The organism is Fluviicola sp. (assembly GCF_039596355.1).
Classification (GTDB): Bacteria; Bacteroidota; Bacteroidia; order Flavobacteriales_D; family Crocinitomicaceae; genus Fluviicola.
The window spans coordinates 115,344-173,014 of record NZ_JBCNJW010000005.1; the positions used below are offsets into that span (position 1 = coordinate 115,344).

Genomic DNA, 57,671 nt, shown 5'->3' on the forward strand with positions numbered 1-57,671 from the left:
GTCCGTTTTCCAGTTTTTGAATTGAAAGCGCATCGTCGAAATCTTTCGCATCCACCGGGTCGATGGTAAAGGTCAAAATCTCGCGGAAATCCCGTCGTTTCGCCACTTCCACCGGATCCAACTCCAATGTCACCTGCTCAGCTTCGTTCATCACATCCGAATCAAACTCAATCGGAATTCCCTGACCGACCAAAATGGAAATCATCTCATTGTCGTGGATTGAATTTCCACCCAGGGTCTGGATCACTTCTCCAAACGGAAACTCAGCCGATTTCGGCCAAACGGTGATTTTCACCAAAGCCTTGTCATTGTGTTTTGCCTTGTTCAGTTTTTCCAGCGGAATGTAGATTTTCACACCCGTTTTGGTATTGTCCGGAATCAGGAAAGCATGCTTATCATACAAGTGGATGGTTCCCACAAACTGGGAACGCTCGCGGGAAACAACTTCTACGATTCTTCCTTCCCGGCGGTTTCCGCTTTTTTTGGTAAGTACCACACGGACAATATCTCCGTGAATGGCGTGTCCGATATTGTGGGGAGCGATGAAAATATCCTCTTCATTTTTGCCCATGTTCACAAAACCTGAACCGCGCATTGTCAGTTCCAGTTCTCCTTCAATGGTTTCCAGGGTATTGGAATACGTATATGTTGCATGACCGTTTTGGCGGACAAATCCTTCGGTTTCTAATTCACGGAGTAAAGCAACAACCAGTTTCCGGGACTCGCTGTCATGAATGTGCAGCAAGGTACACACCTGTTTGTAATTCAGGAGCGCTTCCGGATGTTGTTCGAACAATTTGCGAATAATGTGATACAGGCCGGTTTTTAGTTTCTTGGTTGATTTATCTTTTGTTTTTTTTATTGGTCTTTTTTTACCCATCGTTGTTGTTGTGTTTAACAAAAGTACGAAATGACTTTCAAGGTTTTGGGTTTTAGGAATAATTGTCTGATTTGGATCAGGCTGGTGTAGTTGTTTTGTTTTCATTCTTTTGAAAATGGGTTAGTATGAGTTGCAATCGTGTGATTGATGCAACCAGTATAAAATAAAAAACAGGAAAGGTCATAACCCTCCTGCAGCTCTTTTGATTTGTTATGTGAATTGGTAGTAGTGTAAATTTCATGGTTGATTTTCGTGGTTTTTGTTTCCCGCAGAAGTCCGCAGACTAATTGGTTCATGTATTCAAGCAATAATTCTTCGCGCTCTTTGCGTTTCATTCGAGTCTGGGAATCTATGTTCCTAGGTGGTTCATTTAAATAATTCATTCTAATTAAAAGCTGCTACACCAATCTGTCAATAGCAGCTGCTTCTTTGCTGACAGGACAAAGTTGATTCTGGTGGAATCGGATTATTTTGCAAATAAGGTTTTCAACTGGTCGGAGATATTCGCTCCTCCCTGAATTTGAATCCCGTCGATTTTTTCAGCGATACGCTCTACAAATTCCATTTCTTTCAATTTGTACAACATGTCGTTTTCTTCCATCAAACGGGCAGTGTTCAATAAGTTTCGGGTGGTGGCGGTTTCCTCCCGGCGCATGATCATATTCGCCTGCGCTTGTTTTTCTGCTACCAGCACTTTGTTCAGAATCTCTTTCACATCTCCCGGCAGAATGATGTCTTTCAAACCTCCCGTGATCAATTCCAGACCGATGTTCTCCAATAATGCGTTGGCTTTTTCCACCAATTGCATAGACAACTCCGTTTTGGTTTCCAGCAACTGGTCCAAAGTCTGCGACCCGATCACTTCCCGGATTGTCAACTGGATGGCAGCATACATCTGTGCATAGTAACTTGCGTTTTCTACGATTGCCCGCTGCACATTGGTAATTTTATACTGTCCGGAGAAATTCACACGGATAGATGTTTTATCCTTCGTCAACAACTCCTGTCCCTGCACATCGATTGTCACTGTTCGCAGATCCACCAGGCGGAAGTTGAACACATTGGCGTTTTTCCAGAAGTAATATGTGTTGGCACTCAAAGTATGTTGATAAGACCCGTTCACGAAGACAATCAGTTGGTTTCCTTCCGGAACCACTACGCGGTGAACACGCTCCAGCATCACGGAAGACTCCAGTACCGCACGCTCAAACCCGGTAATGTTCTCCGTAGATGAGGTATCGATCAGTTCGTATGAAAAAGCCATTTCGGTTTTCCAGAACAAGTAAGTACCTGCAGGATAGCACTCCACGATATTTTTACCCAAACGACGCAACAACAACTGGTTGGCATCCACCTCGTAGCGGTTCAGCATCCCGGAGAATTCACCATCCTGCAGATCGGCAAACAATCCGTGCTGAGCAGTAATCGCTGGTTGCGCGGCAATCAGCTGTGCGGTCTTCCCCCAGAACAAATGGTGCGTTCCGGATTTCAATACAGCGGTTAATTGACCGTTTTTGTACACCAAACCACGTTGGTTTTTTGCTACAGTTATTGTTTTCATTTTTTCTTGTTTTTCAAATTCATAAATTAAGGAGCGGCCGACCTTCCGGATGTTCAGCGGAGCTGCGAAGTTGTTGTTCCGATCAGTTCCGGAGTCAGGAATCAACCACCGGAACGTTTTCTTTACAAGCCGTTCACTGCCCGGGCTTCCCATTCCGGCTGGTTTGTCACGAATGACGAACCAGCACGAAAGCGAGCCACTCCTTTTTTGTTTGTTAAAGCGTGTTTAAAAGACACGTGCCTGGTTATCACACCGAGGCGGTTACATGACTCTACCAACTGAGTTAAGTTGTTTTCGACAACTGCCGGATTCGAACCAGCGCCCTATGTACCAGGAGAAACAGCGTTCCGTGCAACTGGATACACTTCGGCAGGGCCTGGTGCACAATCTGGCGTCAAAACCAGGATCTCGTTTGCAAGGTGCTCATTTCCACTCCCAAAAAGGAGATTGAAATGTCAAACGATTTTCAAAGAACGTTGTTTGTTTCGTTTGACATGACAAAGATTTAGAGATATTGCGTAATTGTTTTGCGCACATAAAAAATAATCGGATAAAAATTACTAATCATTGAAAAACAGTGTTTTATATTTTGAAATAATTGACCAAAAACCGGAACAACGCAAATAGATTGCACACTTGATTTTCAACTTTGCATTGAAAACAGTAATTTTCAGCCATGCCGGTATCAAAACACGCTTTAATTCGTTACAAAACGATCGATAAATGTCTGCAAAACCGCTTCCGGAAATGGACGCTGGAAGACCTGGTGGAAGCCTGCGCAGACGCTTTGTATGAGTATGAAGGAGTAGGAGGAATCTCCAGGCGCACCGTTCAGCTCGACATTCAGAACATGCGCAGTGAAAAACTGGGCTACAATGCACCGATTGTGGTCATCGACCGGAAATATTATACCTACGAAGAAAAGGACTACAGCATCACCAACATTCCGCTGAGTGAGGGCGACCTGGACACCATGAAAGAAGTGCTGCATGTTTTGAAGCAGTTCAAAGGATTCGGTTATTTCCGCGAAATGCAAGATGTGGTGGCCAAGCTGGAAGGAAAAATACTGTCTTCGAACGGAGAACAGCGAGAGATTATCGAGCTGGAAACGAATCACCGCCTGCCGGGACTGGAATGGATTGACCCACTGGTGAAAGCCGTTCAGAAAAAAGTGGTGCTGGATATTCACTACCAAAGTTTCAAAGCGAAAACGCCTTCCGTGATGCGGGTGAATCCGTATAAACTGAAAGAATTTCGAAACCGTTGGTTTTTACTCTGTACCTTACACGATGAAAAGCGCGAGTATATCCTGGCATTGGACCGCATGAAATACGTGTATGAAAATTACCGCTTGCCGTTCCAGGAATGCTTTTTCGAAACGGAAAACTACTTCAAACCGTGTATTGGTGTCACGCGTTCCCTGAGTGATAAACCGGAACCGGTGATTTTCCGGGTGAGCAACCGGCATGCACCGTATGTGATTTCGAAACCGCTGCATGAATCGCAACAGATTGTGGAACAGGACGAACGCGGAGCAACCATGTCTTTGCATGTAATCCACAACTTTGAACTCGAAAAAGAATTGCTTTCCTACGGTGACGGAATTACGGTTCTCAGCCCGAGAAGACTGCGGAAGAACATCGAAAAACGCCTGCGAATCGGTTTGGAACATTATGAAATTATGACCAAGCGGAACGTGAAAAAGCAGGAAAGTAAACCGGATTCCGAATAAGATTCAACCAAACGGGAACTCGGCTGTACCTGTTTCTGTGAAAAATACAATGCTTCTTTTTTGCTTGACGGCTTTTGCGGGGTTCTCGCAAACAACAGACCGCTACTTGTATGAATACTATTTCAAGCGTTTGTATACGTATGAACCTGCCATGATGCGTGAAAACAAGATCGATTCCCTGGAAGTGGTTTCGTTTGAAAAACGAGGTGATGAAGTGACCTACCGGGGCAAAAAAGAACAGATAAGTTTCCGGCAAGACGGGCGACCGATCCGGCAGATTAACCGGGGAGATTATGGAAAGGATTCAACGGTTTCGGATTACAGCTACGACCGTTTGGGAAACCTGGTGGAATTCCGGCGGTGGATTCCGAAACGCATTAGTTACCAGGAAGACCGGGTGCTGGAACAGCAGTTTTATCAATACGAAAGCAACCAACTGGTAAAGGTGTTCAGCTATGCGATGGTAGATGGAAACAACTACCTGACGCTCCGTTTTTGTGATTCGCTAAGCTATTCTCAGGATCTTCAAAAGGTCACAATTATACATGGCAATGCCGATGGATCAAAAGTGATCTTCAACAAAACACCGAAATTCAGCTATCCTTTCAAGGCTCAAAATAATACCATATTCACCGCAACTGAGAAAAACCGATCTGATAAACCGGTCGACAAAGAAAGTTCCTGGTCAGTGTCCTGCACGTATCCCAACCCAGAATTGAAAGAAATCCAGTCCCGGATGAAAACGCCCTGTCTAAATCCTTCGGTTGTTCAGTCTTTTTATATGCTTCAATCGAAAAAAGCACTGAAAATAACGTATGACAGGGCGGCGTTTGGGTTATCGGCGGATGCTTTTTTTATTGATACGCTGGAGCAGCGACTGTTTGTTAAAAGCGACATGTATTTCCGCCAGCCAACTTCGCTGGAAGACCGCGAAACGAAAACACTTTCTACAGACCGCTACAATTTTCAAATGCAGTTGCTGATCTCCGAATCCGTTCGGGAATCAAACAGGGGATTCCGGGAAAATTCCCGCGACAGTTCCCAAACGTTTTATTTCTATTTCGACTTTGGGTTGCTGCAACGCAAGCTGCAATACATTTATCCGAGTTCTGTTCACCGGGAAATCCTTTATACAGACCAAACGGTTTTTACTGTTTTTGAGGAGCTGAAAAATGAACCGGTGGTTATTTTTGAAGACAAGGTAATCATCAAACAGCGGGATTGAAGCAAAAACCGTCGAATGATGGAATATTTTGGAACTTATTAACGGTCGCAATAGGTTGTTTTAAGCTGAAAACTGTAACTTTGATAGAAACAGAACAAAAATTACAGCGATGAACAAGCGAATTGAAGCGGCATTAAACGATCAGATTCAAAAAGAATCTTCTTCTTCTCAGTACTATCTGGCAATGGCTTCCTGGGCTGAAAACAACGGATTGAACGGGACGGCGAAATTTATGTACAAGCATTCTGACGAGGAGCGTCTTCACATGTTGAAACTCATCAAGTTTGTCAATGAGCGCGGTGGTGTTGCAATCGTTCCGGCTGTTCCGCAACCTCCGGTAGAATTTGATTCCCTGGAACGCGTTTTCGAATTGTTGCTGGAACACGAACTGATGGTGACTGAAAGCATCAACAACGTGGTAGACATCTGTCTGAAAGAAAAAGATTATTCGACACACAATTTCATGCAGTGGTACGTTTCCGAGCAGTTGGAAGAAGAAGCACTGGGTCGTGGAATTTTGGATAAATTGCGCCTGATCGGTGGTGACAAAGGAGGACTTTACCTCTTTGACCGCGATATGGAAACAATGGCTGCCGCTGCGGATAAAGCAGAAGCGAAAGCATAAGTTCTGATAACGAAACTTTTCAGTATCTTGTTCGTTGAATAAACGAAAAGAAAGAATAACGGATGCTCGTTCGATTAATAGGAATTGGAGCTATTGTTGCGTTTACTACTACCAGCGCGATAAGTCAAGTCTCGTATCGTTTTAGAAATTTTTCTATCAACGATGGACTCTCACAGAGTTCCGTGACGACTATTGTCCAGGATGACGTGGGGACTTTGTGGCTGGGAACGCAGGACGGGCTCAACCGTTTTGACGGACAGCAGTTTGAAGTATTCACTTCCGATGACACGCCGGGTCTGGCAAGTTCCTACATTCACTGTGGATTAAAAGACCAGTTCGGTGAATTGTGGTTCGGAACCGCCGACGGAATTTCGATTTACGATCCCAAAAAAGAAAGATTCCGCTCCCTGCTCGCTTCGGATGACAACAACCTCTCGATAGAAGGAATATCGGAAGAGTCTAACGGAAACATCTGGGTAGGTTCTTCCACGCACGGATTGGCAAAATACGACCGGAACTCCAAAAAAGTCACATTCCTGGAAGGATCACCTTCCAAGCGGATTCATTATATCCGTTTTGTAGCGAAGAACGAATTACTGGTTTCGTTCGAAGACGTAGGCGTTTATACATACAACCTGAAAACAGGAAAATGGAAAGCGCTGTCTCCGCAGAAAATGGAAAAAACCTGGCTGGTTTCGGATGTGGAATTGTTTTCTGAAAGCAGCTACATCCTTTCAAGTAACGCCGGATTGTGGCTCTTCGATGTGAAGACCGGCAAGCTCTTTCCTTTCCTGGACTTTATCGGAAAAGACTACGGTATCGAAGAGTTTTCGGATGTGTATGTCAAATCGACCTCGGAATTCTACATTGCAACGGTCAATAACGGCTTGATCAGTGTGAGCAATGGCAAAGAAGGCTACCGGATCACGTTCAGCAAAAAAGATATTTTCCGAAAAAACGGAATCCTCTTCAACGAACTGAACGAATTGTTCTGCGACGGAAACGGGACGGTTTGGATTGGAACGCTGCGTGGTTTGAGCGCTTTTAATCCGAAAAATGACGAGTTTTTTGGTGTTGGCCCGGCCGCAAATCTGAGCCAGGGATTGCCATCGGAGAGTGTTTGGGGTTTTGCCGAATCTCCGGATCTTTCCAAAATGTACATCGCAACCGATTTTGCCGTTTCGGAACTGGATCGGAAAACCGGTCTGTTCAAACATTACTACATTTCCAAATCAGACGATTACAACGAAAAAAGCATCGTTTCCGTTCACCTGCTGGACAAAGAACACCTGCTGGTGGGGGCCAATGACGGCTTATATGAACTGACGATTCAAAACGGAAAGGGAAGTTTCAAAAAGATTACCTATAAAGGAATCGCAAATCCTTCGGCATTCCAGAAGGTCTACGAAATTACGCCCTATAAAAAAGACCAGTTTTTCCTGGCAACGAAAGGCGGCGTATTGTTATTTGACCGGAAATCCGGCAACTTTACACCCTTTGTCTACGATCCCTCGAAGCCCAAAACCACGATTGGTGCAGGAGTTTGCCGTGTGGCATACCAGGGATTGAACGGTGAATATTATTTTGCTACGGGAGTCGGCGGAATCAACCTGCTGCAAACAGACCGGAACGGAAAGCTCCGGATTGTACCTTATGCCTTGAATAAATCCATTCTGAAAGCAAGCCGCGATGTGATTTCCACTATTTACCAGGAAGACGAATCCACACTTTGGCTCGGCTCATCCGGTTCGGGATTGCTAAAACTGGATCTGAAAACAGGTAATGTGACCGCTTTTACCCGGAAACAGGGGCTTCCGAACAACTTTGTATACGGAATCCTGCCGGATAAAAAAGGAAACCTGTGGCTGAGTACCAACAAAGGACTTTGCCGCTTTAACATCGCACAGCAGCGCTGCACCAATTACTCCGAAGTGAATGGCTTGATGAGCAACGAGTTCAATACCGGAGCCTATTTTCTTTCCGGAACGGGAGAAATGTCTTTCGGGGGAATTGAAGGATACAACTTCTTCAATCCGGTAGTGATGGAGGAACGGAAGGAGCAGATCTATGTGAATTTCCTGAAATTCCGCTTCGACGACCACTGGCTGCGTCCGGGAGATAAAGACGCACCGTTCCAGGAGGCCTTTTCCCTGCAGTCCGATATCAAACTGGGGTACCACGAACGCAGCTTCACGATCCGGTTTATCCCTACAGATTTGATTAACCGGGATTTGCTCCAGTTTAAATACGAACTGGAAGGACTCGATGAAGGATTTGTATACCTCGGTTCCGCCAGCGATATTCACTTCACCTCCCTGACTCCGGGATCTTATGCGCTGAAAGTGTATGTGCGCCGGGTAGACGGAGACTGGGTTCAGGCAAGTTCACAGATGAGCATTGAAGTAGCCGCTCCTTTTTGGTGGAAGTGGTGGTTCTGGCTGATCGTGTTGGTATTCCTGACGATTTTCATCCTGGTGTTTATCCGCTCACGCATTGATTTGGCGCGCAGAGACCAGGTGCGTTTGGAAATGAAAATTGTGGAACGGACGAAGGAAATCCGGGCTCAAAACCTCAAGATTGAATCCCAAAAGAAAGTCATCGAGGAAGAAAAAAACAAGGTTGAAGAACAACGGAGATTACTCCAGATCGAAAAAGATAAAACGGAAAGCCTGTTGCGGAACATCATCCCGGAGTCGACGGCTGAAGAGTTGAAAACCAAGGGGCGTGCTTCGGCAAGAGCCTACAAAACAGTTTCGGTATTGTTCACGGATTTTGTCGGATTTACTCGAATTGCAGAAGGATTGAAACCGACCGAGTTGGTCAATAAGCTGGATGTTTATTTCCGGAAGTTTGATGAGATCATCGTACGCAACAACCTCGAAAAAATCAAAACAATCGGGGATGCCTACATGTGTGCAGGAGGAGTTCCGGTGCGCAACAACACCAACCCGATCGACGCTGTTTTGGCCGCGCTCCAAATCCAGGATTACATGGCGCAGTTGAAATACGATGCCATTGCAAATGGAACCGAATACTGGGAATTGCGCCTGGGAATCAATACCGGGGAAGTAACGGCGGGAGTGATCGGTTCGGAGCGATTGGCCTATGATATCTGGGGAGCAACGGTGAACCAGGCACAGCGGATGGAAATGATGGGCGAACCGGGACGGGTAACCATTTCCGGATCTACGTTCAAACTCATCGAACCGTATTTTGAATGTACCTACCGCGGAAAGGTCAAAACCAAAAGCAAAGGACTGGTCGAAATGTTTACGGTCGAACGGATCAAACCGGAACTCTCCGTGAAAGGAGAAGGATTGTTCCCAAATGAGCGTTTTCAGCAGATTGTGAACCTGCACTTGTACAGTAGCATCAACTATTACAAGGCGGAACGACATATTATTAAAGTACTGGAGAAAGGATTGTCGCCGATGCTGCACTACCACAGTATTGACCATACCAAAGATGTAGTGCGCGCCGTAGAACGTTATGCCTTATTGGAAGGTGTGACCGATGAGGGTCTGTTTTTGCTGAAATCTGCAGCGACCTATCACGATGCCGGATTTGTGGAAAGTTATGAAAAGAACGAACCGATCGGGGCGCGGATGGCAGAAGAAATACTACCAAAATATGGTTATTCCGACCAGCACATTTCGCAGATTAAGGAACTCATTTTCGTGACGCAGATCCCGCACCAGCCGAAAAACAAACTGGAACAGATTATTTGTGATGCGGATCTGGATTACCTCGGAAGAGATGATTTCCACGAGATCGCAGACCGTTTGCGCAGAGAATTGCGCGAACACGGAAAAATCAACAGCGACCGCCAGTGGGATCAGATGCAGATTGCCTTCCTGAACATGCACAAGTACTTTACTCCTACGGCGATTGCCAGCAGACAAGCCAAGAAAATGCAAAACCTGAAAGAAGTGGAAGAACGTCTGGCGCGGGATGAGTATAAAGATTAATTCTGCCGAATGCGTATCTTTGAAAAAAATAGAACGATGAAGAAACTGGTTGTATTTGCGGGATTATCTCTGGCGCTTTTCAGTTGTGGGAAAAATGAGGCCGTACCTTACATCTCCCTGGAGGGAACTTCCTGGAGATGGGTGTCGACTACCAATGACAGCACGTTTTTCGAAGACACGGCTTCTTCCACAAAAACGCAACTTCTGACATTCATCGACTATAAAACATTCGACTGGAAAAGAAACGACACGGCTTTTGCCAGCGGAACGTATCTCTACGGAATGAAGCAGTCTGTTTTGATGGGCAAGAAAAAATTTATCGCAAACTTTTCGGGTGTGCAAACACCATTTATCCTGACGCGAAATGTAGACACTTTGTGGCTTCAGGAAGATAAAGCGACGGGCGGCGTACGATTCCGTTATTTCAAAAACTAAGATCAGCTACCGGACGTTTTTCCGGTACAGAAGAAAATAAAAAAGGAGGCCGACCGGCCTCCTTTTTCGTATAAATCAATTGTTATTAACTAAACAAAACGCTTGAACCGTATTTCCCGGCAACCGGGTTTACGATCAGTGTCGGGATTTGAGCATCATTAGTCAGAATGTACTGCTCGTGGTTTGCGGTGATGACTCCCAACATGTTGTTGCGGTTCAGGTTCATGATTGCGATCAGATCAGCATCCAGGGAAACGGCGTGTTTCACTACTTCTTTATCAAATCCGCTGGTAGGAACTACTTTCGTTGTTACATCAATTCCTCTTTCGTGGAAAAAGCGCACCGCAAACTGGATGTTGGCTTTTACCTGGTGGCGCAGAAATTCATCCGTTTCATCCGGAGTAATCACGTGCACGCGGGATTTGAAATATGTGGCGATATTGGCAACGTATGCCAGTTTTTGCTTGGTTTCCTTGTTCAGATCCAGCGGAACAACGATGTCGTCGTACCCTGTTTCTTTAATCGGTTTTTCCTGGACAACAATGAACGGAACCGTTGAATGCGTAATGACTTTCAGGGCGTAGCTTCCGGTAATGTGCTGCCACCCGGTTTGCCCGTGAGTTCCCATGAAGATCATTTCTGCCTGGTTTTCAGAAGCGAAATCGCCGATATCGTCAAAAATATTCCCGACGCGTACAGACGGAGTGATTTTAATTTCTCCTTTGTGATTTTCAACAATTGCGTTCAGCTTTTCTTCCGCCTCACCGATCGCCTTCTCTTTCGCTACAACATGCAGCAGTAAAATCTCCGCACCGGTTGTTTTTGCCGTATTAATCGCGTGATTCAGAGCATTTTCCGCAACTGAAGTAAAGTCATGTGGAACAATAATGGTCTTTTTTTCCATAAGGAGTTTTTGTGGGTTTTATATAGTAGTGCAAATGTAATCAAAGCTTTAGAAGCAGGAATCCATTTCTTAACTCAATATTAAAAATAAGACGTTAATAAAACAATAAGTCGTGCTTTTTTCTCACTTTTGCTAGGATTACGCTACTTTTGCAGGTAGTATTAAAATGAAGAAAAGATGCCAATAATCGGGAAATTGCTCAAAAAGACTACCGAGTTTTCAGCAAGAAGAAATGCACTGAAGGGACTGGATTTCAAAGATCAGTTGAAAGTACTTTCAAAGCTTTTAAAGACAGCTGAAGAAACAAAGTTTGGTTATCACTATGATTTCCAGTCCATACTTGATTCGGAGAACATGGTGGAGGATTTTCAGAAAGCCATTCCGATTCGTGATTATGATCAGTTTTACCAAACCTGGCTTCACCGCTGTTTGGACGATGAGTCGGACGTAATTTGGCCGGGAAGAATTAAGTATTTTGCCCTTTCTTCCGGAACAACCGGATCGCCGAGTAAGCGCATTCCCGTTTCCAAGCAGATGATCCGCTCTTTTCAGCGAAATACGATCAAGCAGTTCACCGCAACGGCAGATTTGAATTTGTCTGACGGATTTTACCAGAAATCATTCCTGGCAGTCGGAGGTTCTTCCAAACCGGAGAAACATTCCAAACATTTCGAAGGAGATTTATCCGGGATTTTGAAAAAACACACGTCGGTGGTCTTACTTCCGCTCACGAAACCGGATCCGGAAACTGCAGCAATCAAAGACTGGAATAAAAAGCTGGACCGCATCGTGGAAAAAGCGCCGGAGTGGGATATCAGTACCATTGCCGGAATTCCAAGTTGGTGCATCATGCTGATGGAGCGCATCATTGAAAAATACCAGGTGGAAACGATCCACGATATCTGGCCAAACCTGGAATTATACCTGTCGGGCGGTGTGTATGTGGAACCTTATTTAAAGCGCTTTGAAAAAGTATGTGGTAAGAAAGTCCACATTCTGAATACATACCTCGCTTCGGAAGGATATTTTGCTTATCAGAAAAGAGCCGAAAGCGACGGAATGCAGCTCTTGTTGAAATCGGGTATTTTCTTTGAGTTTGTGCCGTTTAACAGGGATAATTTCGATGAATACGGAAACCTGAAGCCTGAAGCCAAAGCGTTAACGGTAGATGAGGTTACCACGAAAGAAGATTATGCACTGGTGATTTCCACCAATGCCGGATTGTGGCGCTACCTGGTGGGCGATTTGGTTCAGTTTGTGGATCTGGAAAGACGTGAAATCCGTATCAGCGGCCGCATCAAACAATACCTGAGCCTTGTCGGTGAACATTTGTCGCTCGACAATATCAACATCGCTATTATGAAAGCCGGAGAAAAGCTCAATGTGGCTATTCCGGAATTCTGTCTGTATGCCAATTCGGAAGAACAGCGCCATTACTGGTGTTTCGGAACAGACAAACCGATGGACAGCGACCTGGTAATGAGTACGGTTGACAAATACCTGTGCGAATTGAACGATGATTACGCTTCTGTCCGAAAATACGACACGTTGAAGTCGCCGGTTTCCTACCAAACAGATGTGACCAATTTCTACCAGTTTATGGAAGAAAAAGGGAAGCTGGGGTCGCAAAACAAATTTCCGCGTGTGATGAATGAGCATCAGGCGCAGGAGTGGAGGTTGTTTCTGAATGTGTAGGATATCGTATTAAAAACGGCTTGTATCCCCAGTAAACACTGAGGGTTCGCAATATGGCGATATGGCAGTTTGGAGCCTAAAAACCGGGCTTCTTCCGGGGATCAAATGACAAGCGAATCAAGCGGTTATTCCTTTTTTCAATTCCCGCTCACGCTGTTTTGCCTTGTAAATCGCATTGGCAATCACCACCAGAATGATCATTGCAGAACCGGCATAGAAATTTCCATTCAGCAATTCATCTTCGTGTAAAATCGGAATGGCCAGCAAAATAGTATAAACCGGCTCCAGGTTAATGCTCAGTGAAACCGTGAAAGCACCCAATCGTTTCATGACCTCAATAGTGGCAATGAATGCGAAAGAAGTACAGCAAACTCCCAGGAACAACAACCAGCCGAAATCGCCCCACGTCATTTCAAACAAACCCGAATCCAATTTTCCGTTATACAACAGCATCCCGGAAAGGAATACCAACCCGATTCCCATTTCGTGCAGGGTGATAGCAGAGGACGGAACCTCTTCCGCCAGTTTCGCATTGAAAACCGAAAAAAGAGCTGCCATCAACGCTGCTGATAAACCGATTGCCAAAGCCAGGTATTGGGTTTCGTTGAAATCGTCAGAAACGAAATAGATCCCGAAAATAACCAGCAGCCCGAAGAGAAATTCAACCGGAGAAAACCGCTTTTTGAATACGAGCGGTTCCAGCCAGGTAACATGCAGGGTGGTGGTGGATAAACACAGAATCCCCAGGGAAGCAGTCGACAATTTAATAGAAGTGTAAAAACCAATCCAGTGCAGCGCCACGATGATTCCGACGCCGAAAACTTTCAGCAGGGTTTTCCGGTTCCGGATTCGCATCGGCATTTTCAGCAGGTAAAGCCCGATCAGCAACGAGAGGAAGGCAATCAAAATACGGTGCCACACCAGGTATTGCGCATCGATTCGGATCAATTTTCCTAAAATGCCGGTGAACCCCCACATAAAAATAACGAGGTGCAGTAAAATATGGTAACGGAACTTCTGAAACATGCCGCAAAGGTAGAGCTAATTCAGCGCTTTACTTTGTTTTGCTGCACAAAATCTGCGAATACTTTTTCCATTCGGAAGCGCATTCCTAACCCCGGGTTTTTTTATTGAAGTAGCTCAGCCCTTGGTGCTCTTTTATTGCCCACCAAGGCGGGAAGGTTTGTACCCGGAAACGTGCACGAAACTGCATCGGTTAAAATCAGTGGGTGATAACCATTTTCCGGAATGTTTTTTTGCGCCCGAAACGGAAAGTCGTTTGAATAGTGTTCGTGTATTTGTAGAAATTGTGTCGTTTGTAAACCGTGGAATGAACACGAAGCCGGTTTCCGGATGGGCTGAAGCTCAGCTGTTCATTTACGGTATATCCTTCTTTCCCTCCCTGAGCAGCGATCCAATCCGAGCTAACGATTTGATGAAGCCGTTTGTCGACCGTGAAATGATAGAGCCGGTACACATCGTATTCGGGGAGGTGCTCGAATAAGGTGAACAAAAAGACTGAATCCAGGTTCTTGTGATCGAAAAAATAATACGTGTTGGACGAAGAGGAATAGATCGTAGTTTGTTCATAAACAGAAATATTCACGTGCATTTGGTCAAACCATTTTTGAAAAAAAGTACTTCCGACCGGTTTCAGTTTCCGGTAGTTTATATTGCTTAAATGATACTGGTTTGCTCTCACCCGGCTGTTCCGTATGATGTAATCTATTGGGAAAGAATCTGTTGTTCCGTGCGATTTTTCTTTTTGAATTGAAGCAATTTCCGGGCCCTTATCTGCGTTTCTATTGATAACCGGATTAGTATAAGAAAACCATAAAAACACCATGACAAAAGATACAGCCAGGAAACTTTTTTTCTTGAGGAGCGTTTGTTTTTCCATATTCTTCAATTTCTATGTTCCTCCCGGTAAATGGGGAGGAAATCCAGGGAACGGGTTATAAATTATCGGAATAAAGATATAAAAGTTTACAATAATGAGCAATGTATGTAAATAAAGTTACACGAAAAAGCGCACACTTTTACCACATGATACATCGTGGTGAGATAGTAGAAAGAGTTGTGCGCGACAGTGGTATTCCGCTGACGAAAGTAGCGAAGAAAATGGGGAAGAGTCGCCGGTGGATTTACAATGTTTTTGAAATGCCGGATTTGTCGCTCGACCTGGTGCTGGAATTCGGAAAAATACTGCATTATGATTTCTCGGATGAAATTCCCCAGATTGCAAACCGCACAAGTATTATCAACGACCGGGATATTCCGTACGGAGTAAACAAAGTGGAGTACTGGAAAAACAAATACTACCGGCTTCTGGAAGAATACAATGAATTGCTGAAGAAAGATTCAAAAGATAAGTAATACGGTTTGGGATCGCTCAAAGGGTTGAAATTCGAAATTCTTCTACAAGATAAATCGTTTTATTCCCTACCTTTGTGTTAAATCTTTGTTTATGTCACACATCATCACACTGAGCGATTTTATTATGGAACGCCAAGCAGAATTTCCGGGTTCTTCCGGTGAATTGTCGCGGATTTTGAACGATATTTCAATTGCTTCGAAAATTGTTGCAAGAGATGTTCGAAGAGCCGGTTTGGTAGACCACATTCTCGGATCTCAGGGAGATGTGAACGTACAGGGAGAAGAACAGCAGAAACTGGATGTCGTTGCAGACACTCAGTTTATCAAAGTATTTGAATCCAGTGGTGAAATCTGTGGAATCGCTTCCGAAGAAAACGACGATTTTCTGGCATTTACCGCTCCGCGCGCTCAAAACGGAAAATACATTGTATTGTTCGACCCGTTGGATGGTTCTTCCAATATTGACTGCAATGTGTCGATCGGGACGATTTTTTCCATCTACAAACGCGTTTCTGAAAAAGGAACTCCGGCTACACTGGAAGACATGCTCCAGAAAGGAACGCAGCAAGTTGCAGCGGGATATGTACTCTACGGATCATCTACCATGTTGGTTTACACCACCGGACATGGCGTAAACGGATTTACACTAGATCCTTCCATCGGGGAATTCTGTTTGTCGCACCCGAACATGCGCATGCCGGAGAACGGCCGCATTTATGCGATGAACGAAGGAAATATTCATGAATGCGAACAAGGCGTGAAAGATTACATTTCTTTCTGCCAGGAAGTTCAGGAAGATGGAAGACCTTATTCCGGAAGATACATCGGATCGTTGGTGGCGGATTTCCACCGAAACCTGATCAAAGGCGGAATTTACATTTACCCGGTAACAAACCAAAGTCCGAAAGGAAAACTGCGTTTGCTGTACGAATGTAATCCGCTGGCTTTTGTAGCGGAACAAGCGGGTGGAATGGCAACAAACGGAACAGATCGCATCCTGGATCTTCAGCCTGCACAACTGCACCAGCGTTGCGGATTTTTCACCGGTTCAAAGCAAATGATGGAAAAGGCAATCGACTGCCTGGAGAAAGCACGAAAGCAGCATGCTTAGATGTTTTTGGATTTCCGGAAAATAGAAAACCTGCATATTTTATTGTGGCTGCTCAAAGACATCTGCTGGGCGGCTGATTTGAAATGGATGGGAACGTTTATGATCCTTCCGACTATTTCCGTGGCGATCTGGCTTACCTGGAAATTGCGCAAATCCTATTCGGAACTGATGCACAACCTGGCGGTTATTCTCTGGGTCATGGCAAATGCCACCTGGATGATCGGCGAGTTTTTCTTCGATGACGGTACGCGTCCGATGGCTTTGGTGTTTTTCGCGCTGGGACTGATGTTGCTGTTTGTTTTTTATGGACGCGAGTTGGTTTTAAAGCTGCGTTCAAATAACAACGGAACCGCCGGAGTTTAATTCCCCCGGACGTAATATTGCGGAATTACGTCCAACCCACACAAGCATAGGATCCAAGCAATCAGCCTTGGGATAGTACGACTTCCGGATAACAAGTACGGATTTTCGCAACAAACAACCCGCTGACTTTCACGTTATTTGCAGAAACAAATCACCCATTATGCGATTACTTATCTGCCTGCTCACATGTTCCATCCTGATCCTCCCGTCCTGTACCATCGAAAAAAGAGCCTTTCGAAAAGGGTACTATATTTCGTGGAACAGATCGTTACCGAGGGAAAAATCATCCTCGAAAGAAGAAGCAAAAGAATCAGAACCGCTTGCCCGTGAAAGCATTTCCAAAGATACAACTCAACTGAAAGTACCTGAACCGGCGCAGGAACCGTGTCTTGCTGAAAGCCTGGAAAAAACAGATACAACACAATTGGCAGAACAGACTCCGGAACCGGTTGCAGAGAAAACCAGGATGACTCAGGTGTATTCGGAAGAAGCATTGTTCGAACGTTTGAGCCGGGCGGTGGAAAGCGTGAAAGAACAAGTGAAGGAGAGCCGCCAAACAGAAGAGGAAGAAGCACCGAAACGAAAAGTGAACCTGTTTGCACTGAATGCATTTGTGCTTGCGATCGGGTATGTGATTCTCGCTTTTGTTGCATTCGAAGGTAGCGGAAGCGGAGTCAATTTCGCCATTATGGGAATTGTGGTCTGCTTGTTCACTGCGATTGCCTTTGCGGTGATTGGATTGGTGAAATGGCGACGCAACCGGAGCGGTTTTTGGGGAACCTTTTTCGCGCTACTGGCCCTGATAGTGCTTGTAACCGGAAGCCTGGTATTTTTCGTTTATGCCATGAGCAATTCCAGTTTCGGATAATGGAAGAACCTATTTCATCGTATTGACAAAAGTAATTTGTGGTAGAAAACGTGCGGTCTGATCGTCTTTGAAAGCGAGGCTTTTGTTTTCGAGTAATTGTTCGTTCAGCGGAGGCATCACAAGCGTATTCCCAGCTTCCAGCATGCGGTTTTCGGGTTGTTTCAACACGTATTGAACGATGGTAACCGTGTCACGGATAATGCTCGATGCAGAACGAAGCACCGGAATTTCCTTCGTAATGGTATCGTGAATAATCTGAACGGAAGTAGCTGGATTGGTAAACGAAACCTGCAATGGATTTTCAGAAAAATTCAGGTTCAGAGACCGCGATTTTCCGGGTTGAACAACAAAAAACACCAACAGCAAACAAGCCGCACCAATCAGTGCCTGGTAGAGTGGGATGGTTCGGGAGAACATCCCCTTTTTTTCCGGCTTCAGTACCAACGGAAGCGGATCGGGTTCCGGGTATTCCAGGTCGGAAACAGCACCCAGCACCTTTCGCTGCAAGGTATATTCGGCTTCGGTGAGGTGTTTCAATACAAAACGTTTCTCCTCTTCCGAAAGCGCTTCAAAAGATGTTGATTCAATGAGATCAACTAATCGTGCATCTTGCTCTTCCATATCAAATCAATTTAAATAAGGTTGTTTCAAAACTCGGGTCGTAAGGCTTCAGTTCTTCCGTGATCTTCCGGGTCGCATAAAACAGGCGCGATTTCACTGTGCCAAGTGATGACTCCGTGATTTCTGCAATTTCATTCAGTGAAAAATGTTCGAGGTAGCGCAATACAAAAACCGACTTATGGTGGAGTTCCAGGTTGTCGATGCTTGTTTGCAACGCCTTCAGAAACAAGTTTTTCTCCAGCTCACTGTCGCTCAGAACTGCTTTTTCGTGTGCTTGCGTGTGCAGCGAAACCGTTTTCCCATGATGGCGGTAAGCCGTTTTGCACATGTTGGATGCAATGGCGAAAATCCAGGAGTAGAATTTCTTTTCGGGGTCGAACAAATGCTTTTTTTCCAGCAGTTTCAGAAAGATTTCCTGTACAAAATCCTGGGCAAGCTCCGTGTCGCGGTTCAGCATTTTGATAAAATAGCCCAGCAGTTTCTTGCTGTATCTCCGGTGAAGCTCCATCAATGCAGGATGAGAGTGATGGTTCATGACCTGAACCATCAACTCTTCGTCGCTTTGTTTATGATGTAAACTGCTCACTTGTTTCCGTTGTTCGCTTTTTTAGTTTTGTTGAAAAATCCACCGGATCAACCGCGTTTAGTTTTGAGCGGGTTTACCGGTTTTATTCTTTGTCAGCAACTGATTGATTTCGTCTTGCTGTCCGTTTTGCTGCGCAATTTTTAAAAGCAGGCTTTCCAGGTGCTGTTTTTTAGCCGTTTCCTCACTTTCGGCATACTGCTGGTAAAGCTTGATCATGGAAGGAAGGTACATTCCGTTCAGTTCTTCCCCTTTCAAATCCCCGATGTTGTAAGAGAAAATTTGCTCCAGGTAATCCAGCAGGTAGCGTTTCTCATAGTTTCTGCGGATAATGCTCAGGTTATCGAAATCCGTTTCGCTGTATTTATAGGCCAAACCGGTCAGGAATAACTTGTCGCCAAAATCCTTCTCGAAAGAATGAATCGTTGTGGCAGAAACATAAACCGGTCTTTTACCTTTGAAAAAATGCGCGAAAATGCGGTTCACATATGCCGTATACTCTTCCTCTGTCTCCGGAGTTTTCAAATCCAGTTTGTCGTAACCCAACTCCTGGAACAAGCGGTTGCGGTAGTCATCGATCAGGATCAAAGAAGTATTGACGACCGTAACATCTTTCCGGAAATTTTTCACCGTCTGGATGAGCCAACCGGCGTAGGTATCGTTGTCTCCGGCAGTAAACAAAATCGCGTTTTCATCCAGTTCCGAAAGTACATTGTAGCCCCAGTTGAGGATTCCGGAAGAAAGCTCATTGCTTTTGAACAATTCGTTGCAGTATTTTTCAAAACCACTTTTATTGAATGTGAGCAGGTAATGGATCACCATTTCACCGAAAAGACGTTCATCGTTCGGGTTGATTTCTGCTGCCTTCAGCAGGTTGTCTGCCGGACCGGTCACTCCCTGTTCGATGTAAGCAAGATAGTAGGATTCGAAACTGGCCGGGTATGCCTTTTTTACATCGGCAATAATCGCATGACACAAATCATCGTATTTCTGACGAACTTCCGGGTTGTCGTAGCTGAGATGCCGCATGGCGCGTGCTGCCATGTAGTAATTCGTCCACGCAATTCCGTTTTTCTTGTTTTTATCAATTTCAGCTTTCCACGCTTTGATCTGCCCTTCATACCAGGGTTTTTCCCGCATTTCTTTCGCAATGCTGTAAACGGTTTCGGGTTTTTGTCCGTACACCAGGAACGAGCCTAAAAGAACGATGCTAAAAAGAATTTTTTTCATGTTTACAAGTTAAATAAATCCGTGCACGTGATTTGGGTTTCTAAAAGGATTACTCAGCGGAGTTTAAAAGGTTCAGGGGGAATGGAAATTTTTTTTGAAACAAGGTCTTTTTCAAGTAGAAAAAGACGAATAGACATAGCTTGTCCCGCAATGGCGGGATGTCTATTTACCCAGTGACAGCAAGGGATTCAGAACATAAAACCGCAAACAAAAAGACCTCTGCAGCAATGCAGAGGTCTGACTATAAAAAGAAACAAGAGTAGAAAGGTTTAGTGACCGTCTTTCACAAACGACTTTCTTCCACCTTTTCCGCCTGATGTAATTTCGATCATATAATACCCGTTTCTCAATTGTTCCACGTCGATCAGTGCGTTTTCCAGGTTCCCGCTTTTCACTTCTTTTCCGTCCATGCTGATGATGCGGAATGTTCCTGAATCCAGGCCGTTAATTTTCAGGTAGCTGCTGGAAGGATTCGGGAACAGGGAAAAGTCAAGTGCGTCATCGAGTTCTCCCAAACCAAGCGTTTTCCCTTCACAGGAGAAGTGCTGGTCGTTATAGAAATCCTGGATATAGTCCGCAACCTGAAGCAAGCTGTCGATACTTCCTAAAAAAGTTCCGGCCTGACTTCTGGCAAAGATAGCGGCGTGGTTGTAACAGAGCACTGCTCCCGGGTTAAATGTTTCTGCTTGCTGGGCGGTAACGGATCTGCGGTCTCCGGGAGCATTACTGATTCCGCCATTGCCATTGAATTCATTCCATCCGGAAAGACTGTCAATATCATAATACAGGTAGTTGGTCGGCTGGTTATTTCCGTCGAGCATCTGAGAACCGTCCGGAAGCAAACCGTTCAATACGTTATGAAATTCCAGGGGAGTACTCATAAAGGAAAGGTACGAAAGAATCACGTTGGAATTCAATGTTCCGTCCAGGGTTAAAAACCCGGTAGCAGGAGGATTGACACCGTATCCCGGTTTTCCGGAAAAAGGCTCATCCATGAAATCTCCGTTGTAGGCATATGCCAGATTTCGTGCAGGGTCGGTTCCGATGTAATCGTCAAACGGATTTCCCAGGTCGAAATCGACATAGTGCCCCAGGTGAAACCCGGTCAGAGATACCGTTCCGCGGTTGAAAGCAGTTGTTTGAACAAAAACCGTATTGTTCAGCGCTTCGTTTCCGGGAACATCGTATTGGTAGAACATCATGTGCACTTCGATACCGATCGGATCTGTTGCGGAAGCATGGACTCCTCTGCTGTCATTCACAATCGTGTAAACAGCTTTTTCACCACGAATCAACGGATAATCTCCATCCAGCGGTTCATACAGCTGATCTCCGTCGCGGTCATAGAAAGGTGCGAGCAAGGCACTTTCCCCGTTTCCGGAATTTCCGTTCCCCGGCCATTCTGCGATAGGCCCCGGAACAACATAACCCGCATCCATCCAATGAGCAATATGCTGGTCAACTTGTGCCTTGGAAACCTCCCAGATAGAAGTCAGGTATTTGTTGATGTAGGAAGAGTTGGCGTAATTTGCCGGGTTTGACAAGTAAGGCCCCGGAGCAAAATCAGAATCGAGCGTGGTAGAAATAGCTCCTTTGATTTGTCCGTTGACATCCGTTCCGGTTGCCATCAGCGTGATTCCGAAAATCGAACTTACCAGGCTGTCTTTGGGAACAAAATACCCGCCAAATCCGTTTCCGGTTGAATTTTGTGTAGGATCGTGAAAGAACACGCCGTTATTTGAAACAAGGTATTTGACATTGGAATTGGATGTGGACAAGGTGATGCTGCCTTGTCCCCAAACGAGCCCTGCGGTGCACAGGCTCAAGATAGAAGTAATGATTGTTTTCATAAATTCGGTTTTAAAGTGATTTCCAGATTCAACGCAGGGCATCTTGCGAAGGTTGAACGGAATGGGAGTCTATTGATGGAAAGGACTCGCTGGCAAATTCTGCGGTCCAATTGGTTGATTAAATGAAAAATACAGTTGAAGCAGTAAAAGGAGGTGAAAAACCGGGAAATAAAAAAAGGGCGTGAATTTCACGCCCTTGATTGGTAAGCAAACTATAAAAAGGTTAAATCGGATCTATAGAAAGCACTTTGATTACTGGTTTTAATGAATAACTTCCGTTTCCTTGTGTCACAATACTGTTCTGAGCATCAAAATCCAAAAAAACCTGGTATGCCTGGTTCGGTGCGAAATCCGATTTGAGATTGATCTTCAATCCGGATTGTTGTGCAGAAGGTGTTGCAAGCGGATAAGAAACACTGTCTACCATGACCGTATTTTGATTTCCCAAAATCAGCCTCAACTGATTCAGTCTTCCTGCCGGAAATACACCGACATCTACCAGCGTTGCCGAAACATCGTTTTGAAGTGTCAGCAAATCATAAACACCGGCATTAGTCGGAAGCGATACCCAGCCTTCACCACTAACGTTCACCTGAACCTGCAATACCTCCACATTTACCTGTTGGAAATCGCCGGGTGCATCTACCATCTTCACAGTCATACGACTTTTCCCCACATCCTTTTTGCACCCGGCCGAAAACGCTAACAAACCCACAGATACCAACACCACCAAATAGACCGTTTTCATACATTTCATCTTGTTGGGAATCTACTTTATAAAAGGTATGCCAAAAATCAAAATCCCTTGATTTACGGGGGTTTTTAAAAACAAAGCAGGTTTATTTTTTTCATTTTGAAAAAAGCAGTTTCGAAATGAAAATTTAACGGATAGAGTACATGTGCTATGCGCAAAACAGTTCTTAATTCCTTATCTTTGCACATCCTGAAATTTTTCAGGATTCAAGGGGGTACAGTGCGCTGTGTCCCCTAAAGTGTTTATTCGACAGCAGAACCAATGGAACAGACGCAATTTTTACAACTCTTCAAAAAACTCAAAGGATTAGACGAAACAGCCAACCTGTTGCAGCAGGCAGAAATCCGGATTCACTGGAAAGGACTCATTGGTTCATCCAAATCCATCGCAGCAGCTTCTGTGTGTGAACAGGTACCTGGAAATCACCTCTTCATCCTGGAAGACAAAGAATCCGCAGCTTACTTTTTAAACGACCTGGAACAATTGTACCCGGAGAATAAGCACATTTTGTTTTACCCGGCATCCTACAGAACACCATACCAGCTGGAGGAAACCGATAACGCCAATGTGGTTGCACGTGCCGAAGTACTGGAAAAGATCAACTCCGGGAAAAACACCTGGGTGATTACGTACCCGCAAGCTTTGTTTGAACGTGTCCCGACACAGAAAAAACTATCAGAAAACACGATGCGTGTGGAACGGGGAAAATCCTATTCCATCGATTTCTTCAATGAATTATTACTGGAATACGGTTTCGAACGGGTAGATTTCGTATACGAACCCGGACAGTTTTCCATTCGAGGGGGAATTGTCGATATTTTCTCTTTCTCCAACGACCAACCGTTCCGCGTGGAATTTTTCGGAGATGAGGCAGAATCGATCCGGACCTTTGATCCTGTGTCTCAGTTGTCGATCAATACGCACACCCATTTTTCCATCGTTCCCAATGTTCAGCGACAATTGGTTTTGAATGGAAACGGCACGTTCCTGGAGTTTATCGGGAAACAAACAACCGTGTGGCTGGCTTCGAATGACTTGGTGAAAGCCGCTTTGGAAAAGGATTACGAGAAGGCAGTAAAAGTCTACGATCAACTTCCAAAAAATACCGTGAAGCACAGCCTGCCAAGTGAGTTGTATGTGCATCCTTCCGACTGGAAAGAACAGATTCAGCAGCATTCCATCGTGGAATTCGGCCCGGAATATGCATTCAAATCGAATGATGTGATCGCCTTTGAAACGTTGCATCAACCGACGTTCAACAAAGATTTCGACTTGCTGAAAGACGATTTGACGGCACGTAAAACCGCCGGAGCAACGAATCTCATTTTCTCCAACCAGCCGAAACAGATTGAGCGTCTGTACCAGATTTTCGAAGATATCGGTGCGGAAGTAGAGTTCCAGCCGATGAACATTGCGCTCCACGAAGGATTTATCATTCCGTCGCTGAAGCTGGTTTGTTACACGGATCACCAGATTTTCGAGCGCTACCACCGTTTCAAACTCAAGGAAGGTTTTCGTCAGGCCAAGCAGGCATTGACTTTGAAGGAAATCTACAACCTGCAAAAAGGAGATTACGTGACGCACATCGATCATGGCGTGGGACAATTTTCCGGTTTGCAGACCATTGATGTGAACGGAAAACCACAGGAAGCCATTCGCCTGGTCTACAAAGACGGCGATGTATTGTACGTCAGCATTCACTCCCTGCACCGCATTTCGAAATTTACCGGAAAGGACGGAGCGGCTCCGAAAATGAACAAACTCGGAACACAGGCCTGGGCGACGCTGAAACAGAAAACGAAAAAACGTATCAAAGAACTCGCGTTCGATCTCATTCAATTGTACGCAAAACGCAAAAGTCAACCGGGATTTGCGTTTTCTCCCGATTCATACTTGCAGAATGAGCTGGAGGCATCATTCATGTACGAAGACACTCCGGACCAGTTGAAAGCAACTCAGGCCGTGAAGGAAGATATGGAGAAATCAATGCCGATGGATCGCCTGGTGTGTGGAGACGTTGGTTTCGGGAAAACGGAAGTGGCTATCCGCGCGGCATTCAAAGCAGTTGCCGACAGCAAGCAGGTGGCCGTTCTGGTTCCAACCACCATTTTGAGCCACCAGCACGCGCGTTCGTTTGCCGAGCGACTCAAAAATTTTCCGGCAAAAGTCGATTACATCAATCGTTTCAAATCCACGAAGGAAATCAATGCGACCCTGAAAAAAGTGGAAAGCGGAGAAATCGACATCCTGGTGGGAACGCATAAGATTGTCAGCGACAAAGTGAAGTTCAAAGACCTCGGATTGATCATCATCGATGAAGAGCAAAAATTCGGAGTGGCTGTAAAAGACAAACTGAAAACACTCAAAACAACGGTCGATACATTGACACTTACGGCAACACCGATTCCGAGAACGCTTCAGTTTTCACTCATGGGTGCACGCGATTTGAGCATTATCAATACGCCGCCGCCAAACCGTCAGCCGGTTTTGACCGAAGTGATTACGTTCAACGAAGAAGCGATCCGCGACGCGGTTTCGTATGAAGTCAGTCGCGGCGGACAAGTCTATTTTGTACACAACCGCCTGGCGAATATCAAAGAAGTGGCCGGAATGATCTCACGTCTATGTCCGGGAGTTCGCGTGGCAATCGGTCACGGACAAATGGACGGAAAACAGCTCGAAAAAATCATGATGGATTTCATCCAGGGAGAATACGACGTCTTGCTGGCAACAACGATCATTGAGTCGGGAATCGATATCTCGAATGCAAACACGATCCTGATCAACGACGCGCATAACTTCGGGTTGAGCGATTTGCACCAGTTGCGCGGCCGGGTAGGGCGTTCCAACAAAAAAGGATTCTGCTACCTCATTTCCCAGCCTATCAGCCTATTGACAAGTGAAGCGCGCAAGCGTTTGGAAGCATTGGTTCAGTTTTCCGACCTGGGTTCCGGGTTCAACATTGCGATGAAAGATTTGGACATCCGCGGAGCAGGAAACCTGTTGGGAGGAGAACAAAGCGGATTCATTTCCGAAATCGGTTTTGAGATGTACCAGAAAATCCTCAACGAAGCCATGGACGAATTGAAGGAAGAAGAATTCAAAGACCTGTACGACGAACGAAACACCGAAACAATGGGTGCGCACTTCGTAAAAGATTGTGTCCTGGAAACGGACTTCGAGTTACGTATCACGGAAGATTACATCAACAACGTTTCGGAACGTCTGAGTATTTACCAGGATCTAGATAACCTGAATACGAAAGAAGAAATCGAGGAATACAAACAGCAGTTGATCGACCGTTTCGGGCCGCTTCCGCGTGTGGTGAAAGAACTGCTCCGTTCCTTCGAATTGCGCTGGCTGGCACAGGAAGTTGGCTTCGAAAAACTGGTAATCAAACAAGGTTCGATGATCGGTTATTTTGTTACCAATCCGCAAAGCAAATACTACGATTCCCCGATGTTCCAGCAAGTGTTGCGCTACGTGCAATCTGCTCCGAAAGACTGTAAAATGAGTGAGAAAAACGACAAACTCCGCCTCATCTACAGCCATGTGATGAACATGGATCAGGCATTTGAAAGATTGGGAGAGATTGTGGGGTAATCTTTGATTAGATTTCGTGTAAAGAAAATGGAAGAACCGGACGTATCATTAATATTCTATACTTGGTATTGAATGGCTTGCTGGATCTCCCCATTTTATATCTCAGCAGGTATATAATCAAACACAAAAATGATTATTACAGGTTATTACAGGAAGTCCGGGATCTGGAAAATTGGGAGGAATGGATTTTATTTATGATTGATTCTGTTGAGCAAGTCGCGAAGAATACAATTACATTGATTGTCAGCATGAAAGAATTGATGCAAAAAATGAAGCTTCAGTTAAGGGATAACTATAAATTTTATAGCCAGGAATTGCTCAATCATTTGTTTAAACAACCATATACCAAGATTGAATTTCTAATGATTGAATTGAAAATAAGCCGGGTCACAGCGGCTTCTTACTTAAACCAATTGACTGAAGGCGGATTATTGATTAAACATAAAATGGGAAAGACGAATTACTATATCAATACCCAGCTGATGAATCTACTGTTTGCACTTGATTGATAGCCGGAAGTGATCGAAAGAGATGGGTGTATTTTGCTACTTCGTAAAAACCTTACGAAGTAGCAATGACACCTTTGTTTCAAATTAGAACAAATGCTTACATTCACTGAAAAAACCACCATACTGAAATCCTTTTTGGAAGATGTCGGACACTCAGATACCGACTGTTTTAAAACAGACATCCTTTTTTATTTCCAGGATTTCGATCCTTTAGATTCGAAACTATCATTTCTAAATGATCTTGACTTCGAAGAAGAAATCATTGACTGGGTGAATCACATCATATCCATGATTGTTCTGAAACAGGAAGAAGAAGAAGAAGATATTTTCGGGGAATTTGTTGATTGGTCTCATTTATATTAAAAACAATCAGGAATACATTGATTTGTTTATTGATACGCTGACTGCCGGTAAATTGAAGGGTTTTCAATCCAATACGCTTGTTTCTTTTTAGATTTGTTGAATACTCCTAACAAGTCAACAATAAAAACACAACAGATGAAATCACTACTTGCCATAATCCTTCTTTCAGTGGTTACACTCAGTTCCTGCAACATGAAAGGGTTTAAAAAACTGGAAGAAGAATCGAATAAAGCATTCGGAGACCAACATTTTAAAACCGCCATTTCACTCATCGAATTACATAAAGTACGAACCGGATCATACCCTGAAAGCCTGGACAGTTTGAAATACCTGGGAGATTGGGATCAAATCGTGTACGGCTCAGTGAAATACAAGAAACTGGTAGACGGATATGAGCTGGATTTGACCAAAGGATGGATCGGGAAACCGAAAACCCTGAAATATCCCGCCGATTTTTGGAAAGGATTGGGTTGTAAAAAGAGTAATTTGAAATAAATGCATAAACCTTGTGCATAGGAAACATCATTTTCTTTACACGTTTGTTTTTCATGTATAGAAAATGAACAAATACGCAGATGAAATTTATTAAAGCCCGATCAGTGCTCGTATTTTCTCTACCAGGGACAACGGCTGCAAATCACGCGTTTGCTTGTTACTTGCAAGTATTTTACGTGCAGCAAGTTTTACTTTCAACGGAGCATCATTTGCAAGATCTGCAATGGTGTCGAACCATTTTTTGCGTATGAATTGATTCTCAGAAGCTGTTTCCGGCTGCACAAATGCCAGGTCAAAAACCGGTAGTAATCTGAGAAGGTATTGCGGATCTTTTTCGGGAACCAGGTGAGAGCAAAGTAAATCCAGGTATTGCATGTAAATCGCTGGGCTTCTTTCAAACAACTCAATAGTATCAATATCATCCAGCACTTCGAGATTATACAAATCGTCGTCCTCCTTTCCATAAGGAAAATCCAGCACTTTTTTGGCTAGGGGAAGAAGGATCTCCGGGTGATTCGAAAAACGGGAAATGGCATCAAAAATAATCGTTGATAGATCGAATAATGCACTATCCTGCTTCAACAGGTAAGCTTCCGCTTCCGATAGATTTGTATCAACAAAAGCGGCAAATTCTTTTGAAAAAGTTTCCTGATCTTCATAAGAAAGTTTAAACCAGGAAGCGCCTTCGTTTGCGGCTAATAATTCGAGTTGTTCAATCATGATATTTTGAAGTGGAATGAATGATCAAAGATGCAAAGAAATAAAAAGATGCAATGTATGGGAATAGGGGCACAGTGAATTTTATTCTCGGCAATAAAAAAAATCAATCTCATCAAACGTGCAGGCAATTCGAATGGCCGGAATTCGTGTACGAGCATAAAATAGGATAAACGGGTTGATCAGCTAAGTTTCCGGTTCTGGAAGCAAACTTCTTTAGTATTAATTTAGTCCCGAATAAAAACTCGAAATACATAGACATGAAATTCTCCAGCAGAAAATCTCCTTTCTTCAGCATATTGATTCTTGGTAGCGTTGCTTTCCTGGTGATCATTTCCCTTCTCGGTCCGGCATTCGGATGGATTGAAAAACAAGATTACTGGGTCATTCTCGTTTTCGCAGCGATCAGCGCATTGCTGCTTTGGATTTACTTCGGAACGAAATACGAACTGACCGATACGGAACTGATCTACAGAAGCGGCCCTTTGAGAGGTAAAATCGAAATAGCCCGGATCCGGGAGATCAAAAAAGGCAAAACGCTCTACTCCGGGCTCAAACCGGCCACGGCAGGGAAAGGGCTGATCATCTGCTTTCAGAAGTACGATGAAATCTATATCAGTCCGAAAACTAATGATTCCTTCATCGAAGAGATTCTGAAAAGAAATAAATCGATCGTCATTTCCTGAAAAACATGCAATAAAAAAAGTCCCGACATGCGTCGGGACTTTTCAATTATAAGATTTCGCTGAGGGAAACATTGCTGTTGTAAAAAGAAACAATCTCGTTTCTGCTTCCGTCAAAATAAAATTTCAGGATGTAATCGGCTAAATAATCCCGGTATTGCTCACGGCCAATTTTCGGGAGATAAATGTAGCCTCGTCCCATTGGCTTGTGCTTAATAAACTTTTTGCGTTCAAGGATTCGAACAATTGTGGAGACAGTGTTGTAAGCTGGTTTCGGATTTGGATACAAATCAACAATTTCTTTAACTGTTGCTTTTTCTAACTTCCAAAGCCGTAACATAACTTTCTCCTCTGCGGGTGTCAGTCTTTCCATGTTATTTTTTATTTGTGGTAATGTTGCGAATCTAACAAAAAAAGACTTATTCTCCAATTAATATACTTATAATTTTAGTTTCATTTTCAGGTCTTTAGCTAAACCGTCCTTGTTTAAATAGATGTTGATTGTCTTCATGCGGAAATAATGTTCGGAAACATACAGGTATCCCTGAGGTAAATTGTCCGTTCCCCATGAATTTTTAACTAAAAAGAAACGCGTACCGTTCTGATCTTTGAACAATCCAACAATGTGCATTCCGTGATCATCAGTCGTTACTTTCTCGTCGTAACCCTTCTGGCGTTTTTCCTGTGTAATGGTTTGCTCTTTTACCGGTTCCAAAAATGCATTGGATGCTTTAGCAGCACCTGCGTCGTTGAAAGACTTGTTGTCTTTTCCGCGAACCTGGATCGTTGATTCGTCTTCCGGGATAATTGCGATTCCCTGACGGAAATTGAATCCTTTTTCAGAAACGTCAGCTCCCCAAGCCAAAGTAAAGCCATTTTTCAAAGCGTTTTCAGCAACAGCAACCAAATCTTCCAACGGAACGTTGTAGCTGTCTCCCCATGCCCAGTTGTCCGGGATGGTAATTTCACATGGTTCGTAGAAAGGATCGTTGCTGAATGAAGTAATCGATACGTAATCGTTCATTTTCAATCCGAGTGAATTGGCATAAGTCATCGGAGTGTATTTTTTTCCTTCATATGTAAATTCGGTAATGTCCGGCCCCAGGTAGCTGTCCAGGATTGCAGAGAATGCTTTTTTCCAATCGGTGCTGATCCCGTGTCCTTTTTGTACTTCTGCAAGAATCGTCTGCATGAAGCTGTTCAATACGGAGAACAATTCTTCGTGGTTGTAAGTCGTTTTTCCGTTCGTCAAACCGGTGTATACACTTTTCGGAACGATTCCGTAGCGTTTGATTACATATGGAATATCGTGGAATGCACCACCTTCGCTGAAGTTGATTTTTCCGTCCATGCGGATGAAACGGTCTGCTTTTGCTTCGTAAGCTTTACGAACAATGTACATTTCGGATAATTCAGCCGGGTTTTTGTGTCCCAAACGAATCAATTCGCTTTCAAAGAAAGATAAGGAGGAAAAACTCCAGCAAGTACCTGTCATTCCCTGGTTTTCAACCGGAGTTGCATCCAATTGAACCACTTTGGTGAACTGGTATTTACTGTCAGCAGCATTCGTTACAGTTTGTCCGAACGCGATCTGAGTACTTAGGGCTAGGGCGCTAAATAAAATCTGTTTTCTCATGTTTCTGGTTTAAAGGCCCTAAATTTAGAAATATAACTGCAAACAGACTTGTTCTTTAGTGTATTAGTTGAAAGCGCCTTCCGGGCAGTGCACGGATCAAACCTTTAAATTCAAGGTTGAGCAGATCGCCGGTAACTTCACTGATTGTGAGCGATGCCAGGTAACCGATTGCGTCTAATGTCAGCTCCGGTTTGGTACGCATAACGGTCATAATTTTTTCCTCCCGTTGATTCAAGTCCACGAATAATGCCCGCTGCCTGTCCTGGTTTGGCTCTGAAACTTGCCAGTTCATGTACTCCACCAGGTCGGAAGCGTTGCGGATCAAAGCTGCCTGGTTTTTCCGGATCAGGTCGAGACATCCTTTGGAATAAGGTCGTGAAATATCGCCCGGATAAGCGAACACGTCGCGGTTATAATCAGTGGCTAAGTTTGCCGTGATGAGTGAACCGCCTTTTTCTCCGCTTTCAATAACAACGGTGGCATCTGCCAATCCAGCTACAATCCGGTTCCGCATCGGGAAATGGCCGGGTTCTGCTTTCTGAGAAGGAATAAATTCACTGATGATGCCGCCGCTTTCCAGCATGCGGTCTGCAATTTTGCGGTGCTCCCGCGGGTACATTTTCGACAAGCCGTGACCCAGAACGCCCCAGGTCGGCAAGTTGAACTTCAGGGCTTCCTGGTGGGCGCAGATGTCAATGCCATATGCCATTCCGCTCACAACGGTTACTCCGTGCTCTGCAAGTCCTTCAATCAATTCATGGGTGAGTGCTTTTCCGTAATCGGTTGCGTGGCGCGTTCCTACCACCGCAATCGTTTTTTCGGGATTCCAGTCGATGTTTCCTTTGCTGTAGAGCAATAACGGAGCATCTTCACATTGTTTCAGCCTTCTGGGATAGCCTTTCTCGGTAAAGAAAACGGTTTTTGCCCCGATGCGTTCCAGTTCCTGCAACACTTTATCTGCTTCACTCAGGGCATTCAGGCGTTGTTTGAGGGAAACGAAATCAGCTGGAATTCCGGGAATCTTTGCGAGGTTTAAACGTTTCTCGGCAAAGAATGCTTCCAGGTCGTTGAAGTGTGAAACAATCATGCGTGCTCTCCGGCTTCCGATACCACTTAAAAACGTAAGTGCAATTTGATGATGAATAGTTGTGAAATTCAATTTTTTGGTACTTTGGTCTCTTGAAGCTACAAAATTTGCCTGTATGAAACAAGTGCTACTCCTACTTTTTTCCCTCCCTTATTATCTTTTCTCTCAGGAGATTACCGGAACGGTGCGTGACAAGGAAACGAATGAAATCATTCCTTTTACGCAGCTCAGAATCATGGGTGGGATGCAGGCACAATCGGATGAAAACGGCGCTTTTTTGCTAAAAGCAGATGCACTTCCGGTAAAGTGTATTGTTTCGGCGGCAGATTATTACACAGACACCGTTTTGCTGGATCAGCCCAAGATCAATATCTTATTAAAACCACTGGTTTCGGTAAAGGAGTTGGGGCCTGTAGTGGTGGCTGCTTCCCGCAGACAACAATCCGTAGAAGAGCTGACTATTTCCCTGGACATCATCAAACCGGAATTAATTGCCAATAAAGGAATCACGGATTTGGAGCAGGCAGTAGATCAGGTTCCGGGAGCGTACACGATGGACGGGCAGGTGAGCATTCGCGGTGGAAGCGGTTTTACCTATGGAGCAGGAAGCCGGGTTTTGGTGTTGTGGAATGAAATTCCATTGCTTTCTGCAGATGTCGGTGATGCGAAATGGAATGCCATTCCGATTGAAAACGCCCAGCAAATTGAAGTAGTCAAAGGAGCATCTTCGGTGCTTTACGGATCCGGTGCTTTAAACGGGATGATTTCACTCATCGAACGGGAACCCACAGAAAAAACCAGCCTGAACGTGCAGCTTCAGGGCGGAGCCTATGATAATCCGAGACGATCGACCTTGAAATGGTGGTCGAAAACACGGCAGTTTTACCAGGGAGACCTCACGTTTTCCAAACAATTCGGACGCTTCGGACTCACGCTGGGAGCTTACGGCTACACCAACGACGGTTACCGGCAGGGAGAAACTGAAGACCGCGGAAGGTTTAACGGAACCATCAGTTACCGCCCGAAAAACATCAAGAACTTCAAAGCTTCCCTGGGTTGGAACGCGCAATTGCAGAAAACCGGGAACTTCATTATCTGGCAGAGCGATACCTTTGCCTACCAGCCTTTCGGAGGAGCAGATACGAGCCAGCCTGGATCGAGCTTGACCTACAACCGTGGAATCCGCGTGTCGGTTGACCCGACAATCAAATACCTCGACAAATTCGGAAACAAACACCAGTTGCGGGGACGCTTGTATTTCGTCGACAATAAAAACTTCACCAACCTGTCCCAAAGCTCCAAATCCGAAGTGTGGTATGGAGATTACCAGTTTCAGCGCGGATGGAATAACAATTCCTGGGTGCTCACAACCGGGGTCACGGCGATTGCCAATGAGGTCAGGTCGTATTTGTTCGGAGACCACAACTCGCTAAACGGTGCGTTGTACCTGCAGGGAGAAAAGAACTGGAAAAAACTGAACATCGTTTTGGGAGTCCGGGGAGAGTATTTTCAACAGGACGGAATCCGTGGAGATTCCGATTATTACTTCGGAAAAGACTCCACCAAAAAAATCCCGATTCGCCCGATTCTCCGTTCCGGGATTCACTATGCCGTAGCAAAGCATACGCATTTGCGCGCTTCATTCGGACAGGGAGTGCGTTACCCAAGTGTTGCAGAACGCTACACCACGACTTCTGTCGGGGGATTGGTCATTTTCCCGAATCCGCAGTTGAAACCGGAAACCGGCTGGGCAGCAGAGATTGGTTTGAAGCAGGGAGTGAAAATCGGGAAATGGAAAGGGTTTGTAGATGTTGCCGGATTTATCAACCACTACGACAACATGATGGAATTCACCTTCGGAAGCTACAAGCCGGATTCGATCCCGTTTAATTTCTTCGATCCGAACTCGCCGGGATATTACAAGAAATGGCTTGGATTCCGGGCACAAAATGCCGAATCCGCTGAAATTACAGGAGCTGAAATATCCATTTCCGGGGAAGGAAAAATCGGACCAATTTCCGTGTTGGCGCTGATGGGCTATACCTACATGAACCCGATTTCAAAGAACCGGGATTCCACTTACCGCACCACGTTTTCCGATACGTCGACCAACATGCTCAAATACCGTTTCAAGCATTTGGCAAAGGCAGATATCCAGCTCGAATACAAAGGAGTCAGCATTGGCGGATCCATGCGCATGAACAGCTACATGCAGAATATCGATGCGATTTTCGAGAATGGGATTTTGGGTCAGCAAATTTTGCCGGGCTTGAAAACATACCGTCAGGAACACGACGGAGTGACCATCGTTTTTGATGCGCGGATCGGCTATACCTACCAGGAAAAATACAAAATTGCGTTTATTGTGAACAACATTGCCAATGCCGAATACATGACGCGTCCCGGTGATGTGCAGGCTCCGAGAAACTTTATTGTGCAGTTGAGTTATAAGATGTGAGACTCCCGTCTTGTCGCGTATCCCGATATTTCAGTAGGCCTGTCTGTTCGAGTTTCCCGACGTTTTAGTCGGGATGTATCGAGAACACAGGCTTATGAATCGAAGAAAGCTATTTCGCCTGAAAAAACTGCGTAATCACTTTCGCTTTGGCTTTTCCGACAACAGAAGCAAGGCTTTCCTCGTTTTGCTCCTTCACCCGTTTTACGGATTTGAACGCCTTGATGAGGTCCTGAACGGTTTTCTCCCCGATTCCCGGAATTTGCTCCAGTTCGTTGTTCAAAGCACTTTTGCTTCGGCGGTTGCGGTGGTGCGTAATTCCAAAGCGGTGTGCTTCGTTTCTCAAATGCTGGATGACTTTCAGCGTTTCCGATCGCTTGTCGAGGTACAACGGCAGACTGTCGCCTGGGTAGAATAATTCTTCCAAACGTTTCGCAATCCCGATAATGGCCACTTTTCCGCGGAGGTTTAATTTTTCCAGGGATTCCAGTGCGGCTCCAAGCTGTCCCTTACCACCATCAATGATGATGAGTTGCGGAAGCGGCTGTTCTTCTTCCAACAGGCGTTTGTAGCGGCGGTAAACGGCTTCGCGCATAGTAGCGAAATCGTCCGGACCTTCCACGGTTTGTACGTTGAAATGACGGTAATCCTTTTTGCTGGGCTTGGCATCTTTGAATACCACGCAGGCTGAGACCGGATTTGTTCCCTGGATGTTCGAGTTATCGAAACACTCAATATGAACCGGTAGTTCTTTTAAACGCAGATCGGTTTTCATGGTTTCCAGGATACGGTTGGTGTGCTTTTCCGGGTCCTTGATCTTTTCCTGCTTGATTTTCTCCAGTCGGTAGAACTTGGCGTTGCGCAGCGACAAATCAATCAGTGCTTTTTTGTCTCCCCGCTGTGGTGCAAAGAAACGGACACCTTCCATTTCCCAGTCCACTTCTGATTCCACCAGGATTTCCCTGGCCTCGCTCTGGAAACGTTCGCGCAGTTCCGGAAGCACAAAGGTGATGATATCTTCCTGTGTTTCGTCCAGTTTGCGTTTCACCTCCACCGTGATTCCGTGAATAATCGCCCCGTAATTGATCACCAGGTAATTGACGAAAACGGTATCGTTGTCCTCTACCATCGTTACGACGTCCACCTGGTGGATCGTCGGGGAAACAACGGTGGATTTGGCTTTGTATTTCTCCAGGATTTCGATTCGGGTTTTGATGTCGTGTGCATCTTCAAAACGAAATTCGGTGGAAGCCTGCAGCATCAGCTGCTTGAGGTTTTGGATCACCGAACCGATATTTCCCTTCAGGATTCCTTCAATCTGTTCGATCATTCCGTTGTATTCGGCTGCTTTTTGTTTTCCTTCGCACGGCCCTTTGCACTTCCCGATGTGGTATTCCAGGCACACTTTGTAAGCACCCTTTTCAATTTTATTCGCGGCCAGATCCAATGCACAGGTCCTAAGCGGAAACAAGTCGCGGATCAAATCCAATAAGGTGTGCATCACCCTTCCGCTCGGATAGGGACCGTAATAACGGGAACCGTCTTTGATCAGCTGGCGGGTGGAAAAAACCCGTGGAAAAGGTTCTTTTTTTACACAAATCCAGGGATAGGTTTTATCGTCCTTCAGCTGGATGTTGTACTTGGGCAGATACTTCTTGATGAGGTTGTTTTCCAGCAAAAGCGCATCCATTTCGGTGTCAACGACGATGTACTGGATATCGGCAATTTTCTTGACGAGAATGTACGTTTTGGTGTGCTCGTGATTCTTGTTGAAATAGGATGAAACGCGTTTTTTCAGGTTTTTCGCCTTCCCGACGTAAAGAATGGTTCCGTTTTTATCAAAATACTGGTACACTCCCGGTTTTTCAGGCAGTGTTTTCAGTTTTAATCCGATATCTATTTTTTTCTGCTCCACTATTGTAAAGTTAAACAAGAAGTATTAAAATCATGATTTCTTAATGAAGAGAAATAAAAACCGAAAGCTTAAAGTTTTGGGAATTAATCTATTTTTGTATCAAAGGTCAGTAAGATGAGAAGAGTTATTGTTTTTTCCGCATTGTTACTTGCTTCTGCGAGTGTTTTAATGAATTGTAACGGATCCAAAAAACTGGGTTCGGGAATTAATATTTTCCCGATGGAACAGGATCGCGAACTGGGAGCGCAAGTTGCCGCAGAAATCGATGGAAACCCGAAAGAATATCCGCTATTGGACTCCGCTTCGAACAAGGAAGTGTACCAATACCTTTACAAAATCAGAAACAATATTTTGAACTCCGGACAGGTAAAACACAAAGACGATTTTGCCTGGAGACTGCGCATCATTCACGATGACAGTACGCTGAACGCGTTTTGTACGCCGGGCGGATATATCTACGTCTATACCGGAATTTTGAAATACTTGGACAACGAAGCAGAGCTGGCCGGAGTATTGGGTCACGAGATTGCTCATGCGGATTTACGCCACTCCACGCGCCAGATGACTCAAATGTACGGGGTGGAAACCCTGCTTGCAATCGTGGCAGGAAACCGCCAGCAGTTATCACAGATTACGGCAGGTTTGATCGGGTTGAAGTTCTCCCGGAACCACGAGGCAGAAGCAGATAAAGGCTCGGTAACGTATTTGTGTCCGACCGTATACCAGGCAGACGGAGGAGCCGGATTCTTTGAAAAGATCAATGCTGCCGGAGGTTCCCGCACACCGGAGTTTTTGAGTACACACCCGAACCCGGAAAACAGAATTGAAGCATTTAAAAACTATAAAATAGAATTAGCTTGTCAGGGCGTAAATGACTTTGCAAGCGAATACAAACGAATCATGGCAAAATTGCCTAAATAAACCTATGCAGTTATTTTTAGAAGACGGAAGTTATGTATTGACCAACGAAGGGATTGATTGTTCGATTCCCTTGGAAGGGAGTGAAGAAAATGTTCGAGCCTGGTATGTAGCGCCACCGCGAATTGAACCTGTTCGCGAAAACGGATGGGTAGGTGCAGTTGCAGAAGGCGGAAGCGTTAATTTCCGTTCGATTCAATTCAATCCGCATGGACACGGAACACACACGGAGTGCCTTGGGCACATTACCCCGGAAGTGCATTCGGTGAATGGGGTTTTGGATAAACTGCTTTACAAAACGATCTTAATTACGGTTCAGCCGGAAGTGCGTGTGCAGGAAGATGGTTCCATTGACAGAGTCGTTAGTGCTGCTGCATTCGGAGACCGCCTGGAAGAAATGAAAGCAGAAGCGTTGATGATCCGTACACTTCCGAACGATTCCGGAAAGAAGCACCTGAATTATTCGGATACCAATCCGGCATACTGCGATGTAGACGTGCTGGCAGTTTTGGATCAATTGGGAGTCAATCACCTGCTGATTGACACGCCGTCTGTGGATCGTGAAAAAGATAACGGAGTTTTGGCTTTCCACCACGGATTTTGGGGTGTTCCGGACAATGAGCGCTTCGATAGAACCATCACGGAAATGGTTTACATTCCGGATGAAGTGGAAGACGGAGAGTACATGCTCAACCTGCAGACCGCACCATTTGTGAATGATGCAACACCGAGCAGACCCGTATTGTTTCCTTTGCATCGAAATGCGGAGGATTAAAAAAGATTATATTTGCTGATAGATTATAAAGTGGCCTTATTTTTGGGGTCGGAGAAATTTGACAAATAATAGAAATATGAAACGAATTTTTGCTTTTGTAGTTTTAACCCTTCTTGTAGCAAGCTGTGCTCAGAAAATTCCTTACACGGAACAGGTAAAACAGGATTTTGATTTAACGCCGGAGAATATGACGAAGGTTCAGTTTTATACTTCTTCCAATATTATCCTGGAAAAAAATCAATCTTCCGGAAACCAGGGAACAGGGAGCTCGGGAGAATTGGTCGTGAGTTCTTCCAAAACACAGAACAGAGTCATCATTCCTTCCAATACCCGTGGAGTTTTTGAAAAAATTGGTCCGAACAACGAGGTAATCGTTCGTTTTGAAATTGGTTCCGGGAAAGTGATTAAGTTCGCTACACGTGCAACACAAACCAGCGGAAAATACTACCTGGTGGCAGATTGGAAAAGCAATGGCGGAACATTGGAATACGGAAACGAAACATTTACGGTTGCTTCCGGAGGTAGCAGCGCATTCCTGCAGGTTCGTCTGAAAAAAATGCAGAAAACAAAACGCAAAGACCGCGTAGTAAAAGGAATGAAAGTGTAATCACAACATATCGGATTTGGGAACGGGAGCGCAATGTGTGTTCCCGTTTCTTTTTACCTTACCTTTGCAGAGATGAATTTTTTGATCGAAAATTACGCTGTCTGGAAAGCGCTGCACATCATTTTTGTGGTGAGCTGGTTTGCGGGATTGTTCTACATGGTCCGCTTGTTTATCTACCACACGGAAGCCAATATGCGTCCGGAAGATGAAAAACGGATCCTGCAGGAGCAGTTCGATGTGATGCAGAACCGTTTGTGGTATATCATCACGACCCCGGCAATGATCCTGACGGTGGTCTTCGGAACCATCATGCTGATCAGTAATCCGGCCCTGCTCAAAATGTCGTGGATGCATATCAAATTAACGTTTGTGGCAATCCTGCTGGTGTATCATTTCATCTGCCAGGGAATCATGAATCGCCTGAAAGAACGTTCCTCGAAATGGAAATCCGGTCATTTGCGTATCTGGAATGAAGTGGCGACTCTGCTGCTGGTTTCGATTGTTTTCCTGGTGGTCATGCAATCGAACCTGGGCTGGCTGGGCGGTGTGCTGGGCTTCTTCGGAGTAGGGATTGCGTTGATGTTGGGGATTAAGCTGTATAAGAAACTGCGGAAAAATTGATCTTTCACCCTGGACGTAATTCGCCGCGGCGAAGTGGAATTACGCCCAACTTTTTTCTTTTTGCTCTTGTTTGAAGGGAACTTTTTTCTTAAATTAAATAAGAAAGTAGTCAAAATGGGATCAACAAAAAGAGAACAGTACCAGCCGTCTCAGCTGAGATGCGCACAACTTTCGGACGCAATGGGGCATCCTGCCAGAATTGCAATCCTGGAACATCTGAACAGTCATTTTCGGGCAAACAGTCGCGAACTAATTCGTGTTACCAGGCTTTCCAAATCCACAGTTAGTCAGCACTTGAAAGAACTGCTGGATTCGAAATTGTTTCTTGAAGGCTTTGACGATTTTTCCAATATTCATTACTATTGCCTGAATCCGAATGCGGGTGCGATGATGGAAGAAGTGGTCGACAGAGTGTTTGGACGATGCTGAATACCGGACGTAATATTGCGGAAATCCACCAAAAAAGTACAACTTCAGAAATAAGTCAATAACTTTACCAAAAGACTTTAAACATGGCGTACGAAAATATCTTCGTGTCTCAAAACGGACACATCCGCACAATCACCATCAACAGACCGAATCAGTTAAATGCACTCAACAAACAGACGATTTCGGAATTGAACCAGGCACTGGACGAGGCAAACCAGGATTCCGGAACAGGAGTAGTAATCCTGACCGGATCAGGAGAAAAAGCATTTGTTGCCGGAGCAGATATCAAGGAATTTGCAGATTTCTCAGTAGCAGAAGGACGCGAACTGGCTGCGCAGGGGCAAAAAATCCTGTTCTCATTTATCGAAAACATGACCACACCGGTGATTGCTGCCGTAAACGGATTTGCGTTGGGTGGAGGATTGGAACTCGCAATGGCTTCACATATCCGCATCGCATCCAGCAATGCAAAAATGGGACTTCCTGAAGTGTCTTTGGGAGTGATTCCGGGATATGGAGGAACACAGCGCCTGACACAATTGGTGGGACGCGGAAAAGCAAACGAAATGATCTTCACGGCAGGAATGATCCCGGCTGACGAAGCAAAAGCGTGGGGACTGGTAAACCACGTATGTGCACCGGAAGAACTGCTCGACCTGGCAAATGAATTAGCAAACAAAATCCTGAAAAACTCCGGAACGGCGATCGCTTCTGCCATTCGTGCGGTCAATGCACTGTATGCTGAAGGAGGTCAGGCTGGTTTTGATACGGAAGTAGAAGAGTTCGGGAAATGTTTCGGAACTGCCGACTTCAAAGAAGGAACCGGAGCATTCATTGAAAAAAGAAAACCAAACTTCAGAGGATAATTGAATCCACTTAAAAAGTTATTGGGGCAAACAGCTGTTTATGGGTTATCCACCATTTTGGGGAGAACCCTGAACTATTTATTGGTGCCGCTCTATACTTCGGTGTTTGATAAACATCCTGAAGAATATGGAGTGGTATCGCAATTGTATGCCTTTGTAGCCTTTTTAATGATTTTGCTCACTTTCGGGATGGAAACGACTTATTTCCGGTTTATCCAGGACAGTGACAACCGGAAGCAGGTTTTCCGGAATAGTTTCCTCACGGTGGTTCTGTTAAACCTGGCTTTTTTCCTGGTGGTCTTCTTTTTCGACGAAGGAATCGCCAATGCCCTGCTCTTCGATGGTCACCCGGAATACATTATTTTGATGGGAGCCATTGTCGTAGTCGATGCCACTTCAAGCCTGCCGTTGGCCAAATTGCGGGCGGAAGAAAAAGCCAAACAATTTGCCATCATCCAGTTCTCGTCAATCGGGGTGAATATCCTGCTCAATGTAGTACTGCTCTTGTTCTTTGTAGATCCGGAAAATCCGAAAGACGGCGTATTTTTCATCCTGATTGCCAACCTGATTTCCAGTTTGGTGAAGCCTTTATTCCTTCGGAATGATTTCAAGGAAATTCGTTTCAAAGTGGACATTCCGCTTCTGAGAAAAATGCTCGTTTATGCAATCCCGATTGTCATAGCAGGATTTGCTGGAATCATCAACGAAGTAATCGACCGGATTATGCTCAAGCAGATGCTCTACGATCCCGCAAACGGATTCACCGCTAAAATGGCCGATGCCGAAATCGGGATTTACAGCGCCTGCTATAAATTGGCGATGCTGGTAACGATCCTGCTCCAGGCGTATCGCTATGCCGCCGAGCCATTCTTTTTCAACCAAATGAAGAACCAGGACCGGAACAAACTCTACGTGAAACTGATGAATTACTTTGTGGCAATTGTCTGCGTTGTCTTCCTGGGAGTGTCGATGAACCTCGATATTTTCAAGCACTTCATAGCCAGTGAAACCTATTGGGAAGGGTTGAAGATCGTGCCGGTTTTGCTCCTGGCAAATGTTTTCCTTGGAATTTATTTCAACCAAAGTATCTGGTACAAACTCACCAATCAAACCAAATTTGGAGCCTATATTTCCATTATGGGAGCCATCCTGACCATCGGGATCAATTACCTGTTCATCCCGAAATTCGGTTATGTGGCAAGTGCCTGGGCAACCATGATCGTTTACGCATTCCAGATGGTGGTTTCCTATCTCTGGGGACAAAAACATTTCCCGATCAAATACAACCTGCGCAAATTTTTCCTCTACCTGGGATTAAGCATCCTGATCTATTTCGTAGCCGGCAAAATCCCATATGGCGATCACGCGGTTATCCAGTTTGTAGTAAACAACCTCCTGATCGTGGGCTACATTTACATTGTATTGTCGGTAGAAGGAGTGAAGCTTTCCGCATTGCGCAAGAAGTAAAAATTAATTTCTTCAATAGGTTTAAGAGCGAGCGCAGCCTGTCCCGATTTCTTTCGGGAGTAGCCGAGCTAAAAATTTGCGCATTTGTGGTAGAATTAAGTCTGGGTATCGATTGTGATTAGTTCCCAAAATTCGCATCTGCATTTTAACGACAAATCATACAAAACAAAAAACCCCGACTCATTCGAATCAGGGCTTTCTCTTTTATTTTGAAAAGCTATTTAATCAGTTTGTACGTTTTGGAATGCTTGTCACCCGTAAGGATCAGCATGTAAGTTCCGCGACTCACAGATTCCAGCTCATTAAATTCAATCACTCCGGAGGTTACAGCCGTTTTTTCAGCCAAAACGCGCCCGTTCAAATCAACCAGTTTCATAGACTGAACAGCGCCCGCCTGGTTGTCGATTTTAATCACATCGTTGAATGGATTCGGATAAACCGAAACAGATTCCAACGGATTTTGGATTTCCGTTACAGATAAATCTGAAACAGCAGATGCATTATCTCTGTAAAAAACAGACGAATCGGTTAGCGTGAATGTCGTAACCAGGGTGTCTGTATGGCTTGCATCGACCACAGATACGGTATACGTTCCGGGACACAAACTGTCAATATATTGGATAGTGTCTCCTGTATTCCAAAGGATGGAGTAAGGAGGCGTTCCTCCGTATGGATAAATCATTGCAGCACCGGCACAATCCGCTGCATTGTTGGAAGTCCAGAAAGTAGTAGCAAACGGTTTCTCAATCGTAAAGGAAAAGAACAACGAATCATTTGCTGCATCCACAACCGTTACAAAGTGGTTTCCGATACACAAATATTCAACGGACTCCGTCATATCATACGTATCCCAAAGAATGGAATAAGGAGGAGTTCCACCGTGCGGATGAACCGATGCAATTCCGGAACATTCCGAAGAGTTGTACAAATAGGAATTGTTGTAAGACCAGAATTCAGCAGAAAGCGGTTCAGGAAACGGACCGACGTTGATCGTAAGAGTCACGGAATCATTCACTGCATCGACGATTGTTACGGTGTAAGTTCCTGTGCATAAGTTGTATCCGTCATACGATGAGTCTCCGTTACTCCAGTGAATGGAATACGGCTGCGTTCCACCGGTTGGGTTAACATATGCATAGCCGGAGCAATTCGAATTGTAATCATCGTAAACCCATTGATCTGCAGCGAGTGGACGTACATACTGCGCCTGGATCGTAAATGAGAAGTTGATTGAATCATTGGCAGCGTCTACTACCATTACGGAATAGGAACCATCGCATAAATACTGCTGGTATTCCGTTGTGTCGCCCGTACTCCAGTGAAAGGAATAAGGAGGGGTTCCGCCGTATGGCGTGATAGAAGCTTGTCCGGAACAATTGGCATAATAGCCATTATCGACAAACAGCGTTCCGTTAAGAGCTTCTTCGATAATCGTAATCGTTTGGGTTTGGGTACATCCGAGTGAATCGGTTACTGTGACCGTGTAATCACCGGCACATAAATTCTCGATATATGAGGTGCTATCTCCGTTCGACCAGCTGTAGGTGTGAGGAAGCGTGCCTCCGTATGCATAAAAATTGATAGACCCGGTGCAGAGATTCGGGCTGGAATGCATGTAGCCAAGGTTGTACAAGAAATCGGAACACGGGTCTTCAATCGTGAAGGATTCCCAGTAAACAGGAATTCCCGCAGAATCCGAAACAAGGAAGTAATTTCCGGGGCACAGGTTGGTAATTATGGAGTCGGCTCCGGCAATTGGTGTCGAATCCTGCTCCCAGTGCCAACTCCACATACCAGGATAATCGATTATCCAAAAATAAGCGGAGTTAAATGCTGTTCCGTCACAGGTGCCGATTCCACTGGCATTTGTTTTGATGACATTTTGAGCCAAACTTTGGTTTGACCCCATGAGAGAAAAGATCGCAAAAGCGATAAGATAAAGGTGTTTCATATAGGTGATTTTAAAAATCAAAGATACGGAAATTTCACCGTTTTTCCAACTTTTTGCCACCGGAAAAAGTTGGAAAAAGAACAAAAATGGAAGCAAAATACCTTCCTGAAACTACAGGTACTCAAGGTGTAATTTCAGTCGGAAGAAGGAGATAAACGATTGATAATTAAAACAAATCAGGCACCAGGTTTGCAATAAATCTACACGAATCATGCCATTCGTGCAACTCTTTTTACTATCTTACGTATAACAGAATGGTTTTTCGTAACTTTGTGACATGCTGACAGTTGAACAACTTATTGGAGATTTATTATTGCAACACAATTGTGTCATCGTTCCTTCGTTCGGAGGGTTTGTAGCACAACGCATGTCTGCTAAAATCGATCCGGTGAAAGGAACCATCGTCCCACCGCGAAAATCTGTGTTGTTTAACAAGCAATTAATCAATAACGATGGTTTACTGATTTCAGCTTTGTCACAGGCAAATGCGATCAGCTACACCGAAGCGGCTCACGAAGTTCAGGCACACATGCTGGAATGGGAGGCAAAGCTTCAGATGGGGGGAAGAATCACGATTGACCGTGTTGGGAATCTGTTTTACGACCAGGAGCGAAACCTGTGTTTTGAACAGGATCGTTTCTACAATTTATTGCTGGAATCTTTCGGATTGAGTTCCGTGCATTTCATCTCGGCAGCGGATGCCCAGGCGAAGGAATCTCATCAAGCCATGATGCACCTGGTGAAAGCCGTCGAAATCGAAGAGAAACAGGTTGCTCCGAAATCAGAGCCTTCTTTTATCCTGACGGAAGAACCAATCATTCCGGTACTCGAAGTGGTGCGGGAAGAAGCGATCGCTCACCCGACACTTGCGGTGAAAAAGAAATCAAGTACCTGGCGTTATGTGGCTGCGGCTTGCTTGCTCCCTATCGCGTTTTACTCTTTCTGGATTCCGGTAAAAACAGACGTACTCGAATCAGGAGTCATTTCACTGTCTGATTTCAATCCGTTCCATTCCGGAAAACCGGGAACATACAAAACTCCTGAAAGCAGCTACCAGTTCACAGAGCGTAAAAGCAAAAAACAACTGGAAAATTTACCGAAGAATGTAGAAACGTTTTCCTACGAAATGGATGAAGACACCTACGTTCCGGTTTCATTGAACAAACAAAAAGCGCAGGCACTGCCGAAAGAAGAAAAGCCCGAAGAGAAAGCTGTACCTGCAGTTGCCAAAGAAACTCCGAAACCGGTTCAGGCAGTGACTACGCCTGCAGTTTCTACGACTTCCGGAGCGCAGATCATCGTAGGAAGTTATTCCAGCAAACAAAATGCAGACGAGTTGGTTCAACTGCTTGCCTCCAACGGAATTTCCGGGAAAGTCATTGAAAAAGATGGAAAAATCCGCGTTACTGCCGGAAGCACCACTCAGTTCAAACAGTTGGAGCCGAAGCTGAAATCACTTGGAATTGCTCCCTGGATTTTAAAGTAGGCAAGAAGCTCATTTTTACAAATTAAGTTCGTATATTCATTGGTAGTAAACTAGTATTCAGTTACCGATGAGAACATTCCTTGCAATCGCATTATTGCTGCTCGTCTCCTGCGGCCCGAAGTCGGAAACCATTCATCCGCAGGTTCAGGACATTTCATCCTCCATTTACGCATCGGGAACCATCAAAAGTAAAAACCAATACCAGGTTGTTCCGCTTGTTTCCGGAACCGTTCAGGATATTTTGGTCGATGACGGAGATCCGGTTGTAAAAGGACAATTGCTCTTTCGAATCGACAACAAGGTGCAGCGGATTAATGAAGAAAACGCAGCACTTTCGGCATCTTACTACGATTTGAATGAAAACCGGGATAAACTGGAAGATGCACGGAATGCCATTGTGCTGGCACGGGAAAAACTCAAAACGGATTCGCTTTTATATGTGCGGCAGTTAAACCTGTTCCGCCAAAATGTGATTTCGAAGGTGGAACTCGAACAGCGCGAACTGGCTTACCAAAGTTCTCAAAATGCCGTTTCCAATGCAGAAATTCATTACAACGATCTGAAACGACAAGTTAACTTCAACGCAAAACAGGCAAAGAACAACCTGGCTTTGTCATCCAAATCTGCTTCCGATTTCGAAATCCGGAGTGATCTGAATGGAAGAGTCTACAGCGTATTGATCGAAAAAGGCGATCTCGTCAGTCCGCAGGTTCCGCTGGCCGTGGTGGGAGCTTCAGACAGTTTTATCCTGGAAATGCAGGTCGATGAATATGATATCGCAAAAATTAATTTGAATATGCGTGTTTATGTAACGATGGACAGCTACAAAGGACAGGTGTTTGAGGCGAAGGTCAGCAAAATCAATCCGCTGATGAACGAGCGTTCCAAGACGTTCAAGGTGGAAGCCGTTTTTACCAAAGCACCGAAACGCATTTTTCCGAACACTTCTTTTGAAGCCAATATCGTGCTCGAATCCCGGAAAAAAGTACTGACGATCCCGAGAACCTATCTTTTAAAGGGAGATTCCGTTCAGCTGGCTGATGGTAGAAAAGTGAAAGTAACGGTCGGCCTGCGCGATTTTGAATACGTGGAGATTCTTTCGGGCCTGAAAGCTTCGGATGAAATAATGTTGGAAACCGAATGAGATTCAAACTGATCATAAGTATTTCAAAGGCCTTGTTAATGGCTCGCTGGAAGCAGACATTGGTTGCTGCAATCGGTGTCACGTTCAGCATCACGATGTTTATTACGCTCCTGAGTTTTATGACCGGATTGAATAACCTGCTCGACGGACTCATTCTCAATCGTACGCCGCATGTGCATATCTACAAAGAGATCCTTCCTTCGGAAAAGCAACCGATTGATTACACCACCGGGAATCACGGACACAACTTTATCAGTTCGGTGAAACCTAAAAACGAACTGCTGGATATCCGCAACAGTGCTGCTATTATCAAATCATTGAAAGACGATCCACGGGTGTTGGGTGTGAGTCCGAAGGTCAACGTCCAGGTTTTTTACAATGTGGGATCTGTGGATCTGAACGGAGTCCTGAACGGAATTGATGTCGCAGAAGAAAACCGTCTGTTTTCCTTTTCGGAATACGTGGTGGAAGGAGATTACCAGGATTTGAAAAACGTTCCGAACAGCGTGATCCTGGGAAAAGGTGCGGCAGAACAAATCCTGGCCAATGTGGGAGACAATATCCAGATCACGACTTCCAGGGGCGAGCGTTTTCAGATGAAAGTGGTCGGGTATTTTCAATCCGGAATCCAGGATGTGGACAAAGTGCAGAGTTATGTTTCCATGGCAACGGCTCAGAAACTGCTGGGTGAAAATAACAGTTACATGACCGATATCCAGGTAAAATTGCTCGATATGAACCAGGCTCCGGAAGTGGCGAAAGAATACCGGCAGATTTACGATGTGGAAGCAGTCGATATCCAAACGGCGAATGCACAGTTCGAAACCGGAACATCGATCCGGACCTTGATTTCCTACGCGGTTGGAATTACTTTGCTCATTGTGGCGGGTTTTGGAATCTACAACATCCTGAACATGATGATCTATGAGAAAATGGACACCATTGCGATTCTCAAAGCAACCGGTTTTGCGGGGAAAGACGTGAAACGCGTGTTCATTACCATTGCATTGACAATCGGTGTTTTCGGCGGTTTGTTCGGACTCTTTTTCGGCTTTCTCATTTCATCGGGAATTGATCACATTCCGTTCAAAACCGAGGCACTTCCGACGGTGAAGACTTACCCGATCAATTACGATCCGCGGTATTACCTGATCGGGGGAATTTTTTCGGTGATCACGACCTACTATGCGGGATATTTTCCGTCCCGGAAAGCAAGTAAAGTGGATCCGGTAGTCATTATCAGAGGAAAATAGTATGAGTTCGATCGTTCTGCAGGCAAAAGAGATTTCCAAGTTTTTTCACGATCCCTTCGATATCCAGGTATTGAAAAAGATCAATTTTTCAATCGAGAAAGGAGAATTCACTTCGATCATCGGGAAATCAGGTTGCGGAAAATCGACCTTGCTGTATATTTTGTCGACTATGGACACGGACTACGAGGGAGATCTGTTGATCGACGGACAAATCATGCGCGGCAAAAAGGAATCGGAGCTGGCAAAAGTCCGGAATGAGAAAATCGGCTTTGTATTTCAATTCCACTACCTGCTCAATGAATTTTCGGTGCTGAAAAACGTGATGCTTCCTGGTTTGAAGCTGAACCAGCTTAGTGCATCCGAAGTAGAGCACAACGCCTATGAAAAACTCAAAATCCTGGGAATCGAGGACGAAGCGCTGAAAATGCCGAACCAACTTTCCGGCGGACAAAAACAACGCGTAGCCATTGCACGCGCTTTGATCAACAATCCGCTTATTGTGATGGGAGACGAGCCAACCGGGAACCTGGATAAAAAGAATACCGAAATCGTTTTCGAAATCTTTAAGGAGTTGGCGGAAGAATTCGGTCAGTCCTTGCTCATTGTTACGCACGATAATGAATTTGCCGAACGCACGCACCGCATCATTGAAATGGAAGACGGTGCGATTATCCGGTCCTGAAACGATTTGAAAAACGGGCTGAGCAACTTATTCGACAAGCTCACTACAGGTCGCTCAGTCGGTTTTTCAATGATCCATTTTGAATTTTTTATGATACGGCTGGCTGTAACCGTTTCTTCCAGAAAAGATAGGAAACAACCAGGATTCCGAAGAAAATAAGCGGTGCAATCACATTGAAAGCCGGGTCACCGTCTGCTGCATGCAAAATACTTGCAGAGATGAGCGTAATTCCGAAACCGGCATAAGCCCATTCTTTTACCGAGCGGTTCAAAACCGGGATCAGCAGCGTTAAAGCCCCCAGGATTTTTGCCCATCCCAATTCAATGCGAAAGGCGTCGTGGAAACCCATTTTGACAAAGTTTGCCTGAACTTCAGGCGAAGTGAAATACATGGATGCCGAGAATAACATCATCACAGAAAATAATCCGGTAGTTGTCCAATAAACGATCGTGTTCTTTTTCATCTGTACAATTTTAGATCCCTCATCATCGGAATTGAATTTTTGACAAAGCTATCGGATAATTAGTTTATTTTTTATCTATATTTCCTTTTGGAAACTAGTTTCCGTGAAGAAACTTATTATAGTTCAAAGCCGAAAAGGATGTAATTTTGTAAAACCATGAAAAAGAAGATTGTACATGAACCGGCTGCCTGTGCCGGAAAAATGCTGGCTATCAGAGACACGGTAGAATTGCTTTCAGGGAAATGGAAAATCCAGATTATCGGGACACTGGTGTTTGAAAATTCGATGAAGTTTATGGAATTGAAGCGCAGTATTCCGGGGATCGGTGCAAAAATGTTGTCGAAGGAATTACAGGAGCTGGAAATCAATCAGCTCATTTCCAGAACAGTTTGCGATACCAAACCGATTACGGTGGAATACAAAATTACGCCTTACGGTTTGACACTCGAACCGATTATTGCAGAATTGGCTGCCTGGGGATCCAATCACCGCAAGCACCTGTTCAGCAGCCAGAATTAATTAATGGAGGTCGCTATTTTTGAAGATGGTGCGGCATTCACATGTTCCGCCTCCTTTTTTATTCTTTGACACTTCGGTGAACGTATAGTTTGCAGCGCTGTTGAGATTTTTCGTTAAAATCAGCGTGGTATCTTCCGCATACCCTTTGATGGAATCCAGGTACATGTTGCAGGGATTGAACACAGACATATTTTTATACCCGTTTCGTTCCAGGATAATCGTTTCACTTTTTTTCGCAATCAGGAAACTGTCGACTGTGAAGAAAACGGTAGCGGCTGAATCCGTGCGGTTATAAACTTTGACCCACACATCGTAATCCGAATCATTTTGAATCACCTGGTTGTATTTGACGTTTGGATCTTTACACGCGAAAAGAACCGGCGCAAGAGCGATGAAGAGAAAAAGCTTTTTCATGATCCAAAGGTATGAAATTCAGACAACTAAAGCCAAGCCTGGTGAGTGAATCGCAAACCCTTGCTACCACTGGGCAAATAGACACAACTTGTCCCGCCACTGCGGGATGTCTATCCATCTTTTGGGACCTCTTACTGACTTAATTTAATACTGCGAGATTTGCGAAGTCCGCGGGAAAATTAAAAACGAATCGTCACTCCCAGCATCGCCTGGAATCCTTGTGTCGGATAATTATACCAGCGTCTGTAGCGCTGTGCAGCTACGTTGTTGAAATTGATAAACCCGGAAACGCGTTTGTTGTAACGGTATTCCAGCCCGATATTCGCATCTGCAAGAAACCCGAGTTTCAACGCATACTGGTTGTTTTCCTCCACGATATTGTCTCCCGGAGCATAAACCAGCGCTCTTCGTCCGCCTTCCAGGTTCACATCCACATTCAAAATGAACTTGTCATACAAATTGTAGGTTCCTCTCAACACCATCTGGAATTGCGGCAGGTTCCACGCATAAATGTTGTTGCGGGCATTGTAGGAATAATAGCGTCCGATCACATCGATTTTTACCTTCTCTTTGAACTGGTAGTAAATAGATCCTTCCAGCTTGGTGATATTCATCGTGTCGTAAATCACATTGAAACGGTTTCTTCCGGAATACAGCGTGTCAGTTACAAACAGCGCTTTGTTTTTCACGTGAGAGAAACTCGCGAACACATTGAACCCGATTCGTTTGGACAAGGTTCCTTTAATTCCTACGAATCCGTCAGCAGCTTTGTGCTCATTTTGCAGCGAAACGTTGGATAGAATAAATTCGTTGTCATCCGTCAGACGCTTGAAAGACTGTTGGGTCAATCCCCCGGTTACTCCTGCATACGGAATCAGGATGTCATTGAACAGGGAGTATTTCACTTCTGCAATCGGGTAGAGGTATACCTTGTTCTTCGGGCCAAGGCTTGCGCTTAAATCCACCCCGACTTTTGCTTTCAGCTTCTGGTTTTTGGAATACGTACTGATGCTCGGCTTCAGGCTGATGATGGTGTTTTTGTTTTCCAAACCGGTCATTCCCGAAGCAAGCGTATCGTTCAGAACACCGAACTTATAAGAGTTGTGCAAGATATCCAGGTCGGCGGCGAAAATTTCGGTTCCCCATTTGTATTCTGCACCTGTTCGGATTGCGAAGAAATTCTCGCGTGCGTTCCAATCTTTCAGGGAATCAGCCTGTGGTTTCCGATCGTTGAAATGACGGTATTCCAAACCGACTTTCCAGTTCAGACCCAGGCTGTCGTGTGCATGTGAATGGAATCCACCTTTCAGCCCAACCGTGTTGAAGCGTTGTGCAATGCTGTCTTTATTGGCATTTTCATTCGGGAAACCGTAGAAATGCAATCCCTGGTTGCGGTAGTAAGATTCCGCATCCCAGCTGTATTTTTTTTCGTTTACACCTACAAAGCCTCTCAGGTTGGTGCGGTCGAAATTGGCAGGAGCCACGTTTCTCATCTTCCCGAAGGAACTCAAATGCTGCAGGTGAACACCGTAATTCAGTTTCCGGCTTCGTCCGTTGTTGTAATACAATTCAGCCAGTGGCATTAATAAAGAACCAATTCCGATGCGAGCATAACCGTTATATAATTGCGGTAATTTCTGTTGCAGGTTTACCTTCGCAGGCTCAATCTTCTGAATTTCAAACGTGGGTTCGTAATTGATCGAAAGCAACGGAAAAGAGGTTGTCGGAGTTGGGAAAACAGTATCCAGGATTTTCGGTTGCGAATTCAGGCGGTGCGCAATTTCGATGGAACGGTTACCCGTCGTGATCATATCAATGACGTTTCCTTGTCCGAAAGCAGCCGAACCGATCAGACATGCACCAATGAGTATGAAATAGTTTTTATTGCTCTTCATTATTTCCCTGTTTTTTCGTCAACTTCAATGACCGTCGGATCGCTCGGATTGGTCAACGTTTTTGGTTGTGTTTTCAACTGCATAATTTCGTTATACAATTCACCTGCTTCCTGCAGAATACCGTCGTCTTTGACCGGATAGTGATCAATAACGGATTTAATGGTATTCTCAGCCTGGAACAAATCTTTCTTCTGAAGCAATACTTTCGTTTGCAAAATCAGTGCTTTCGCGATCCAGTAATCGTAACCCGGCTTCATTTTCAGCAATTCGCGCACCAGGGTTTCAGTCTTGGTGTAATCTGCTTGTGCAAAGGCGTTTTCAGCAAGCGTGTACTTGGATTCTGCTGCCCAAACAGTGGTTGCATTTTTAACCACATATTCCAGGGAAAGCTGTGCTTCTGAGTAACGTTTTTCCTTGGAAAGTGAAATTCCCTTGATGTATTCCGCTTCCAGTTTCAGCTGGGTGGTTTGTTGAATTCCCAGTACTTTTTGAGCGTATTCAACCGCGTTTGCATAGTTTTCCACCAGGAAATGACAGCGCATCAACCCGATTCGTGCATTGTTCAGGTATTCCGGGTTGGAGCTGACTTCTTCCGTGCGTTTGTAATAGGGAAGAGCCGCCTCTTTCTGATTTCCGTTGAAGAGGAATTTTGCCGTACGAACAGCTGCCAGTTCCGTGTAATCGTCGTTCGGGCCTGTGAGTGTAACCTGATAAATAGCCACAGCTTCTGCTTCTTTTTTCAGTTTGTACAAAGCATCTGCTTTTTGATTCATCGCATCGCGGTAGAACTTCCCTTTCGGATACTTGTTCAGGTATTTATCGAATTCCACGATGGACGCGCTCCACTCGGATTTCTCATACAAATCGAAGCCCTGACGGTAGTATTCGTCTTCGACCTGTGTTGCAAGTGAATCCGCACAGCTGTATTTTCCAGCCAATGCCTCAATTTTATTCAATAAGCGTTGCGCGCGGTAAACATCCGCCAGTGAACTTACTTCGCGCTCACAAATGGTGTCGTTGAGGTTGAATTCGTTCAGAACTTTCAGGTAATAAGATTCTGCCTGGTTGAAATTGGATCGTTTAAAAGCGATATCTCCAAGACTGTGATATGCTTCTTTCACGAATGCACTGTTTGGATAATCGGCAACGATCTGTTTGTAGTAACGCTCCGATTTATCCAGGTTGCCCATTTCGAAATATGCCCGTGCAATCTCTTCGATGGAACGCTGCACATAGCGCGATTTCGGATAGTTGTTGATCAGATCCGTCAGCGTGCGGATTTTCTCCTCGCGGTTCCCCATGAAACCATAGGTTCGCGACATGTAGTACAAAGCCTGGTCGTCATATCCCTGTTTCAGGTTGTAAGCCGCTTTGTAGTTTTCAATCGCCTGTGTATTGGTTGCATTATCAGCCAGTGCATTGCGGTAATATTCATCCGCCAAACGCATGTGGGCATCTGCTTTCTTGTCTAAATCTGTCAGGTTCGGCTGTTTCAGGTATTCCCTGAATGTTTCCTGCGTATTGCGGTAATCCTTCAGCGCCAGGTAAGCATATCCTTTGTTGTAGATCGCATCGTTGCGCAATCCGCTGGACTGAGAACCCGACATCCCCATGAACTGGGTGTATTTTTTGATCGCTTCGGAATAGTTTTTCAGATAAAAATCTGCATCAGCGCTCCAGTAAAGGGCTTTTGCACTGATCTCCGGGCTGATCGGGTATTTGTCGACCAGTGCAAACGCTTTGATTGCATTGGAATATTCTGATTTCTGAAGCAATTCCACGCCGCGGTTGAACGCAATAATCTGGTAGGCAGACTTTAACTTGATATCTTTGTTTGACAACTGATCCAGGGATTCCAGTGCTTTCTGGTAGTTTTTTGTAGACGTATACACGTTTACCAAATACTGGTAAATGACCGGTTTGCGTTTGGAGTCCGGGTATTTTTCCAGGTACAGTTTGAATGCTTCCACCGCTTCGTCATATGCGTTCATATCCAACTTGTATGACAGCAATGCGTAGTTGTAAAGTGCATCTTCCTGGATCATTTTATCCATGTCGAGTTCGCTGGCTGCTTCAAAAGCGGTGCGTGCATAAACCAACTCGTTCATGTTGGTGTAACACTCTCCGGCATGGTACAGGGCAATCTGGCCCAGTACATCTTTTTCACGTGCTACGCGGTCGAAGTATTTCACCGCTTTGGTACAGTTGGAAGTGCGCGAGTAAGCCAGTGCCAGTGCATAATCATCATCGCGGGTCGTATTTGATTTCGCATTGTACAATTCAAGGTACGGAAGAGCTTCGTCGTATTTTTCCAGGTGGAAATAACTGTCCCCGATGATGTGGCTGATCTCAACCTGTTCTGCCGGTTTCAAACTGTCTACTTTTCCCGGCGCGAAATCTACGACTTCCTGGTACTTGTGCTGGATGTAGTAAATCTGGGTAATGTAATACGGCACTACGCGGTTGAAGCGGCTGTCGATCATCAGTTTTTCAAACCCTTCCAGTGCCGTTTGGTATGAACTGTCGAGGTAGCAGATATGCGAATAGTAGTACAAGCTAGGTGCTCCGTACTGGCTGCTCGAATCTTTCACTTCGAAGAACGCCAGTTTCGCTTCCGGGTAATTCTTTTCGTCGAAATGAGCATACCCTAATTTGAAATAGTATTCTTCCTGGTTTTCCTTATCAACGGTAGACCGGTTGAGCTGCCTGAAATACTGGATGGATCGTTTGTAATCTTTTTTCTGGTAATAGTAGCGCCCGATCTGGAACAGGATGTTGCTTCTGTAGATGCTTTCCGGATATTCCCGGTTAAAGCTTTCCAACAAGTCGATTGCATCGTTATTGAAGAGTTCCAATGCGGCCAACCCTTCGTAATAAAGTGCTTTTACGTAGTATGAATCGTTTTTGGATCCCTTGTAATCGGTGATGAACAAGCGGAATTCCTTACGAGCAGCACTGTATTGTTCTTTCTCAAACAAGTCCTCGGCGCGATAGAATCCACTCAGGGGAGAATGGTATTTCTCACTTGCCTGGGACCATCCCGAAAAACTTGCAACAAGTAAAAGAATGAAAAGAATAAAACGCATCACAACTATTTTAAGATCCTAAAATTAAGCAGTACCAAAGGGAGGTAGGGTTTGCGCGTTTAAAAGTTTTAAACGTATAACTGTTAAGAGATAATCTTGTTACACTTTGATTTCATGGATCGGAATCCTGAATTTTACAACTATAAACTCAAGGTGGTGGAGAAAGTTATTCGCATTCAAAACGGACGCATTGATCAGCTCGGTCAGACGGTTCTTGAAAACATCAATTTCGAGGTAGAACGCGACGAATTGGTTTTTCTCATCGGGAAAACCGGTTCGGGGAAAAGCAGTTTGCTGAAAGTGCTTTACGGGGAATTGGAATTGAATGAAGGTCAGGGATCGGCAGTTGATTTTGATTTGAGAAGTCTTTCCAAAAAGCAAATTCCGAGACTGCGCCGTAAACTGGGCGTTGTTTTCCAGGATTTCCAGTTATTGTCGGATCGTTCCATTTCGGACAACCTGCGCTTCGTGATGCGGGCTACCGGATGGAAAGACAAGCGCGAAATGGATCAGCGCATCCGCACCGTTTTGTCGATGGTTGGCCTGGAAGGAAAAGAACATGTACAGCCGCACCGCTTGTCGGGTGGAGAGCAGCAACGGGTTGCCATTGCCCGTGCGTTGATCAATCATCCGAAGGTTATTATCGCAGATGAGCCGACCGGAAACCTCGATCCGGAAACCTCCACGGAAATCATGCATTTAATCGTGGCGGTAGCGAAAGAGGAAAAAGCGGCGGTGATCATGGCGACGCACGACATGTCGCTGATTGAGAAATTTCCGGGAAAAGTATTCAAAGTTGAAAACCGCGAATTGAAATCGTTGGATACGATGCATCGCTTCGATCCGTTCCAGCCTTTGTTTGATTAACGGAATTGTATTAAATACAAAAGGGTGTTATTCATAACAATAACACCCTTTTTATCATCTTGCAATTGTGCAGGAACAGTTTGCCTCCAATTAAATGTTGCTGCCAAGGTTTAATTCCAAATCGCCATATTGTTGCAACCCTCTTTCAAACAGACTTTTTAATCGTGCACCTGATTCGGGTTGAGCCAGTGTTTCAAAAAACCGGACTTGAGTTTCCATAATGTGTTCATTTCTAGGATTTACAGCCCTTTCGTTTATAATGGATTTAATGGTAGCGATCACTTTCCGGTCAAATGAAGCAATTTTACGTGCCAGGTTATCTACAAATGTATCCAGATCTGCATCTGCAATGGCGCGATTTACCCAACCATAAGCAGCAGCCGTTTCAGCATCGTAATCATCGCCGCTCAATAAAATTTCCAAAGCTCGTGCCTTCCCCGTAAGCAGGTGTAAGCGTTCCATTCCGCCGCCACCCGGAAATGCTCCGATACCAATTTCAACCTGCGCAAAGAGGGCTTTTTCCTTACTGGCAAAACGCATGTCCATCGCCTGGGCAAATTCACTTCCTAATCCCCTGGCCCGGCCTCTTATGGAAGCGATGCTTGCAAAAGGTGCTTGTTCCAACCGTTTTGCGATATCCGGCCAGGATTTTGAAAGCCCCGTTCTTCCTTCGCCTTTCGGGAAATTGGAAGCTCCCAAAATATCCAAATGGGCAATGAAAAAGTCCGGATTGGCACTTTCGAAAACCACTACTTTCAGTTCTTCATTGGCTTCCAGCTCGTCCATCAGATCAATCAATTCCAATGAAAATTCAGGTCCGAATAAGTTGATCGGAGGATTATTAATAATCACTTTCCAATAATGGGTGTTGATTTTTTGTGTTGTTAAAATCATTTTTTGTGTTTTTAGTGAAACTATTTATGAAAGAAAAAGACCGATGTAACCCGCAATCAATTGGGGATGCTGATGCTGTAACCCGTGTCCTGTGTCGTTGATAATGATATGCTGCATAGTCGGGGCATTGCGCAAAAGCGGGAACCAGTTTTCAACTGCGAAGCTGCTGTCGTGGTCTGAGGAAATAACCAATACCGGATTTTCAATGGTCTTATACTGCTCTCTGAAATTTTGAAGATCGGTTTTCATATAAGCAGAACCCCCGAAGTACTTTTGAAACAATGCTTGCGAAGCAGGAATTTTAGTTCGGTCAAGTCGTTTTGAAATCCGTTCATGAGAATCTTTGGCCGCAGCGCGGCTGGCTGCTGACTCGGGTTCAAAGAAGATCACGGTTTCATCTTCTAGATCATTGACAGGCTTCAAGGCATGCTCAAAAAAGCTCTTCTCGAACGGAACTTCATTATTCCCGGGAGGGTTCGTTCCGATGAAAATTCCTTTCTTCACCCGGTCTTTATGGAGGAATAATGCAGTTTGCGCAACTAATCCTCCGTAAGACCAACCCGCGACGTGAAAAAACTCATAACCCAATGTGTCCATCAATTGAATTCCGATACCGGCAACTTCTTCCAGGTTGGTGGAGAGTTCTCCTTCCGAATCGCCGATTCCGGGATAATCAAACAGGATGATCGTGTAGTTCGCTGAAAGCGAGTCTAAAAATAAAGGATCCCAGGTGTCGAGGATTCCACGAAAGCGGTTATAGAATAGGATAGGGGAACCTTGCCCGAATTGTCTGTATGCGATTTTCCAGTTGTTGATCGTGGCGTAATGCGTTTGAGATAATGAAAAATGAGTATTCATGGTCGTTTGTTTTAGTTATATCACCTTGTTTTTGTAAATTTGCTTGCATTTTGCAAGTGTAAATATATAGAATATTACTTGCAAAATGCAAGTTGATTTATTTTTATGAAAGAAATAAAAAAAAGATCGGGTTGTCCGGTGAGCAGTTCCCTGGATTTATGGGGAGATAAATGGTCGTTGTTAATCATCCGGGATTTGATGTATGCAAAAAGCTGTACGTATAGCGATTTTC

The 57,671-nt window shown here is 44.8% G+C and carries 53 protein-coding genes (2 of these 53 cut by a window edge); 30 read left to right on the forward strand and 23 right to left on the reverse strand.

Annotation, left to right across the window (positions count from 1 at the left end):
- The 3 genes from rnr to ABDV94_RS11790 form a co-directional block, all read right to left on the reverse strand.
- A protein-coding gene (rnr, locus tag ABDV94_RS11780) for a ribonuclease R (protein ID WP_343747383.1) crosses the window boundary here: on the reverse strand, positions 1-880 show its start. It extends 1,280 nt beyond the left edge of the window; the window shows 880 of its 2,160 coding nt (coding positions 1-880); it begins with the start codon at positions 878-880; the stop codon falls past the left edge of the window.
- Between the two features lie 101 nt (positions 881-981).
- A complete protein-coding gene (locus ABDV94_RS11785; protein WP_343747384.1) occupies positions 982-1,215 on the reverse strand; it encodes a hypothetical protein in 234 nt (77 codons plus the stop codon).
- Positions 1,216-1,346: 131 nt separating this feature from the next.
- Positions 1,347-2,441, reverse strand: coding sequence for a slipin family protein (locus ABDV94_RS11790; protein WP_343747385.1), 1,095 nt, complete (start codon positions 2,439-2,441; stop codon positions 1,347-1,349).
- A 676-nt stretch (positions 2,442-3,117) separates the two neighbouring features.
- Here ABDV94_RS11790 and ABDV94_RS11795 point away from each other — a divergent pair.
- The 5 genes from ABDV94_RS11795 to ABDV94_RS11815 all read left to right on the forward strand — a co-directional run bounded on the left by ABDV94_RS11795 (position 3,118) and on the right by ABDV94_RS11815 (position 10,426).
- Positions 3,118-4,173 carry a WYL domain-containing protein gene (locus ABDV94_RS11795; RefSeq protein WP_343747386.1) on the forward strand — a complete coding sequence of 352 codons (1,056 nt, stop codon included), beginning with the start codon at positions 3,118-3,120 and terminating at the stop codon, positions 4,171-4,173.
- Positions 4,174-4,222: 49 nt separating this feature from the next.
- Positions 4,223-5,398, forward strand: a complete 1,176-nt coding sequence (locus ABDV94_RS11800; protein ID WP_343747387.1) for a hypothetical protein — start codon at positions 4,223-4,225, stop codon at positions 5,396-5,398.
- Positions 5,399-5,507: 109 nt separating this feature from the next.
- Positions 5,508-6,023 (forward strand): ferritin, encoded by a 516-nt coding sequence (locus ABDV94_RS11805; protein WP_343747388.1) that lies wholly within the window; start codon positions 5,508-5,510, stop codon positions 6,021-6,023.
- Positions 6,024-6,085: 62 nt separating this feature from the next.
- The gene (locus tag ABDV94_RS11810; protein ID WP_343747389.1) at positions 6,086-9,991 is read left to right on the forward strand and encodes an adenylate/guanylate cyclase domain-containing protein; all 3,906 of its coding nucleotides are present in this window, start codon (positions 6,086-6,088) and stop codon (positions 9,989-9,991) included.
- A 36-nt stretch (positions 9,992-10,027) separates the two neighbouring features.
- Positions 10,028-10,426: a hypothetical protein gene (locus ABDV94_RS11815; RefSeq protein WP_343747390.1), complete on the forward strand. Its 399-nt coding sequence runs from the start codon at positions 10,028-10,030 to the stop codon at positions 10,424-10,426.
- Positions 10,427-10,511: 85 nt separating this feature from the next.
- Here the strand turns inward: ABDV94_RS11815 and ABDV94_RS11820 are convergent, their stop codons facing one another.
- The gene (locus ABDV94_RS11820) at positions 10,512-11,330 is read right to left on the reverse strand and encodes a universal stress protein (RefSeq protein ID WP_343747391.1); all 819 of its coding nucleotides are present in this window, start codon (positions 11,328-11,330) and stop codon (positions 10,512-10,514) included.
- Positions 11,331-11,507: 177 nt separating this feature from the next.
- Between ABDV94_RS11820 and ABDV94_RS11825 the strand changes: the two genes are divergently transcribed.
- On the forward strand, positions 11,508-13,025 hold the full coding sequence (locus ABDV94_RS11825) for a GH3 auxin-responsive promoter family protein (RefSeq protein ID WP_343747392.1): 1,518 nt from the start codon (positions 11,508-11,510) through the stop codon (positions 13,023-13,025).
- Between the two features lie 117 nt (positions 13,026-13,142).
- On the opposite strand, the gene ABDV94_RS11830 is transcribed toward ABDV94_RS11825, so the two are convergent.
- Entirely contained in the window at positions 13,143-14,051 is a 909-nt protein-coding gene (locus ABDV94_RS11830; protein ID WP_343747393.1) for a DMT family transporter, read from the reverse strand.
- A gap of 196 nt (positions 14,052-14,247) precedes the next feature.
- Entirely contained in the window at positions 14,248-14,925 is a 678-nt protein-coding gene (locus tag ABDV94_RS11835) for a hypothetical protein (RefSeq protein WP_343747394.1), read from the reverse strand.
- A 146-nt stretch (positions 14,926-15,071) separates the two neighbouring features.
- Between ABDV94_RS11835 and ABDV94_RS11840 the strand changes: the two genes are divergently transcribed.
- The 4 genes from ABDV94_RS11840 to ABDV94_RS11855 all read left to right on the forward strand — a co-directional run bounded on the left by ABDV94_RS11840 (position 15,072) and on the right by ABDV94_RS11855 (position 17,743).
- Entirely contained in the window at positions 15,072-15,401 is a 330-nt protein-coding gene (locus ABDV94_RS11840; protein ID WP_343747395.1) for a hypothetical protein, read from the forward strand.
- Between the two features lie 91 nt (positions 15,402-15,492).
- Positions 15,493-16,512, forward strand: coding sequence for a class 1 fructose-bisphosphatase (gene fbp / locus ABDV94_RS11845; RefSeq protein WP_343747396.1), 1,020 nt, complete (start codon positions 15,493-15,495; stop codon positions 16,510-16,512).
- Entirely contained in the window at positions 16,513-16,875 is a 363-nt protein-coding gene (locus tag ABDV94_RS11850) for a hypothetical protein (protein WP_343747397.1), read from the forward strand. It begins immediately after the preceding gene.
- 160 nt (positions 16,876-17,035) lie between these two features.
- The gene (locus ABDV94_RS11855) at positions 17,036-17,743 is read left to right on the forward strand and encodes a hypothetical protein (protein ID WP_343747398.1); all 708 of its coding nucleotides are present in this window, start codon (positions 17,036-17,038) and stop codon (positions 17,741-17,743) included.
- A gap of 9 nt (positions 17,744-17,752) precedes the next feature.
- Here ABDV94_RS11855 and ABDV94_RS11860 read toward each other — a convergent pair whose 3' ends face one another.
- The 5 genes from ABDV94_RS11860 to ABDV94_RS11880 all read right to left on the reverse strand — a co-directional run bounded on the left by ABDV94_RS11860 (position 17,753) and on the right by ABDV94_RS11880 (position 22,775).
- Entirely contained in the window at positions 17,753-18,364 is a 612-nt protein-coding gene (locus ABDV94_RS11860; RefSeq protein ID WP_343747399.1) for a hypothetical protein, read from the reverse strand.
- Between the two features lies 1 nt (position 18,365).
- On the reverse strand, positions 18,366-18,950 hold the full coding sequence (locus tag ABDV94_RS11865; RefSeq protein ID WP_343747400.1) for a sigma-70 family RNA polymerase sigma factor: 585 nt from the start codon (positions 18,948-18,950) through the stop codon (positions 18,366-18,368).
- A 57-nt stretch (positions 18,951-19,007) separates the two neighbouring features.
- Positions 19,008-20,177, reverse strand: coding sequence for a hypothetical protein (locus ABDV94_RS11870; RefSeq protein WP_343747401.1), 1,170 nt, complete (start codon positions 20,175-20,177; stop codon positions 19,008-19,010).
- Between the two features lie 269 nt (positions 20,178-20,446).
- The gene (locus ABDV94_RS11875) at positions 20,447-22,027 is read right to left on the reverse strand and encodes a T9SS type A sorting domain-containing protein (protein ID WP_343747402.1); all 1,581 of its coding nucleotides are present in this window, start codon (positions 22,025-22,027) and stop codon (positions 20,447-20,449) included.
- 223 nt (positions 22,028-22,250) lie between these two features.
- A complete protein-coding gene (locus tag ABDV94_RS11880; protein WP_343747403.1) occupies positions 22,251-22,775 on the reverse strand; it encodes a DUF4382 domain-containing protein in 525 nt (174 codons plus the stop codon).
- Between the two features lie 267 nt (positions 22,776-23,042).
- On the opposite strand from ABDV94_RS11880, the gene mfd reads away from it, so the two are divergent.
- The 4 genes from mfd to ABDV94_RS11900 all read left to right on the forward strand — a co-directional run bounded on the left by mfd (position 23,043) and on the right by ABDV94_RS11900 (position 27,751).
- Positions 23,043-26,384 carry a transcription-repair coupling factor gene (gene mfd / locus ABDV94_RS11885; RefSeq protein ID WP_343747404.1) on the forward strand — a complete coding sequence of 1,114 codons (3,342 nt, stop codon included), beginning with the start codon at positions 23,043-23,045 and terminating at the stop codon, positions 26,382-26,384.
- A gap of 62 nt (positions 26,385-26,446) precedes the next feature.
- Positions 26,447-26,893, forward strand: coding sequence for a hypothetical protein (locus ABDV94_RS11890; protein WP_343747405.1), 447 nt, complete (start codon positions 26,447-26,449; stop codon positions 26,891-26,893).
- Between the two features lie 93 nt (positions 26,894-26,986).
- Positions 26,987-27,256, forward strand: a complete 270-nt coding sequence (locus tag ABDV94_RS11895; RefSeq protein ID WP_343747406.1) for a hypothetical protein — start codon at positions 26,987-26,989, stop codon at positions 27,254-27,256.
- 135 nt (positions 27,257-27,391) lie between these two features.
- On the forward strand, positions 27,392-27,751 hold the full coding sequence (locus ABDV94_RS11900; protein ID WP_343747407.1) for a hypothetical protein: 360 nt from the start codon (positions 27,392-27,394) through the stop codon (positions 27,749-27,751).
- Positions 27,752-27,841: 90 nt separating this feature from the next.
- Here the strand turns inward: ABDV94_RS11900 and ABDV94_RS11905 are convergent, their stop codons facing one another.
- Entirely contained in the window at positions 27,842-28,471 is a 630-nt protein-coding gene (locus tag ABDV94_RS11905) for a hypothetical protein (RefSeq protein ID WP_343747408.1), read from the reverse strand.
- Between the two features lie 257 nt (positions 28,472-28,728).
- Between ABDV94_RS11905 and ABDV94_RS11910 the strand changes: the two genes are divergently transcribed.
- The gene (locus ABDV94_RS11910) at positions 28,729-29,154 is read left to right on the forward strand and encodes a PH domain-containing protein (RefSeq protein ID WP_343747409.1); all 426 of its coding nucleotides are present in this window, start codon (positions 28,729-28,731) and stop codon (positions 29,152-29,154) included.
- A 46-nt stretch (positions 29,155-29,200) separates the two neighbouring features.
- On the opposite strand, the gene ABDV94_RS11915 is transcribed toward ABDV94_RS11910, so the two are convergent.
- The 3 genes from ABDV94_RS11915 to dprA all read right to left on the reverse strand — a co-directional run bounded on the left by ABDV94_RS11915 (position 29,201) and on the right by dprA (position 31,946).
- A complete protein-coding gene (locus ABDV94_RS11915) occupies positions 29,201-29,524 on the reverse strand; it encodes a BlaI/MecI/CopY family transcriptional regulator (RefSeq protein WP_124747364.1) in 324 nt (107 codons plus the stop codon).
- 66 nt (positions 29,525-29,590) lie between these two features.
- On the reverse strand, positions 29,591-30,787 hold the full coding sequence (locus ABDV94_RS11920) for a C1 family peptidase (protein WP_343747410.1): 1,197 nt from the start codon (positions 30,785-30,787) through the stop codon (positions 29,591-29,593).
- 55 nt (positions 30,788-30,842) lie between these two features.
- Positions 30,843-31,946, reverse strand: a complete 1,104-nt coding sequence (dprA, locus tag ABDV94_RS11925; protein WP_343747411.1) for a DNA-processing protein DprA — start codon at positions 31,944-31,946, stop codon at positions 30,843-30,845.
- A 43-nt stretch (positions 31,947-31,989) separates the two neighbouring features.
- Between dprA and ABDV94_RS11930 the strand changes: the two genes are divergently transcribed.
- Positions 31,990-34,332 carry a TonB-dependent receptor gene (locus ABDV94_RS11930; protein WP_343747412.1) on the forward strand — a complete coding sequence of 781 codons (2,343 nt, stop codon included), beginning with the start codon at positions 31,990-31,992 and terminating at the stop codon, positions 34,330-34,332.
- 109 nt (positions 34,333-34,441) lie between these two features.
- Here ABDV94_RS11930 and uvrC read toward each other — a convergent pair whose 3' ends face one another.
- Positions 34,442-36,244, reverse strand: coding sequence for an excinuclease ABC subunit UvrC (uvrC, locus tag ABDV94_RS11935; protein ID WP_343747413.1), 1,803 nt, complete (start codon positions 36,242-36,244; stop codon positions 34,442-34,444).
- A 114-nt stretch (positions 36,245-36,358) separates the two neighbouring features.
- Between uvrC and ABDV94_RS11940 the strand changes: the two genes are divergently transcribed.
- The 7 genes from ABDV94_RS11940 (at position 36,359) to ABDV94_RS11970 (ending at position 41,927) form a co-directional block, all read left to right on the forward strand.
- Positions 36,359-37,165: a M48 family metalloprotease gene (locus tag ABDV94_RS11940; RefSeq protein WP_343747414.1), complete on the forward strand. Its 807-nt coding sequence runs from the start codon at positions 36,359-36,361 to the stop codon at positions 37,163-37,165.
- 4 nt (positions 37,166-37,169) lie between these two features.
- A complete protein-coding gene (locus ABDV94_RS11945) occupies positions 37,170-37,937 on the forward strand; it encodes a cyclase family protein (RefSeq protein ID WP_343747415.1) in 768 nt (255 codons plus the stop codon).
- Between the two features lie 76 nt (positions 37,938-38,013).
- Entirely contained in the window at positions 38,014-38,544 is a 531-nt protein-coding gene (locus ABDV94_RS11950; protein WP_343747416.1) for a hypothetical protein, read from the forward strand.
- A 72-nt stretch (positions 38,545-38,616) separates the two neighbouring features.
- Positions 38,617-39,165 carry a protoporphyrinogen oxidase HemJ gene (gene hemJ, locus ABDV94_RS11955; RefSeq protein WP_343747417.1) on the forward strand — a complete coding sequence of 183 codons (549 nt, stop codon included), beginning with the start codon at positions 38,617-38,619 and terminating at the stop codon, positions 39,163-39,165.
- A gap of 114 nt (positions 39,166-39,279) precedes the next feature.
- Positions 39,280-39,594 carry a helix-turn-helix transcriptional regulator gene (locus ABDV94_RS11960; protein WP_343747418.1) on the forward strand — a complete coding sequence of 105 codons (315 nt, stop codon included), beginning with the start codon at positions 39,280-39,282 and terminating at the stop codon, positions 39,592-39,594.
- Between the two features lie 83 nt (positions 39,595-39,677).
- Entirely contained in the window at positions 39,678-40,460 is a 783-nt protein-coding gene (locus ABDV94_RS11965; protein WP_343747419.1) for an enoyl-CoA hydratase-related protein, read from the forward strand.
- A complete protein-coding gene (locus ABDV94_RS11970; RefSeq protein ID WP_343747420.1) occupies positions 40,461-41,927 on the forward strand; it encodes an oligosaccharide flippase family protein in 1,467 nt (488 codons plus the stop codon).
- 217 nt (positions 41,928-42,144) lie between these two features.
- On the opposite strand, the gene ABDV94_RS11975 is transcribed toward ABDV94_RS11970, so the two are convergent.
- Entirely contained in the window at positions 42,145-43,878 is a 1,734-nt protein-coding gene (locus tag ABDV94_RS11975; protein ID WP_343747421.1) for a T9SS type A sorting domain-containing protein, read from the reverse strand.
- A 277-nt stretch (positions 43,879-44,155) separates the two neighbouring features.
- Here ABDV94_RS11975 and ABDV94_RS11980 point away from each other — a divergent pair, with 277 nt between their 5' ends.
- The 4 genes from ABDV94_RS11980 (at position 44,156) to ABDV94_RS11995 (ending at position 48,443) form a co-directional block, all read left to right on the forward strand.
- Positions 44,156-45,364, forward strand: a complete 1,209-nt coding sequence (locus ABDV94_RS11980) for an SPOR domain-containing protein (RefSeq protein ID WP_343747422.1) — start codon at positions 44,156-44,158, stop codon at positions 45,362-45,364.
- Between the two features lie 67 nt (positions 45,365-45,431).
- On the forward strand, positions 45,432-46,508 hold the full coding sequence (locus ABDV94_RS11985) for an efflux RND transporter periplasmic adaptor subunit (protein WP_343747423.1): 1,077 nt from the start codon (positions 45,432-45,434) through the stop codon (positions 46,506-46,508).
- The gene (locus ABDV94_RS11990) at positions 46,505-47,761 is read left to right on the forward strand and encodes an FtsX-like permease family protein (protein WP_343747424.1); all 1,257 of its coding nucleotides are present in this window, start codon (positions 46,505-46,507) and stop codon (positions 47,759-47,761) included. The genes ABDV94_RS11985 and ABDV94_RS11990 overlap by 4 nt, the downstream gene beginning before the upstream one ends.
- 1 nt (position 47,762) lies before the next feature.
- Positions 47,763-48,443: an ABC transporter ATP-binding protein gene (locus tag ABDV94_RS11995; RefSeq protein ID WP_343747425.1), complete on the forward strand. Its 681-nt coding sequence runs from the start codon at positions 47,763-47,765 to the stop codon at positions 48,441-48,443.
- A gap of 88 nt (positions 48,444-48,531) precedes the next feature.
- Here ABDV94_RS11995 and ABDV94_RS12000 read toward each other — a convergent pair whose 3' ends face one another.
- The gene (locus ABDV94_RS12000; RefSeq protein WP_343747426.1) at positions 48,532-48,906 is read right to left on the reverse strand and encodes a DoxX family protein; all 375 of its coding nucleotides are present in this window, start codon (positions 48,904-48,906) and stop codon (positions 48,532-48,534) included.
- 156 nt (positions 48,907-49,062) lie between these two features.
- Between ABDV94_RS12000 and ABDV94_RS12005 the strand changes: the two genes are divergently transcribed.
- Positions 49,063-49,425 carry a helix-turn-helix domain-containing protein gene (locus ABDV94_RS12005; RefSeq protein WP_343747427.1) on the forward strand — a complete coding sequence of 121 codons (363 nt, stop codon included), beginning with the start codon at positions 49,063-49,065 and terminating at the stop codon, positions 49,423-49,425.
- On the opposite strand, the gene ABDV94_RS12010 is transcribed toward ABDV94_RS12005, so the two are convergent.
- From ABDV94_RS12010 to ABDV94_RS12020, 3 genes are all read right to left on the reverse strand, one after another.
- Positions 49,426-49,839 carry a hypothetical protein gene (locus ABDV94_RS12010; RefSeq protein ID WP_343747428.1) on the reverse strand — a complete coding sequence of 138 codons (414 nt, stop codon included), beginning with the start codon at positions 49,837-49,839 and terminating at the stop codon, positions 49,426-49,428.
- Between the two features lie 179 nt (positions 49,840-50,018).
- Complete coding sequence (locus tag ABDV94_RS12015; protein WP_343747429.1) at positions 50,019-51,734, reverse strand: hypothetical protein; 1,716 nt, start codon at positions 51,732-51,734, stop codon at positions 50,019-50,021.
- Positions 51,734-54,820 (reverse strand): tetratricopeptide repeat protein, encoded by a 3,087-nt coding sequence (locus tag ABDV94_RS12020; protein ID WP_343747430.1) that lies wholly within the window; start codon positions 54,818-54,820, stop codon positions 51,734-51,736. The genes ABDV94_RS12015 and ABDV94_RS12020 overlap by 1 nt, the downstream gene beginning before the upstream one ends.
- A 114-nt stretch (positions 54,821-54,934) precedes the next feature.
- Here ABDV94_RS12020 and ABDV94_RS12025 point away from each other — a divergent pair, with 114 nt between their 5' ends.
- A complete protein-coding gene (locus ABDV94_RS12025) occupies positions 54,935-55,687 on the forward strand; it encodes an ATP-binding cassette domain-containing protein (protein ID WP_343747431.1) in 753 nt (250 codons plus the stop codon).
- A 90-nt stretch (positions 55,688-55,777) separates the two neighbouring features.
- Here ABDV94_RS12025 and ABDV94_RS12030 read toward each other — a convergent pair whose 3' ends face one another.
- Together ABDV94_RS12030 and ABDV94_RS12035 are read right to left on the reverse strand one after the other, a co-directional pair.
- Positions 55,778-56,581, reverse strand: coding sequence for an enoyl-CoA hydratase/isomerase family protein (locus ABDV94_RS12030; RefSeq protein ID WP_343747432.1), 804 nt, complete (start codon positions 56,579-56,581; stop codon positions 55,778-55,780).
- A gap of 24 nt (positions 56,582-56,605) precedes the next feature.
- The gene (locus ABDV94_RS12035) at positions 56,606-57,439 is read right to left on the reverse strand and encodes an alpha/beta hydrolase (RefSeq protein WP_343747433.1); all 834 of its coding nucleotides are present in this window, start codon (positions 57,437-57,439) and stop codon (positions 56,606-56,608) included.
- A 105-nt stretch (positions 57,440-57,544) separates the two neighbouring features.
- Between ABDV94_RS12035 and ABDV94_RS12040 the strand changes: the two genes are divergently transcribed.
- Positions 57,545-57,671: the beginning of a helix-turn-helix domain-containing protein gene (locus tag ABDV94_RS12040; protein ID WP_343747434.1), read on the forward strand. The gene runs 287 nt beyond the window's last position; 127 of the gene's 414 nt are visible here — the first part of the coding sequence; the start codon lies at positions 57,545-57,547; the stop codon falls past the right edge of the window.

Coding starts and splice junctions, on each gene's coding strand:
- ABDV94_RS11785 (WP_343747384.1), bottom strand. CDS start 1,215: ATGAAACGCAAAGAGCGCGAAGAATTATTGCTTGAATACATGAACCAA.
- ABDV94_RS11790 (WP_343747385.1), bottom strand. CDS start 2,441: ATGAAAACAATAACTGTAGCAAAAAACCAACGTGGTTTGGTGTACAAA.
- ABDV94_RS11795 (WP_343747386.1), top strand. CDS start 3,118: ATGCCGGTATCAAAACACGCTTTAATTCGTTACAAAACGATCGATAAA.
- ABDV94_RS11800 (WP_343747387.1), top strand. CDS start 4,223: ATGCTTCTTTTTTGCTTGACGGCTTTTGCGGGGTTCTCGCAAACAACA.
- ABDV94_RS11805 (WP_343747388.1), top strand. CDS start 5,508: ATGAACAAGCGAATTGAAGCGGCATTAAACGATCAGATTCAAAAAGAA.
- ABDV94_RS11810 (WP_343747389.1), top strand. CDS start 6,086: ATGCTCGTTCGATTAATAGGAATTGGAGCTATTGTTGCGTTTACTACT.
- ABDV94_RS11815 (WP_343747390.1), top strand. CDS start 10,028: ATGAAGAAACTGGTTGTATTTGCGGGATTATCTCTGGCGCTTTTCAGT.
- ABDV94_RS11820 (WP_343747391.1), bottom strand. CDS start 11,330: ATGGAAAAAAAGACCATTATTGTTCCACATGACTTTACTTCAGTTGCG.
- ABDV94_RS11825 (WP_343747392.1), top strand. CDS start 11,508: ATGCCAATAATCGGGAAATTGCTCAAAAAGACTACCGAGTTTTCAGCA.
- ABDV94_RS11830 (WP_343747393.1), bottom strand. CDS start 14,051: ATGTTTCAGAAGTTCCGTTACCATATTTTACTGCACCTCGTTATTTTT.
- ABDV94_RS11835 (WP_343747394.1), bottom strand. CDS start 14,925: ATGGAAAAACAAACGCTCCTCAAGAAAAAAAGTTTCCTGGCTGTATCT.
- ABDV94_RS11840 (WP_343747395.1), top strand. CDS start 15,072: ATGATACATCGTGGTGAGATAGTAGAAAGAGTTGTGCGCGACAGTGGT.
- fbp (WP_343747396.1), top strand. CDS start 15,493: ATGTCACACATCATCACACTGAGCGATTTTATTATGGAACGCCAAGCA.
- ABDV94_RS11850 (WP_343747397.1), top strand. CDS start 16,513: ATGTTTTTGGATTTCCGGAAAATAGAAAACCTGCATATTTTATTGTGG.
- ABDV94_RS11855 (WP_343747398.1), top strand. CDS start 17,036: ATGCGATTACTTATCTGCCTGCTCACATGTTCCATCCTGATCCTCCCG.
- ABDV94_RS11860 (WP_343747399.1), bottom strand. CDS start 18,364: ATGGAAGAGCAAGATGCACGATTAGTTGATCTCATTGAATCAACATCT.
- ABDV94_RS11870 (WP_343747401.1), bottom strand. CDS start 20,177: ATGAAAAAAATTCTTTTTAGCATCGTTCTTTTAGGCTCGTTCCTGGTG.
- ABDV94_RS11875 (WP_343747402.1), bottom strand. CDS start 22,027: ATGAAAACAATCATTACTTCTATCTTGAGCCTGTGCACCGCAGGGCTC.
- ABDV94_RS11880 (WP_343747403.1), bottom strand. CDS start 22,775: ATGAAAACGGTCTATTTGGTGGTGTTGGTATCTGTGGGTTTGTTAGCG.
- mfd (WP_343747404.1), top strand. CDS start 23,043: ATGGAACAGACGCAATTTTTACAACTCTTCAAAAAACTCAAAGGATTA.
- ABDV94_RS11895 (WP_343747406.1), top strand. CDS start 26,987: ATGCTTACATTCACTGAAAAAACCACCATACTGAAATCCTTTTTGGAA.
- ABDV94_RS11900 (WP_343747407.1), top strand. CDS start 27,392: ATGAAATCACTACTTGCCATAATCCTTCTTTCAGTGGTTACACTCAGT.
- ABDV94_RS11905 (WP_343747408.1), bottom strand. CDS start 28,471: ATGATTGAACAACTCGAATTATTAGCCGCAAACGAAGGCGCTTCCTGG.
- ABDV94_RS11910 (WP_343747409.1), top strand. CDS start 28,729: ATGAAATTCTCCAGCAGAAAATCTCCTTTCTTCAGCATATTGATTCTT.
- ABDV94_RS11915 (WP_124747364.1), bottom strand. CDS start 29,524: ATGGAAAGACTGACACCCGCAGAGGAGAAAGTTATGTTACGGCTTTGG.
- ABDV94_RS11920 (WP_343747410.1), bottom strand. CDS start 30,787: ATGAGAAAACAGATTTTATTTAGCGCCCTAGCCCTAAGTACTCAGATC.
- ABDV94_RS11930 (WP_343747412.1), top strand. CDS start 31,990: ATGAAACAAGTGCTACTCCTACTTTTTTCCCTCCCTTATTATCTTTTC.
- ABDV94_RS11940 (WP_343747414.1), top strand. CDS start 36,359: ATGAGAAGAGTTATTGTTTTTTCCGCATTGTTACTTGCTTCTGCGAGT.
- ABDV94_RS11945 (WP_343747415.1), top strand. CDS start 37,170: ATGCAGTTATTTTTAGAAGACGGAAGTTATGTATTGACCAACGAAGGG.
- ABDV94_RS11950 (WP_343747416.1), top strand. CDS start 38,014: ATGAAACGAATTTTTGCTTTTGTAGTTTTAACCCTTCTTGTAGCAAGC.
- hemJ (WP_343747417.1), top strand. CDS start 38,617: ATGAATTTTTTGATCGAAAATTACGCTGTCTGGAAAGCGCTGCACATC.
- ABDV94_RS11960 (WP_343747418.1), top strand. CDS start 39,280: ATGGGATCAACAAAAAGAGAACAGTACCAGCCGTCTCAGCTGAGATGC.
- ABDV94_RS11965 (WP_343747419.1), top strand. CDS start 39,678: ATGGCGTACGAAAATATCTTCGTGTCTCAAAACGGACACATCCGCACA.
- ABDV94_RS11975 (WP_343747421.1), bottom strand. CDS start 43,878: ATGAAACACCTTTATCTTATCGCTTTTGCGATCTTTTCTCTCATGGGG.
- ABDV94_RS11980 (WP_343747422.1), top strand. CDS start 44,156: ATGCTGACAGTTGAACAACTTATTGGAGATTTATTATTGCAACACAAT.
- ABDV94_RS11985 (WP_343747423.1), top strand. CDS start 45,432: ATGAGAACATTCCTTGCAATCGCATTATTGCTGCTCGTCTCCTGCGGC.
- ABDV94_RS11990 (WP_343747424.1), top strand. CDS start 46,505: ATGAGATTCAAACTGATCATAAGTATTTCAAAGGCCTTGTTAATGGCT.
- ABDV94_RS11995 (WP_343747425.1), top strand. CDS start 47,763: ATGAGTTCGATCGTTCTGCAGGCAAAAGAGATTTCCAAGTTTTTTCAC.
- ABDV94_RS12000 (WP_343747426.1), bottom strand. CDS start 48,906: ATGAAAAAGAACACGATCGTTTATTGGACAACTACCGGATTATTTTCT.
- ABDV94_RS12005 (WP_343747427.1), top strand. CDS start 49,063: ATGAAAAAGAAGATTGTACATGAACCGGCTGCCTGTGCCGGAAAAATG.
- ABDV94_RS12010 (WP_343747428.1), bottom strand. CDS start 49,839: ATGAAAAAGCTTTTTCTCTTCATCGCTCTTGCGCCGGTTCTTTTCGCG.
- ABDV94_RS12015 (WP_343747429.1), bottom strand. CDS start 51,734: ATGAAGAGCAATAAAAACTATTTCATACTCATTGGTGCATGTCTGATC.
- ABDV94_RS12020 (WP_343747430.1), bottom strand. CDS start 54,820: ATGCGTTTTATTCTTTTCATTCTTTTACTTGTTGCAAGTTTTTCGGGA.
- ABDV94_RS12025 (WP_343747431.1), top strand. CDS start 54,935: ATGGATCGGAATCCTGAATTTTACAACTATAAACTCAAGGTGGTGGAG.
- ABDV94_RS12030 (WP_343747432.1), bottom strand. CDS start 56,581: ATGATTTTAACAACACAAAAAATCAACACCCATTATTGGAAAGTGATT.
- ABDV94_RS12035 (WP_343747433.1), bottom strand. CDS start 57,439: ATGAATACTCATTTTTCATTATCTCAAACGCATTACGCCACGATCAAC.